This window comes from Pseudomonas sp. GD04091 (genome assembly GCF_029836165.1).
Taxonomy (GTDB): Bacteria; Pseudomonadota; Gammaproteobacteria; order Pseudomonadales; family Pseudomonadaceae; genus Aquipseudomonas.
Genome location: NZ_JAOEBG010000006.1, coordinates 57,672 through 114,208 on the forward strand (window position 1 = coordinate 57,672; position 56,537 = coordinate 114,208).

General features: G+C 64.7%; 50 protein-coding genes and 4 tRNA genes (2 of these 54 cut by a window edge). 23 read left to right on the forward strand and 31 right to left on the reverse strand.

The window, feature by feature from the left end; translation table 11 throughout:
- A protein-coding gene (gene acnB / locus N7422_RS09865) for a bifunctional aconitate hydratase 2/2-methylisocitrate dehydratase (RefSeq protein WP_279806539.1) crosses the window boundary here: on the forward strand, window positions 1-154 show its final stretch. 2,456 nt of this gene lie to the left of the window's left edge; the window shows 154 of its 2,610 coding nt (coding positions 2,457-2,610); the start codon falls outside the window, past its left edge; it ends in the stop codon at window positions 152-154.
- 155 nt (window positions 155-309) lie between these two features.
- Here acnB and prpD read toward each other — a convergent pair whose 3' ends face one another.
- From prpD to N7422_RS09895, 6 genes are all read right to left on the reverse strand, one after another.
- Window positions 310-1,794 (reverse strand): 2-methylcitrate dehydratase, encoded by a 1,485-nt coding sequence (prpD, locus tag N7422_RS09870; RefSeq protein WP_279806345.1) that lies wholly within the window; start codon window positions 1,792-1,794, stop codon window positions 310-312.
- Between the two features lie 158 nt (window positions 1,795-1,952).
- Window positions 1,953-3,143: a 2-methylaconitate cis-trans isomerase PrpF gene (prpF, locus tag N7422_RS09875; RefSeq protein ID WP_279806346.1), complete on the reverse strand. Its 1,191-nt coding sequence runs from the start codon at window positions 3,141-3,143 to the stop codon at window positions 1,953-1,955.
- 151 nt (window positions 3,144-3,294) lie between these two features.
- Window positions 3,295-5,883 carry a Fe/S-dependent 2-methylisocitrate dehydratase AcnD gene (gene acnD, locus N7422_RS09880; RefSeq protein ID WP_279806347.1) on the reverse strand — a complete coding sequence of 863 codons (2,589 nt, stop codon included), beginning with the start codon at window positions 5,881-5,883 and terminating at the stop codon, window positions 3,295-3,297.
- 163 nt (window positions 5,884-6,046) lie between these two features.
- The gene (gene prpC / locus N7422_RS09885; RefSeq protein ID WP_279806348.1) at window positions 6,047-7,174 is read right to left on the reverse strand and encodes a 2-methylcitrate synthase; all 1,128 of its coding nucleotides are present in this window, start codon (window positions 7,172-7,174) and stop codon (window positions 6,047-6,049) included.
- Between the two features lie 111 nt (window positions 7,175-7,285).
- Window positions 7,286-8,176, reverse strand: a complete 891-nt coding sequence (gene prpB / locus N7422_RS09890; protein WP_279806349.1) for a methylisocitrate lyase — start codon at window positions 8,174-8,176, stop codon at window positions 7,286-7,288.
- Window positions 8,173-8,889, reverse strand: a complete 717-nt coding sequence (locus N7422_RS09895; protein WP_279806350.1) for a GntR family transcriptional regulator — start codon at window positions 8,887-8,889, stop codon at window positions 8,173-8,175. The genes prpB and N7422_RS09895 overlap by 4 nt, the downstream gene beginning before the upstream one ends.
- A gap of 285 nt (window positions 8,890-9,174) precedes the next feature.
- On the opposite strand from N7422_RS09895, the gene N7422_RS09900 reads away from it, so the two are divergent.
- The 5 genes from N7422_RS09900 (at window position 9,175) to N7422_RS09920 (ending at window position 14,760) form a co-directional block, all read left to right on the forward strand.
- Window positions 9,175-9,711 (forward strand): ATP-dependent zinc protease, encoded by a 537-nt coding sequence (locus N7422_RS09900; protein WP_279806351.1) that lies wholly within the window; start codon window positions 9,175-9,177, stop codon window positions 9,709-9,711.
- Between the two features lie 5 nt (window positions 9,712-9,716).
- Window positions 9,717-11,252, forward strand: coding sequence for an inactive transglutaminase family protein (locus N7422_RS09905; RefSeq protein WP_279806352.1), 1,536 nt, complete (start codon window positions 9,717-9,719; stop codon window positions 11,250-11,252).
- Entirely contained in the window at window positions 11,252-12,232 is a 981-nt protein-coding gene (locus N7422_RS09910; protein ID WP_279806353.1) for an alpha-L-glutamate ligase-like protein, read from the forward strand. Before N7422_RS09905 ends, N7422_RS09910 begins: the two co-directional genes overlap by 1 nt.
- A 242-nt stretch (window positions 12,233-12,474) precedes the next feature.
- Complete coding sequence (gene pabB / locus N7422_RS09915; protein WP_279806354.1) at window positions 12,475-13,818, forward strand: aminodeoxychorismate synthase component I; 1,344 nt, start codon at window positions 12,475-12,477, stop codon at window positions 13,816-13,818.
- 207 nt (window positions 13,819-14,025) lie between these two features.
- A complete protein-coding gene (locus N7422_RS09920; protein ID WP_050705067.1) occupies window positions 14,026-14,760 on the forward strand; it encodes a phosphoadenylyl-sulfate reductase in 735 nt (244 codons plus the stop codon).
- Between the two features lie 184 nt (window positions 14,761-14,944).
- Here the strand turns inward: N7422_RS09920 and cysB are convergent, their stop codons facing one another.
- The 3 genes from cysB to N7422_RS09935 all read right to left on the reverse strand — a co-directional run bounded on the left by cysB (window position 14,945) and on the right by N7422_RS09935 (window position 17,602).
- Entirely contained in the window at window positions 14,945-15,919 is a 975-nt protein-coding gene (gene cysB, locus N7422_RS09925; RefSeq protein ID WP_279806355.1) for an HTH-type transcriptional regulator CysB, read from the reverse strand.
- Window positions 15,920-16,046: 127 nt separating this feature from the next.
- Window positions 16,047-16,544: a universal stress protein gene (locus N7422_RS09930; RefSeq protein WP_279806356.1), complete on the reverse strand. Its 498-nt coding sequence runs from the start codon at window positions 16,542-16,544 to the stop codon at window positions 16,047-16,049.
- A 95-nt stretch (window positions 16,545-16,639) separates the two neighbouring features.
- Window positions 16,640-17,602 (reverse strand): putative 2-dehydropantoate 2-reductase, encoded by a 963-nt coding sequence (locus N7422_RS09935; protein ID WP_279806357.1) that lies wholly within the window; start codon window positions 17,600-17,602, stop codon window positions 16,640-16,642.
- Window positions 17,603-17,898: 296 nt separating this feature from the next.
- On the opposite strand from N7422_RS09935, the gene N7422_RS09940 reads away from it, so the two are divergent.
- Complete coding sequence (locus N7422_RS09940) at window positions 17,899-18,975, forward strand: 3-deoxy-7-phosphoheptulonate synthase (RefSeq protein WP_279806358.1); 1,077 nt, start codon at window positions 17,899-17,901, stop codon at window positions 18,973-18,975.
- Window positions 18,976-19,032: 57 nt separating this feature from the next.
- Here the strand turns inward: N7422_RS09940 and N7422_RS09945 are convergent, their stop codons facing one another.
- Window positions 19,033-19,314: a GNAT family N-acetyltransferase gene (locus N7422_RS09945; RefSeq protein WP_031315036.1), complete on the reverse strand. Its 282-nt coding sequence runs from the start codon at window positions 19,312-19,314 to the stop codon at window positions 19,033-19,035.
- A gap of 489 nt (window positions 19,315-19,803) precedes the next feature.
- Here N7422_RS09945 and oprI point away from each other — a divergent pair, with 489 nt between their 5' ends.
- Window positions 19,804-20,055 carry an outer membrane lipoprotei OprI gene (gene oprI, locus N7422_RS09950; protein WP_003259780.1) on the forward strand — a complete coding sequence of 84 codons (252 nt, stop codon included), beginning with the start codon at window positions 19,804-19,806 and terminating at the stop codon, window positions 20,053-20,055.
- A gap of 127 nt (window positions 20,056-20,182) precedes the next feature.
- Here the strand turns inward: oprI and N7422_RS09955 are convergent, their stop codons facing one another.
- From N7422_RS09955 to N7422_RS09965, 3 genes are all read right to left on the reverse strand, one after another.
- The gene (locus N7422_RS09955; RefSeq protein ID WP_279806359.1) at window positions 20,183-21,157 is read right to left on the reverse strand and encodes a L,D-transpeptidase family protein; all 975 of its coding nucleotides are present in this window, start codon (window positions 21,155-21,157) and stop codon (window positions 20,183-20,185) included.
- Window positions 21,158-21,252: 95 nt separating this feature from the next.
- Window positions 21,253-21,534, reverse strand: a complete 282-nt coding sequence (locus N7422_RS09960) for a hypothetical protein (RefSeq protein ID WP_028692618.1) — start codon at window positions 21,532-21,534, stop codon at window positions 21,253-21,255.
- 58 nt (window positions 21,535-21,592) lie between these two features.
- Window positions 21,593-22,198, reverse strand: a complete 606-nt coding sequence (locus N7422_RS09965) for an arylesterase (protein ID WP_279806360.1) — start codon at window positions 22,196-22,198, stop codon at window positions 21,593-21,595.
- 10 nt (window positions 22,199-22,208) lie between these two features.
- On the opposite strand from N7422_RS09965, the gene N7422_RS09970 reads away from it, so the two are divergent.
- Window positions 22,209-22,892 carry an ABC transporter ATP-binding protein gene (locus N7422_RS09970; protein ID WP_279806361.1) on the forward strand — a complete coding sequence of 228 codons (684 nt, stop codon included), beginning with the start codon at window positions 22,209-22,211 and terminating at the stop codon, window positions 22,890-22,892.
- Window positions 22,892-25,399: an ABC transporter permease gene (locus N7422_RS09975; RefSeq protein WP_279806362.1), complete on the forward strand. Its 2,508-nt coding sequence runs from the start codon at window positions 22,892-22,894 to the stop codon at window positions 25,397-25,399. Before N7422_RS09970 ends, N7422_RS09975 begins: the two co-directional genes overlap by 1 nt.
- 14 nt (window positions 25,400-25,413) lie before the next feature.
- On the opposite strand, the gene greB is transcribed toward N7422_RS09975, so the two are convergent.
- The 4 genes from greB to N7422_RS09995 all read right to left on the reverse strand — a co-directional run bounded on the left by greB (window position 25,414) and on the right by N7422_RS09995 (window position 28,454).
- Window positions 25,414-25,887 carry a transcription elongation factor GreB gene (greB, locus tag N7422_RS09980; RefSeq protein WP_279806363.1) on the reverse strand — a complete coding sequence of 158 codons (474 nt, stop codon included), beginning with the start codon at window positions 25,885-25,887 and terminating at the stop codon, window positions 25,414-25,416.
- A 79-nt stretch (window positions 25,888-25,966) separates the two neighbouring features.
- Complete coding sequence (locus N7422_RS09985) at window positions 25,967-26,275, reverse strand: hypothetical protein (protein ID WP_279806364.1); 309 nt, start codon at window positions 26,273-26,275, stop codon at window positions 25,967-25,969.
- A gap of 227 nt (window positions 26,276-26,502) precedes the next feature.
- Window positions 26,503-26,937: a DoxX family protein gene (locus tag N7422_RS09990; RefSeq protein WP_279806365.1), complete on the reverse strand. Its 435-nt coding sequence runs from the start codon at window positions 26,935-26,937 to the stop codon at window positions 26,503-26,505.
- A gap of 110 nt (window positions 26,938-27,047) precedes the next feature.
- Window positions 27,048-28,454 carry a transglycosylase SLT domain-containing protein gene (locus N7422_RS09995; protein ID WP_279806366.1) on the reverse strand — a complete coding sequence of 469 codons (1,407 nt, stop codon included), beginning with the start codon at window positions 28,452-28,454 and terminating at the stop codon, window positions 27,048-27,050.
- A gap of 154 nt (window positions 28,455-28,608) precedes the next feature.
- Here N7422_RS09995 and N7422_RS10000 point away from each other — a divergent pair, with 154 nt between their 5' ends.
- From N7422_RS10000 to N7422_RS10010, 3 genes are all read left to right on the forward strand, one after another.
- Entirely contained in the window at window positions 28,609-29,415 is an 807-nt protein-coding gene (locus N7422_RS10000) for a TatD family hydrolase (protein ID WP_279806367.1), read from the forward strand.
- 86 nt (window positions 29,416-29,501) lie between these two features.
- Window positions 29,502-30,980: a methyl-accepting chemotaxis protein gene (locus tag N7422_RS10005; protein ID WP_279806368.1), complete on the forward strand. Its 1,479-nt coding sequence runs from the start codon at window positions 29,502-29,504 to the stop codon at window positions 30,978-30,980.
- Window positions 30,981-31,071: 91 nt separating this feature from the next.
- On the forward strand, window positions 31,072-31,440 hold the full coding sequence (locus N7422_RS10010) for an Mpo1-like protein (RefSeq protein ID WP_279806369.1): 369 nt from the start codon (window positions 31,072-31,074) through the stop codon (window positions 31,438-31,440).
- Window positions 31,441-31,477: 37 nt separating this feature from the next.
- On the opposite strand, the gene N7422_RS10015 is transcribed toward N7422_RS10010, so the two are convergent.
- The 3 genes from N7422_RS10015 to N7422_RS10025 form a co-directional block, all read right to left on the reverse strand.
- The gene (locus N7422_RS10015) at window positions 31,478-32,275 is read right to left on the reverse strand and encodes a thioesterase family protein (protein WP_279806370.1); all 798 of its coding nucleotides are present in this window, start codon (window positions 32,273-32,275) and stop codon (window positions 31,478-31,480) included.
- 83 nt (window positions 32,276-32,358) lie between these two features.
- The gene (locus N7422_RS10020; RefSeq protein ID WP_279806371.1) at window positions 32,359-33,126 is read right to left on the reverse strand and encodes a CHAD domain-containing protein; all 768 of its coding nucleotides are present in this window, start codon (window positions 33,124-33,126) and stop codon (window positions 32,359-32,361) included.
- A gap of 14 nt (window positions 33,127-33,140) precedes the next feature.
- Window positions 33,141-33,419: a hypothetical protein gene (locus N7422_RS10025; RefSeq protein ID WP_279806372.1), complete on the reverse strand. Its 279-nt coding sequence runs from the start codon at window positions 33,417-33,419 to the stop codon at window positions 33,141-33,143.
- A gap of 159 nt (window positions 33,420-33,578) precedes the next feature.
- On the opposite strand from N7422_RS10025, the gene N7422_RS10030 reads away from it, so the two are divergent.
- Window positions 33,579-34,619 carry a patatin-like phospholipase family protein gene (locus N7422_RS10030; protein WP_279806373.1) on the forward strand — a complete coding sequence of 347 codons (1,041 nt, stop codon included), beginning with the start codon at window positions 33,579-33,581 and terminating at the stop codon, window positions 34,617-34,619.
- Window positions 34,620-34,757: 138 nt separating this feature from the next.
- Here N7422_RS10030 and N7422_RS10035 read toward each other — a convergent pair whose 3' ends face one another.
- From N7422_RS10035 to N7422_RS10085, 11 genes are all read right to left on the reverse strand, one after another.
- Window positions 34,758-36,617 carry a SurA N-terminal domain-containing protein gene (locus N7422_RS10035; RefSeq protein WP_279806374.1) on the reverse strand — a complete coding sequence of 620 codons (1,860 nt, stop codon included), beginning with the start codon at window positions 36,615-36,617 and terminating at the stop codon, window positions 34,758-34,760.
- A 185-nt stretch (window positions 36,618-36,802) separates the two neighbouring features.
- Window positions 36,803-37,075: a nucleoid-associated protein HU-beta gene (gene hupB, locus N7422_RS10040; protein ID WP_054892387.1), complete on the reverse strand. Its 273-nt coding sequence runs from the start codon at window positions 37,073-37,075 to the stop codon at window positions 36,803-36,805.
- Window positions 37,076-37,228: 153 nt separating this feature from the next.
- A complete protein-coding gene (gene lon / locus N7422_RS10045; RefSeq protein ID WP_279806375.1) occupies window positions 37,229-39,625 on the reverse strand; it encodes an endopeptidase La in 2,397 nt (798 codons plus the stop codon).
- Between the two features lie 154 nt (window positions 39,626-39,779).
- The gene (clpX, locus tag N7422_RS10050; protein ID WP_279806376.1) at window positions 39,780-41,063 is read right to left on the reverse strand and encodes an ATP-dependent Clp protease ATP-binding subunit ClpX; all 1,284 of its coding nucleotides are present in this window, start codon (window positions 41,061-41,063) and stop codon (window positions 39,780-39,782) included.
- A gap of 108 nt (window positions 41,064-41,171) precedes the next feature.
- Window positions 41,172-41,813, reverse strand: a complete 642-nt coding sequence (clpP, locus tag N7422_RS10055; RefSeq protein ID WP_023629742.1) for an ATP-dependent Clp endopeptidase proteolytic subunit ClpP — start codon at window positions 41,811-41,813, stop codon at window positions 41,172-41,174.
- A gap of 91 nt (window positions 41,814-41,904) precedes the next feature.
- Window positions 41,905-43,218, reverse strand: a complete 1,314-nt coding sequence (gene tig / locus N7422_RS10060) for a trigger factor (protein ID WP_279806377.1) — start codon at window positions 43,216-43,218, stop codon at window positions 41,905-41,907.
- Between the two features lie 248 nt (window positions 43,219-43,466).
- Window positions 43,467-43,766, reverse strand: coding sequence for a DUF6388 family protein (locus N7422_RS10065; RefSeq protein ID WP_279806378.1), 300 nt, complete (start codon window positions 43,764-43,766; stop codon window positions 43,467-43,469).
- A gap of 151 nt (window positions 43,767-43,917) precedes the next feature.
- Window positions 43,918-43,993: transfer RNA gene (locus tag N7422_RS10070), tRNA-His, on the reverse strand.
- A gap of 36 nt (window positions 43,994-44,029) precedes the next feature.
- Window positions 44,030-44,114: transfer RNA gene (locus N7422_RS10075), tRNA-Leu, on the reverse strand.
- A 56-nt stretch (window positions 44,115-44,170) separates the two neighbouring features.
- Window positions 44,171-44,246: transfer RNA gene (locus N7422_RS10080), tRNA-His, on the reverse strand.
- A 34-nt stretch (window positions 44,247-44,280) separates the two neighbouring features.
- Window positions 44,281-44,357: transfer RNA gene (locus tag N7422_RS10085), tRNA-Arg, on the reverse strand.
- Between the two features lie 249 nt (window positions 44,358-44,606).
- Between N7422_RS10085 and folD the strand changes: the two genes are divergently transcribed.
- From folD to N7422_RS10130, 9 genes are all read left to right on the forward strand, one after another.
- Window positions 44,607-45,461, forward strand: coding sequence for a bifunctional methylenetetrahydrofolate dehydrogenase/methenyltetrahydrofolate cyclohydrolase FolD (gene folD, locus N7422_RS10090; protein ID WP_279806379.1), 855 nt, complete (start codon window positions 44,607-44,609; stop codon window positions 45,459-45,461).
- Between the two features lie 210 nt (window positions 45,462-45,671).
- On the forward strand, window positions 45,672-46,589 hold the full coding sequence (locus tag N7422_RS10095) for an arginine deiminase-related protein (RefSeq protein WP_279806380.1): 918 nt from the start codon (window positions 45,672-45,674) through the stop codon (window positions 46,587-46,589).
- 23 nt (window positions 46,590-46,612) lie between these two features.
- Window positions 46,613-47,659, forward strand: a complete 1,047-nt coding sequence (locus tag N7422_RS10100) for an ornithine cyclodeaminase (protein ID WP_279806381.1) — start codon at window positions 46,613-46,615, stop codon at window positions 47,657-47,659.
- 404 nt (window positions 47,660-48,063) lie between these two features.
- Window positions 48,064-48,837, forward strand: a complete 774-nt coding sequence (locus tag N7422_RS10105) for an ABC transporter substrate-binding protein (RefSeq protein WP_279806540.1) — start codon at window positions 48,064-48,066, stop codon at window positions 48,835-48,837.
- Between the two features lie 70 nt (window positions 48,838-48,907).
- Complete coding sequence (locus N7422_RS10110) at window positions 48,908-49,615, forward strand: ABC transporter permease (protein ID WP_279806382.1); 708 nt, start codon at window positions 48,908-48,910, stop codon at window positions 49,613-49,615.
- The gene (gene hisM / locus N7422_RS10115; protein ID WP_279806383.1) at window positions 49,612-50,325 is read left to right on the forward strand and encodes a histidine ABC transporter permease HisM; all 714 of its coding nucleotides are present in this window, start codon (window positions 49,612-49,614) and stop codon (window positions 50,323-50,325) included. Before N7422_RS10110 ends, hisM begins: the two co-directional genes overlap by 4 nt.
- Window positions 50,326-50,329: 4 nt before the next feature.
- On the forward strand, window positions 50,330-51,148 hold the full coding sequence (locus N7422_RS10120; RefSeq protein ID WP_279806384.1) for an ATP-binding cassette domain-containing protein: 819 nt from the start codon (window positions 50,330-50,332) through the stop codon (window positions 51,146-51,148).
- Between the two features lie 13 nt (window positions 51,149-51,161).
- Window positions 51,162-51,653, forward strand: coding sequence for an Lrp/AsnC family transcriptional regulator (locus N7422_RS10125; protein WP_279806385.1), 492 nt, complete (start codon window positions 51,162-51,164; stop codon window positions 51,651-51,653).
- A 93-nt stretch (window positions 51,654-51,746) separates the two neighbouring features.
- Window positions 51,747-56,537, forward strand: the 5' portion of a protein-coding gene (locus N7422_RS10130) for a DUF6543 domain-containing protein (RefSeq protein WP_279806386.1). Its footprint extends 51 nt past the window's final position; only the first 4,791 of its 4,842 coding nucleotides appear in the window; the start codon lies at window positions 51,747-51,749; the stop codon falls past the right edge of the window.

A 56,537-nucleotide genomic window follows, 5' to 3' on the forward strand; every position in this document is an offset into this window, starting at 1 on the left:
CATCGGCAAGCTGCCGACCGTCGAGGAGTACATGCAGTACGCGAAGGACATCGACAGCATGGCTGCCGACGTCTACCGCTACCTGAGCTTCGACCAGATCGCCGAGTTCCGCGAAGCCGCGGCCAACGCCAAGATCCCGGTGGTTCAGGCGTAAGCTGAGCAGTACGTTGTAAGCGAAAGCCCCGGTAGCGATACCGGGGCTTTTTCATTGGGGCTGCTTTGCAGCCTTCGCCGGCAAGCCGGATCCCACAGGGTTACGCGGCCCCTGTGGGAGCCGGCTTGCCGGCGATGAGGCCGGGACAGGCAACTTCAGATCACGAACAGATCGACGAACCTGTGTACCGGCATGGCCTCCAGCGCCTGCTGATCCTTGCACACGGCCAGGATCGCCTCACAGCGCTGCCGCGCGAACCGCGTCGCCAGGTTCTCCCTGAACTTGTCCTCCAGCAACGGCATGCCCTCCTCCCGGCGCCGCCGATGGCCGATCGGGTACTCCACCACCACCTGCGGCGTATGCGAACCGTCCTTGAAGAACACCTGCACGCCATTGGCGATGGAACGCTTGTCGGCCTCCAGGTACTCACGACTGAAACGCGGTTCCTCGACGATCACCATCTTCTCGCGCAAGCGGTCGATGCTCGGATGCGCGGCGTGGAAGGCGTCCTCGTAATGCTCGGCCACCAGATCACCGAAGATCAACGGCACAGCGGTCATGTATTGCAGGCAATGGTCACGGTCGGCAGCGTTGGCCAGGGGGCCTTCCTTGGAAATGATGCGAATCGCCGACTCGTGGGTGGTGATGAGAATGCGGTCGATCTCATGCAGGCGATTGCGTACCTGCGGGTGCAAAGTCACCGCGGCCTCGCAGGCGGTCTGGGCATGGAACTCGGCTGGGAAGCTGATCTTGAACAGCACATTTTCCATCACGTAGCTGCCAAACGGCTGAGGCAGGCGCAGTTCGCGCTGCCCCTCGGGCTTGAGCGCCAGGTCCTTGTTGGTGTGGCTGAACGACACATCGTAGAACCCCCACTGCTTGGCCGTGAGCGCACCGGGCACGCCCATCTCGCCACGCAGGGCGATATCGGCCAGACGCACGCCGCGACTGGACGCATCCCCCGCCGCCCACGACTTGCGCGACCCGGCGTTGGGGGCGTGGCGATAGGTGCGCAGGGCCTGGCCGTCGACGAAGGCATGGGACAACGCCGACAGCAGCTGCTCGCGATTGGCCCCCATGAGCTTGGCGCATACCGCCGTGGAGGCGACCTTGACCAGCAGCACGTGGTCGAGTCCGACCCGGTTGAAAGAGTTCTCCAGCGCCAGCACGCCCTGAATCTCGTGGGCCATGACCATGGCATCGAGCACGTCACGCATGACCAGCGGCGCCTCGCCATTGGCCACGCGCTTTTGCGACAGATGGTCGGTGACCGCCAGGATACCGCCGAGGTTGTCCGAGGGATGACCCCACTCGGCGGCCAGCCAGGTGTCGTTGTAGTCCAGCCAGCGGACGATGCAGCCGATGTCCCAGGCGGCCTTGACCGGGTCGAGGCGGTAGCTGGTGCCGGGTACGCGGGCACCATTGGGCACCACGGTGCCCTCCACGATTGGGCCGAGGTGCTTGGTGCACTCGGGGAAGCGCAAGGCCAGCAAGCCGCAGCCCAGGGTGTCCATCAGGCAATGGCGAGCAGTGCTCAGGGCTTCGGGAGAATCGACGCGATAGCCGAGCACGTAGTCGGCGAGGGTCTGCAGGACCTGGTCGTAGTCGGGGCGGGTGTTGAGGTCTACGTTTGCGCTCATATACAGCTCCCTTCTGGATTGCCGGGGCTGCTCCGCAGCCCTTTCGCGACACAAGGCCGCTCCTACAAGGGGAACGCAATCCTCTGTAGGAGCGGCCTTGTGTCGCGAAAGGGCCGCAAAGCGGCCCCAACCAACGAAAGCCGAACGCTGATGATGCCTTAGAAACTATCACCGGGCACGCGCACCCAGCCCTCCATCAGCACCCGAGCGCTTCGGCTCATGATTGCCTTGGTCACGGTCCATTGCCCGTCCACCTGACGCGCTTCGGCCCCGACCCGCAGTGTCCCGGACGGATGACCGAAACGCACGGCACTTCGTTCCCCGCCACCGGCGGCGAGGTTGACCAGCGTCCCCGGGATCGCCGCGGCGGTGCCGATGGCTACCGCGGCGGTGCCCATCATCGCGTGATGCAGCTTGCCCATCGACAGCGCACGCACCAGTAAGTCGACATCTTCAGCACTGACGATCTTGCCACTGGAGGACGTGTAGCTCGTCGGCGCCGCGACGAACGCCACCTTCGGCGTGTGCTGGCGACCGACGGCCTGGTCGACATGCTCGATCAGCCCCATGCGCACCGCGCCATGGGCGCGAATGGTCTCGAAACGCTGCAAGGCCGCGGCATCACCATTGATGGCGTCCTGCAGCTCGCTACCGGTATAGCCGATATCAGCGGCGTTGACGAAGATGGTCGGGATGCCGGCGTTGATCAGGGTCGCCTTGAGGGTGCCGACACCCGGCACTTCCAGGTCGTCGACCAGGTTGCCGGTGGGGAACATCGCCCCGCCGCCACCGTCCTCGTCGGCGGCCGGGTCGAGGAATTCCAGCCCCACCTCGGCGGCCGGGAAGGTCACGCCATCGAGCTCGAAGTCGCCGGTCTCCTGAACCTCACCCTCGGTGATCGGTACATGAGCGATGATGGTCTTGCCGATGTTGGCCTGCCAGATGCGGACCGTGGCCATGCCGTTGCGCGGGATGCGCGCGGCATCGACCAGACCACTGGCGATGGCGAACGAGCCGACCGCGGCGGACAAGTTGCCGCAGTTGCCGCTCCAGTCGACGAAAGCCTTGTCGATCGACACCTGGCCGAACAGGTAGTCGACATCGTGGTCGGGCTTGATGCTCTTGGACAGGATCACGCTCTTGCTGGTGCTGGAGGTGGCGCCGCCCATACCGTCGATCTGCTTGCCGTACGGGTCGGGACTGCCGATCACCCGCAGCAGCAGGGCGTCGCGGGCCGGGCCAGGAATCTGCGCCGGCTCGGGCAGGTCCTGGAGGCAGAAGAACACGCCTTTGCTGGTGCCGCCACGGATGTAGGTGGCGGGGATTTTGATCTGGGGTACGTGTGCCATTGTCTTGGGCATCCTGATAGTCCGGTGAAGTACCCTGGGGCTGCCCTGCAGCCCTTTCGCGACACAAGGCCGCTCCCACAGGTACTGCGCCGCTCTTTGTGGGAGCGGCCTTGTGTCGCGAAAGGGCCGCATAGCGGCCCCCGTTTCATGCTCAGACCGTGCCTTCCAGGAAGTCCTGGGCAAAGCGCTGCAGTACCCCGCCCGCCTCGTAGATCGACACCTCTTCGGCGGTATCCAGGCGGCAGGTCACCGGCACCTCGACACGCTCGCCATTGCGCCGCGTGACCACCAGGGTCAGTGTCGCCCGCGGCTTGCGCTCACCGAGCACGTCATAGGTCTCGCTGCCGTCCAGGCCCAAGGTCTTGCGGTCGGTGCCCGCCTTGAACTCCAGCGGCAGCACGCCCATGCCCACCAGGTTGGTGCGGTGGATGCGCTCGAAGCCTTCGGCGACGATCGCCTCGACCCCGGCCAGGCGCACGCCCTTGGCCGCCCAATCACGGGACGAACCCTGGCCGTAGTCGGCGCCGGCGACGATGATCAACGGCTGCTTGCGCTCCATGTAGGTCTCGATCGCCTCCCACATGCGGGTCACCTTGCCTTCCGGCTCGATGCGCGCCAGCGAGCCTTGCTTCACGCTGCCATCATCCTTGCGCACCATCTCGTTGAACAGCTTGGGGTTGGCGAAAGTGGCGCGCTGGGCGGTCAGGTGGTCGCCGCGATGGGTGGCGTAGGAGTTGAAGTCCTCCTCCGGCAGGCCCATCTTCGCCAGGTATTCACCCGCCGCGCTGTCGAGCATGATCGCATTGGACGGTGACAGGTGGTCGGTGGTGATGTTGTCCGGCAGCACCGCCAGCGGGCGCATGCCGCGCAGGGTGCGTTCACCGGCCAAGGCACCTTCCCAGTACGGCGGGCGGCGGATGTAGGTGCTCATCGGACGCCACTCGTAGAGCGGCGCTACCTTCGGCCCCCGGTCTTCCTCGATGGCGAACATCGGGATGTACACCTGGCGGAACTGCTCCGGCTTGACCGAAGCGCGCACCACGGCGTCGATCTCTTCGTCACTCGGCCAGATGTCCTTGAGGCGGATCTCCCTGCCATCGACCACGCCCAGCACGTCCTTCTCGATATCGAAGCGGATGGTCCCGGCAATCGCGTAGGCCACCACCAGCGGCGGCGAAGCGAGGAAGGCCTGCTTGGCGTACGGGTGGATGCGCCCGTCGAAGTTGCGGTTGCCCGACAGCACGGCGGTGGCATAGAGGTCGCGGTCGATGATTTCCTGCTGGATCACCGGGTCCAGTGCGCCGGACATGCCGTTGCAGGTGGTGCAGGCGAAGGCGACGATGCCGAAGCCCAGTTGCTCCAGCTCCTGCTCCAGCCCCGCTTCTTTCAGATACAGCTGCACAGCCTTGGAGCCCGGCGCCAGCGACGACTTGACCCACGGTTTGCGGGCAAGACCCAGCTGGTTGGCGTTGCGCGCCAGCAGGCCCGCGGCAATCACGTTGCGCGGGTTGCTGGTGTTGGTGCAGCTGGTGATGGCGGCGATGATCACCGCGCCATCCGGCATCTGCCCCGGCACCTCCTCCCACTGCCCGGCGATGCCCTTGGCCGCCAGGTCGCTGGTGGCCACGCGCGCATGCGGATTGGACGGGCCGGCCATGTTGCGCACCACGCTCGACAGGTCGAAGCTCAGGGTGCGCTCGTACTCGGCCTTGGCCAGGCTGTCGGCCCAAAGGCCGGCGACCTTGGCGTAGGTTTCCACCAGCTGCACCTGCTGCTCGTCGCGACCGGTGAGCTTGAGGTAGTCGAGGGTCTGCTGGTCGATGGCGAACATCGCCGCGGTGGCACCGTATTCCGGGGCCATGTTGGAGATGGTGGCGCGGTCGCCCAACGTCAGCGCGCTGGCACCGGCGCCGTGGAACTCCAGGTAGGCACCGACCACCTTCTGCTGGCGCAGGAACTCGGTGAGCGCCAGCACCAGGTCGGTGGCCGTGATGTTCGGCGCCAGGCGGCCGGTCAGTTCGACGCCGACGATTTCCGGCAGACGCATCCACGAAGCGCGGCCAAGCATCACGTTCTCGGCCTCCAGGCCGCCGACGCCGATGGCGATCACGCCCAGGGCATCGACGTGCGGGGTGTGGCTGTCGGTGCCGACGCAGGTGTCCGGGTAGGCCACGCCCCGGTCGTTGTGGATCACCGGCGACATCTTCTCCAGGTTGATCTGGTGCATGATGCCGTTGCCCGGCTGGATCACGTCGACGTTCTTGAACGCCTGCTTGGTCCAGTTGATGAAGTGGAAGCGGTCTTCGTTGCGACGGTCCTCGATGGCGCGGTTCTTCTCGAACGCCTGCGGGTCGAAGCCGCCACATTCCACGGCCAGCGAGTGGTCGACGATCAGTTGCACCGGCACCACCGGGTTGACCTGGGCCGGGTCGCCGCCCTTGTCGGCGATGGCGTCGCGCAGGCCGGCGAGGTCGACCAGTGCAGTCTGGCCGAGGATGTCGTGGCAGACGACCCGGGCCGGGAACCATGGGAAGTCGAGGTCGCGCTTGCGCTCGATCAGCTGTTCGAGCGAGGCGTTGAGCGTGGCCGGGGCGCAACGGCGCACCAGGTTCTCGGCCAGCACGCGGGAGGTGTATGGCAGGCCGTCGTAGGCGCCGGGCTTGATCGCCTCGACCGCGGCACGGGCGTCGAAGTAGTCCAGGGCGGTGCCTGGCAGATTCTTGCGGAATGCGGTGTTCATATCGTTATCAGGCTCGGTCACGGTATTCAGTAAGCAGGTCTGGCCTTGGGGGGCGCTACGCGCCCCTTTCGCGACACAAGGCCGCTCCTACAGGGACTGCGCCGCACCTGTGGGAGCGGCCTTGTGTCGCTGGGGCTGCGCAGCAGCCACAGCGATCTATCACTCAACGCTGCTCGATCGGCACGAACTGGCGCTGCTCGACGCCGACATACTCGGCGCTCGGGCGGATGATGCGGTTGTTGGCGCGCTGCTCGAACACGTGCGCGGCCCAGCCGGTCAGGCGCGAGCAGACGAAGATCGGCGTGAACAGCTTGGTCGGGATGCCCATGAAGTGATACGCCGAGGCATGGTAGAAGTCGGCGTTGGGGAACAGGCGCTTCTGCTCCCACATGGTCTTGTCGATGGCTTCGGAGACCGGGTACAGCACCTTGTCGCCCACTTCGTCGGCGAGTTGCTTGGACCAGCCCTTGATCACCTCGTTGCGCGGGTCGGACTCTTTGTAGATGGCGTGGCCAAAGCCCATGATCTTGTCCTTGCGCTCGAGCATGCGCAGCAGCTCGGCGGTGGCTTCCTGCGGGCTCTGGAAGCGCTCGATCAGCTCCATGGCCGCCTCGTTGGCGCCACCGTGCAGCGGGCCGCGCAGCGAGCCGATGGCGGCGGTGACGCAGGAGTACAGGTCGGACAGGGTCGAGGCGCAGACCCGGGCGGTGAAGGTCGAGGCGTTGAATTCGTGCTCGGCGTAGAGGATCAGCGAGACGTTCATCACCTTGACGTGCAGGTCGCTCGGCTTCTTGCCGTGCAGCAAGTGCAGGAAGTGACCGCCAATGGTCTCTTCGTCGCTGCTGCAGTCGATGCGCACACCGTGGTGGGTGAAGCGATACCAGTAGCACATCACCGCCGGGAACAGCGCCAGCAGGCGGTCGGTCTTGTCGCGCTGGGCATCGAAGGTCAGCTCAGGCTCCAGGGTGCCGAGCACCGAGCAGCCGGTGCGCATCACGTCCATCGGGTGGGCGTCGCGCGGGATGCGCTCGAGCACTTCCTTCAGGGCTTGCGGCAGGTCGCGCAACCCCTTGAGCTTGCGCTTGTAGTCGGCAAGCTCCGCCTTGCTCGGCAGCTCGCCGTACAGCAGCAGGTAGGCGATCTCCTCGAACTCGGCGCCGGCGGCCAGGTCGCGCACGTCATAGCCGCGGTAGGTCAGGCCGGCGCCGGCCTGGCCGACGGTCGACAGCGCGGTCTGGCCGGCCACCTGGCCACGCAGGCCCGCGCCACTGAGTACTTTTGCTTCGGCCATGGTGTTTCTCCTTTCTTGAATTTGTTATCGAAGTCTTGTCTGGCTAATCGTATGCACCCGCACCGGCCCTTTCGCGGGCAAGCCCGCGAAAGGGCCGACACAGGCCTTCACTTATCCTTTTTTCTGCGCGAACAACGCATCGAGGCTCTGCTCGAAGGCGTGGTAGCCGATGGCATCGTAGAGCTCCATGCGGGTCTGCATGGTGTCGATCACATGCTTCTGCGTGCCGTCGCGGCGCAGTGCGGCATAGACATTCTCGGCGGCCTTGTTCATGGCCCGGAACGCCGACAGCGGATACAGCACCAGCGACACGTCGACCGAGGCCAGTTCCTCGGTGGTGTACAGCGGCGTGGCGCCGAACTCGGTGATGTTGGCCAGGATCGGCGCCTTCACCCGGTCGGCGAAGGTCTTGTACATCTGCAATTCGGTGATGGCTTCCGGGAAGATCATGTCGGCACCGGCCTCGATGCACGCGGCGGCGCGGTCCAGCGCCGCGTTGAGGCCTTCCACCGCCAGGGCGTCGGTACGCGCCATGATCACGAAGCTGTCGTCGCTGCGGGCGTCCACCGCGGCCTTGATGCGATCGACCATCTCCTGCTGCGAGACGATCTCCTTGTTCGGGCGATGGCCGCAGCGCTTGGCGCCGACCTGGTCCTCGATGTGGATGGCGGCGGCACCGAACTTGCTCATCGACTTGACGGTGCGCGCCACGTTGAACGCCGAGGCGCCGAAGCCGGTGTCGACATCCACCAGCAGCGGCAGGTCGCACACGTCGGTGATCCGGCGCACGTCGGTGAGCACATCGTCCAGGCCACTGATGCCGAGGTCCGGCAGGCCCAGGGAGCCGGCGGCGACACCGCCACCGGACAGGTAGATGGCCTTGAACCCGGCACGCTTGGCCAGCAGGGCGTGATTGGCGTTGATGGTCCCGACCACCTGCAGCGGGTGTTCGGCGGCGACCGCGTCACGGAAACGCTGGCCGGGCGTGCTCTTCACTGTCATGACTCACCTCGTGGGCTATTGTTGTCGGCACCTTGGTAATGGCGCTCGATATTGCGTTTGGATGCGCCGATGTGGCGGCGCATCAGGAGTTCTGCGAGTTCACCGTCGCGGGCTTCGATGGCGTCGAGGATGCGGTGGTGCTCGGCGAAGGCCTGGCGCGGGCGATTGGGTGTGCTGGAGAACTGGATGCGGTACATCCGCACCAGCTGGTAGAGCTCGCCGCAGAGCATCTTGTAGAGGGTCTGGTTGCCGCTGCCCTGAATGATCCGGTAATGGAAGTCGTAGTCGCCTTCCTGCTGGTAATAGCCCTGCCCGGCCTGGAACGCGGCATCGCGCTCATGGGTATCGAGCACGTGGCGCAGCTCGTCGATGGCCGCCTGGCTCATGCGCTCGGCGGCCAGCCGGCAGGCCATGCCTTCGAGGGACTCGCGAATTTCGTACAGCTCGATCAGCTCGGCGTGGCTGAGCGACACCACCCGGGCGCCGACATGCGGCACGCGTACCAACAGGCGCTGGCCTTCGAGGCGGTGGATCGCCTCACGCAACGGACCACGGCTGATGCCGTAGGTGCGCGCCAGCTCGGGCTCGGAAATCTTGCTGCCGGGAGCGATCTCACCCTTGACGATGGCGGCCTGGATGCAGCGGAAGACGTGCTCCGAGAGGGTCTCGGTCTCGTCTTGGGGGAGCAGCGCGGCCGGGGCTGTGTCCAGCATGATTGTCGACACCTTTTAAATCAATGACGGCAAAACTAGCCAAATGGAGCAAAGGAGTCAAAGACAAAAAGAACATTGTCGACAATCGTCTAATAACGAACTTACCCAGGCTTGCCGCGGTCAGATCGCGGGCGCGCTGGCGTCAACACATCGGCGTGATAGAATGCCGCGCTCCTTCGGGAGCATGGATCGTGTGTCTGTCATCATTTCATGCTGTCGACAGATCAATGAGGACGCTTGGCCAGTCGCCTTGCCCTGAACTTCGCACCGCAACGCGCCAGGACTATGAGACTCATACCCGCTTCACTGCTGCTCTGCCTGACCCTGCTGCCGGCCCTTGCCCCGGCGGCGGAAAAGACCGTGTACGGTCTGAACGAATATGCCCGCCTGGGCGACCTTGACCTGGAAGTGGCCGCCAAGCTCGACACCGGCGCCAAGACCGCCTCGCTCAGCGCCCGCGACATCAAGCGCTTCAAGCGCAACGGCGAGAGCTGGGTGCGCTTCTACCTGGCCATCGACGCCGCGCACAAACATCCCATCGAACGCCCCCTGGCCCGCGTCAGCAAGATCAAGCGCCGCGCCGGGGACTATGATGTCGAATCCGGCAAGGCCTACACGGCCCGCCCGGTCATCGAACTCGAGATCTGCATGGGCCAGACGCAACGCACCATCGAGGTCAACCTCACCGACCGCAGCGCGTTCCAGTTCCCGCTGCTGATTGGTTCCGAGGCCCTCAAGCACTTCGGTGCGCTGGTCGACCCAAGCCTTAAATACGCGGCCGGCAAACCTGCCTGTGCCACCGACGCTCCCAAAGCAGAGTAATTCCGATGCGCTCTCTTACCCTTCACCTGAAAGTCCTGATCACCGTCCTGGTGTTGCTGGGCGTCGCGATCACGGCCTACCAGATCTTCGCCCTCGGCATCCCGGTGACCGAGGACGAGACCGACGACCTGTGGAACATCGATGCCAAGGTCGAGTTCGTCGCCAGCGCCAAGGACCCGGTCAAGGTGCAGATGTTCGTGCCACCGCTGAACCGCGACTACGTGAGCCTCAACGAGAGTTTCATCTCCAACAACTATGGGGTGAGCGTCAACCGCGCCGACGGCAACCGCAAGGTGACCTGGTCGGCCCGTCGCGCCAGCGGCAACCAGACCCTCTACTACCGCCTGGTGCTGACCAAGCGCTACAGCACCGAGAAGGCCAAGATCAAGGGCCCGACCTTCCGCGACAGCCTGGCCGTCGAAGGCCCGGAGAAGATTGCCGCCGAAGCGCTGATGGCGCCGATCCGCCAGCACTCGGCCGACGTCGAGACCTTCGTCAGCGAGACCATCAAGCGGGTCAACAACCTCAATGACGACAACGTCAAGCTGCTGCTGGCCGGCGACACCTCGCCGATGAAGAAAGCCCAGGTGATCGACCTGCTGCTGTCCATCGCCCACGTGCCGCTGGAAAAGGTCCATACCATCCGCCTGGTGGCCGATACCCCGCAGACGCCCGAACTGTGGCTGCGCAGCTTCAACGGCAACGACTGGCTGTACTTCAACCCGGACACCGGCGAGCAAGGCCTGCCCAGCGACCGCCTGCTGTGGTGGACCGGTGACGAGAACCTGATCAGCGTCGATGGTGGCAAGAAAGCCAACGTCACCTTCAGCATGAACAACAGCGAGATGAATGCCATCCGCCTGGCCAAGCTGACCGACGAGAACACCGACGCCGACTTCCTCGAGTACTCGCTGTACGGCCTGCCGCTGCAGACCCAGCAGACCTTCATGATCATGGTGATGATCCCGATCGGCGTGCTGGTGATCCTGGTGCTGCGCAACCTGGTCGGCATCCAGACCCTGGGTACGTTCACCCCGGTGCTGATCGCCCTGGCCTTCCGTGAGACCCAGCTGGGCTTCGGCATCATCCTGTTCACCGTGATCACCGCCCTTGGCCTGTCGCTACGCTCGTACCTGGAACACCTGAAGCTGCAGATGCTGCCGCGTCTGTCGGTGGTGCTGACCTTCGTGGTGGTACTGATCGCCGCCATCAGCCTGTTCAGCCACAAGCTGGGCCTGGAGCGCGGGCTGTCGGTGGCGCTGTTCCCGATGGTGATCCTGACCATGACCATCGAACGCCTGTCGATCACCTGGGAGGAGCGCGGCGGCGGCCATGCCATGAAGGTGGCCATCGGCACCCTGTTCGCCGCGTCCATCGCGCACTTGCTGATGACCGTGCCGGAAGCGGTGTACTTCGTCTTCACCTTCCCGGCGGTGCTGCTGATCCTGGTGGGCTTCATGCTGGCGATGGGTCGCTACCGCGGCTACCGCCTGACCGAGCTCGTGCGTTTCAAGGCATTCCTGAAGAAGGCTGACGCCTGATGTTCGGACTGATCAAGACATGGAAAGCCCTGGAGGCCCGGGGCATCATGGGTATCAACCGGCGCAACGCGGACTACGTGTTGAAGTACAACAAGCGCCACCTGTACCCGATCGTCGACGACAAGATCATCACCAAGGAGCGCGCGCTGGCCGCCGGCATCCATGTGCCGGAGATGTACGGCATCATCGAGACCGAGAAGCAGATCGAGAAGCTCGACGAGATCATCGGCGGGCGCAACGACTTCGTCATCAAGCCGGCCCAGGGCGCCGGCGGTGACGGCATCCTGGTGATCGCCGACCGCTTCGAGGACCGCTACCGCACGGTTTCGGGCAAGATCATCAGCCATGAGGAGATCGAGCACCAGATCTCCAGCATCCTCACCGGCCTGTACTCGCTGGGCGGGCACCGCGACCGCGCGCTGATCGAGTACCGGGTGACCCCGGACCAGATCTTCAAGAGCATCAGCTACGAGGGCGTGCCGGATATCCGCATCATCGTGCTGATGGGCTACCCGGTGATGGCCATGCTGCGCCTGCCGACTCGCCAGTCCGGTGGCAAGGCCAACCTGCACCAGGGCGCCATCGGCGTGGGCGTGGACCTGGCCACCGGCCTGACCCTGCGCGGCACCTGGCTGAACAAGATCATCAGCAAGCACCCGGACACCACCAACGCGGTGGACGGCGTGCAGTTGCCGAACTGGGACGGTTTCATGAAGCTCGCCGCCAGCTGTTACGAGCTGTGCGGCCTGGGTTACATCGGCGTGGACATGGTCCTGGACCAGGACAAGGGTCCGCTGATTCTCGAGCTCAACGCTCGTCCCGGCCTGAACATCCAGATCGCCAACGACTGCGGGCTGACCCAGCGCACCCATGCCATCGAGGCGCACCTGGAAATGTTGGCGAAGGAAGGTCGCAGCGAAGATGCCGAGCAGCGCGTGAAGGTCTCCCAAGGCCTGTTCGGGCACGTCAATCCCCTGTAGCCACCTCGGCCCCGCTTCACTGTAGGAGCGGCCTTGTGTCGCGAAAGGGCCGCAAAGCGGCCCCAGCAAACTCTGCATCAACGCTGAAATCCTGGGGCTGCCTGGCAGCCCTTTCGCGACACAAGGCCGCTCCTACAGGGGAATGTGCAAATCTGGATGGTGAATGTCGTTGCCAGCGCTAGGCGCATTTCCTGCGCAGGTCTACAATCGCCTCCCTCGCCTGTTCATCGCCGTCCATCCTGATGCCGACCTGTACGCTTCACCCCCTGCCCTACCAGCCTGACCCCGCTTTCTATTTCGCCCGCCTGCGTGCGGCGCCCGGCGCGATCCTGCTCGACAGCGCCCGCCCTGGCGCCGAGCGCGGCCGCTACGACCTGCTCAGCGCCTGGCCACTGCAGCAGCTGCAGGCACAACCCGACGAAGGCGGCCAGGATTACCTGTGTCGGTTGCGCCAGGCCCTGGCCGATCTGGGGCAAGCACAGCTGCCCGACGGGGTCGAGCTGCCATTCGCCGGTGGCCTGATCGGTTACCTGAGCTACGACTTCGGCCGTCGCCTGGAACAACTGCCCACGATCGCGATCGATGACCTGGAGCTGCCTGATGCACGGCTTGGGCTGTATGCCTGGGCACTGGTGTCCGATCATCGGCTGGGCAGCAGCCAGCTGGTGTTCCACCCGAGCCTGCCCCTGGCCGAGCGGCAGCGCCTCATCGCATTGTTCGAAGCCAGCGCGCCGGCCGAGCCCGGCGAGTTCAGGCTGCTCGCACCAATGACCGGCGACCTTCGCGCCGAGCAGTACCGGGCGGCATTCGACCAGGTCCAGCGCTACATCCAGGCCGGCGACTGCTACCAGATCAACCTCACCCAGCGCTTTTGCGCACCCTGCCAAGGCGATCCATGGCGCGCCTACCAGGCCTTGCGCGCCGCCTGCCCAACGCCGTTCTCCGGTTATCAGCAACTGGATGACAGCACCGCCGTGCTGAGCTTCTCGCCCGAGCGCTTCATTCGCGTCAGCCAGGGCGAAGTCGAGACCCGCCCGATCAAGGGCACCCGCCCACGCGCCGCCGACCCGGCCGAGGACGCGCGCAACGCCGCCGAACTGCTGGCCAGCCCCAAGGACCGCTCGGAAAACCTGATGATCGTCGACCTGCTGCGCAACGACATCGGCCGTACCTGCCGCACCGGCACGGTCAGGGTGCCGGAGCTGTTCAGCCTGGAGAGCTACCCCAACGTCCACCACCTGGTAAGCAGCGTGGTCGGCCAGTTGGCCGACGACAAGGACGCCCTGGACCTGATCGCCGGCAGCTTCCCTGGAGGCTCTATCACCGGCGCGCCGAAAATCCGCGCCATGCAGATCATCGACGAGCTGGAACCCACGCGTCGGGCGCTGTACTGCGGCTCACTGCTGTATCTCGACGTGCGCGGCGAAATGGACAGCTCCATCGCCATTCGCAGCCTGCTGATCAAGGATGGCCAGGTCAGTTGCTGGGGCGGCGGCGCGGTGGTGGCCGACTCGGATTGGCGGGCCGAATATGAAGAGTCGATCGCCAAGGTGCGAGTGCTGATGGAAACGCTGCAGGCCTTGTGATCGGCGACGCCTGCTTCGCGGGCAAGCCCGCTCCCACAAGGCCTGCGCCACTGCCGGAATCACTCGACAGCTGTGGGAGCGGGTTTACCCGCGAAAGGGCCCGCACAGGCAGCACAAACCCTTGAGATAAACGTCTGCCCCGCCATTTTTTGTTACCATCTGACCACTACGAGCGCACAGCGCCACTCACCCGATGGAAACCGCCTGATGAGCCAACCCTTCGACGTCGCAGCCCTGGCCGCGACCTATGCCAGCAAGTCCCCGCAGGAGATCCTCAAGCTCGCCTTCGAACACTTCGGCGACGACTTGTGGATCTCCTTCAGCGGCGCCGAAGACGTGGTGCTGGTGGACATGGCCTGGAAACTGAACAAGCAGGTCAAGGTGTTCAGCCTCGACACCGGCCGCCTGCACCCGGAAACCTACCGGTTCATCGACCAGGTGCGCGAGCAGTACAACCTGCCGATCGAAATCCTCAGCCCGGACCGCGACAAGCTCGACCCGTTCGTCAAGGAAAAGGGCCTGTTCAGCTTCTACAAGGACGGTCATGGCGAGTGCTGCGGCATCCGCAAGATCGAGCCGCTGCGCCGCAAGCTGGCTACGGTCAGTGCCTGGGCCACCGGCCAGCGTCGCGACCAGAGCCCAGGGACCCGCAGCCAGGTGGCGGCCCTGGAAATCGACAGCGCCTTCTCCACTCCCGAGCGCACCCTGTACAAGTTCAACCCCCTGGCGCAGATGACCAGCGAGGAAGTCTGGGGCTATATCCGCATGCTCGAGCTGCCCTACAACAGCCTGCACGAGCGCGGCTTCATCAGCATTGGCTGCGAGCCGTGCACCCGCCCCGTGCTGCCGAACCAGCACGAGCGTGAAGGGCGTTGGTGGTGGGAAGAGTCGACCCAGAAGGAATGCGGGCTGCACGCTGGCAACCTGATCAGCAAGGCCTGAAATAGCGGGGGCCTGTGGGAGCGGCCTTGCGTCGCGAAAGGGGCGCGCAGCGCCCCCGGATTCCGAGCCACCATCAAAATTGCTAGGGGCTGCTGCGCAGCCCATTCGCGACGCAAGGCCGCTCCCACAGGGCTGGGCGATCCCCTACAGGGAAACGTGATCCCCTGTTGGAGCGGTCTTGTGATCAGTGCACTGGCAGCTCAACGCCCTCGAACAGCTCTTCGAGCTCTTGCTTGTTATGGCACTGGATCGCCTTGGCCATCACTTCGCGGGTCAGATGCGGGGCGAATTTCTCGATGAAGTCGCACATGAAGCCACGCAGGAAGGTACCGCGACGGAAGCCGATCTTGGTGATGCTGGCCTCGAACAGTTCGCTGGCATCCAGGCAGACCAGGTCGCTGTCGAGCTTCGCATCGACCGCCATCTTGGCCACGATGCCCACGCCCAGGCCCAGGCGCACATAAGTCTTGATCACGTCGGCATCGGCAGCGGTGAACACCACCTTCGGCGTCAGGCCGCGATGATTGAAGGCCTCGTCGAGCTTGGAGCGGCCGGTGAAGCCGAACACGTAAGTGACGATCGGATACTCGGCCACCGCTTCCAGCGTCAACTTCGGCAGTTTGGTCAACGGGTGGCCCTGGGGCACCACCACGCAACGGTTCCACTTGTAGCAAGGCATCATGATCAGGTCGCCGAACAGCTCCAGCGCTTCGGTGGCGATGGCGAAATCGACGGTGCCGTCGGCGGCCATCTCGGCAATCTGCATGGGTGAGCCCTGGTGCATGTGCAGGGCAACTTCCGGGTACTGCTTGATGAAGCTGCTGATCACCGGCGGCAGCGCGTAGCGTGCCTGGGTGTGCGTGGTGGCGATCGACAGGGTACCTTTCTTCTCGTTGGAGAACTCCTGGGCGATCTGCTTGATGCTTTCGACCTTGCGCAGGATTTCGCCGGCGGTATTGATGATGCGCTCACCGGCCGGAGTGACACGGGTCAGGTGCTTGCCGCTGCGGGCGAAGACTTCGACGCCCAACTCGTCCTCGAGCAGGCGGATCTGCTTGCTGATACCGGGCTGGGAGGTGTACAGGCTCTGCGCCGTCGCGGAAACGTTGAGGTCATGGTGCGCCACTTCCCAGATGTAGCGCAGTTGCTGAAGCTTCATAGATATCCCTCAGAGACGGTAGGTCACCGGCGCGCCGGTCGCGACGAGTTATAACTATATTAGTGGCTTGAGAAATAAATCTAGAACTATTTTGTTACGATCGCCGGATAAAGTCCTACCTCCAGAGTCACGACTTCCTACGCCCAAGGTGTTGCGCCAACGGCACCATGTAGACCGGCACCGGCGACAGTTGCAGCAACCGTACCGCCGTGCGACCGATCGGCACATCCACGCCAGCGCCTGCGCTGTGGCTGCCGAAGATCAGCAGATCGACCGCCAGGCGCTGGGCCTGCTCGAGGATCACCTGGGCGGGATCCCCCTGGCGCACGCGCACCGCGCGGATCAGCGCGAGGTCGGCAACCTCCCCGAGTTCATCGCGAAAGTTCTCCAGCACCCGCTGCTCGATGTTGGCCATCACCGTGTTGACACCCTCGCTGTGCAGCTCATCCAGCGTCTGTTCGTCCAGATAGCTCTGCAACAGCGACTCGGCGAACTGGCCCATGGGCTCGACGGCGTGAATCACATACAGCTCTGCTTGGAAGGTCCGCGCCAGGGCCAGGGCGTGCTGCATGACAAAAGGCGCGTATACACCGAGGTCGGTGGCATACAGCATGGAACGGATCATTCGACCTCCTCGACTGCCGCTACGGCAGAGCAAGCTTGAGCTTAGCAGTGCCATGGGCAGTCGCTCGCCCGTCCGGCGCACAGCCGCCGCAGGGTTCAGCCCTGCCGGTTGCGCCGGTCGATGAACGCCAAGGACTGGTACAGGGCCTCCATGCGCGGCAGCGCGCAACCCGCCGCACGGGCGCGCACCAGCGGTTCGGCGTAGATCGCCTGCAGCTCCAGCGGCCGCTGCTGGGCATGGTCATGGTACATGCTGGGCCAGTAGTCCGGCATGTTCTCAGTGACTCGGAACAACTGCTCGGCATATCCGGCCGGCAACTCATGACCGCATGCCCGGGCCCCTTCCACCACTTCCGCCATCAAGGCCTGGATGAGCGCACGACTGTCAGCGTCGCCCATCAGCGGCGTGGTGCTGGCCTGCAGCAGCACCGACAGGCCGTTGTAGGGGACGTTCCACACCAGCTTCTGCCAGCGCGCCTGGTTGAGATCGGCCATGGCCTGGGAGTCGATGCCCGCTGCGCGGAACAGCCCGGCCCCCTCCTCCACCACGGCGGCGCCACCCTCCGACGCCGGGCCGCTGTGATAGCCCAGATTCACCGCGCCCAGCGACTGGTGGCGGATCACACCGGGGCGCTCGCGGTTGACGCAGATGAAACACAAGCCACCCAGCAGGTGCATGTCCGGACGCAACGCCGGGCGCAGTTGCTCCTCGACGCCGAGGCCATTCTGCAACAGCACCACCTTCGCGTGCGGCGCCGCCGCCTGCACGATCAAGGGCGCCAGCTCTGCGTTGCTGGTGGCCTTGGCGCCCACCAGTAGCCAGTCGCAGGGCGGCATGTCGGCGGCGCAGGCATAGGCCTGGATCGGCATGTGCACCTGGCCATGCACCGCACTGTCGAGCTGCAACCCCTGCGCGCGCACGGCTTCGTATTCACTGCGCAGCAAAAAGTGCACGTCGAAGCCGGCACGGGCCAGCATCAGCCCATAGAAACCACCGATTGCACCGCTGCCGATGATGCCGATACGGGCATTGCCCACGAGAGGGTCGAGAGACGCCATGCCGTGCTCCTGATCGAGGATGATTGTTGTGAGTCCGACTTACCCGCGACCGATCCGCTGGTAGTCGGTCAGCCACTATACGCGGGCGACCGCGCTGACAGTCAAAGCAGCTGGCCACACGTCAGCCTTGCTCTGAAATGCCACTTCCCGGCCAAAAACCCTGCGCCGACGGGGACCAGACCATTGTCGCGCCCCCGCTAACGCGCTAAGGTTCGGCCTCCCCGCTGCGAACAATCTGCTGCTGGGCCGCACGGGGTTTGCTGGCGGCCGGCACCCGTGACCTGACGAGTAACACGATGGCTGATTTACCGATCGATGACCTTAACGTTGCCTCCAACGAGACCTTGATCACCCCCGATCAGCTCAAGAAAGAGATCCCCCTCAGCGCCAAGGCCCTGCAGACCGTGACTGCCGGCCGTGAAGTGGTGCGCAATATCCTCGACGGCAAGGATCATCGCCTGTTCGTGGTGGTCGGTCCCTGCTCGATCCACGACATCAAGGCCGCGCACGAGTATGCCGAGCGTCTGAAGGTGCTGGCCGAGGAAGTCTCCGACACCCTGTACCTGGTCATGCGCGTGTACTTCGAGAAGCCGCGCACCACCGTAGGCTGGAAGGGTCTGATCAACGACCCTTACCTGGATGACTCGTTCAAGATCCAGGACGGCCTGCACATCGGCCGCCAGCTGCTGCTGGACCTGGCGGAGATGGGCCTGCCAACCGCCACTGAAGCGCTCGACCCGATCTCGCCGCAATACCTGCAGGACCTGATCAGCTGGTCGGCCATCGGCGCCCGCACCACCGAATCCCAGACCCACCGCGAAATGGCTTCGGGCCTGTCTTCGGCGGTCGGTTTCAAGAACGGCACCGATGGTGGCCTGACCGTGGCGATCAACGCCCTGCAGTCGGTCTCCAAGCCGCACCGCTTCCTCGGCATCAACCAGGAAGGCGGCGTGTCCATCGTCACCACCAAGGGCAACGCCTACGGCCATGTGGTGCTGCGTGGCGGCAACGGCAAGCCCAACTATGACTCGGTCAGCGTCGCCCTGTGCGAGCAGGACCTGGCCAAGGCCAAGATCAAGGCCAACATCATGGTCGATTGCAGCCACGCCAACTCCAACAAGGACCCGGCCCTGCAGCCACTGGTCATGGAAAACGTGGCCAACCAGATCCTCGAAGGCAACCAGTCGATCATCGGCCTGATGGTTGAAAGCCATTTGAACTGGGGCTGCCAGGCCATTCCGAAGAATCTCGACGAGCTGCAGTACGGCGTCTCCGTCACCGATGCCTGCATCGACTGGGCGGCCACCGAGAAGACCCTGCGCAGCATGCACGCCAAGCTCAAGGACGTATTGCCCAAGCGCCAGCGCGGCTGACACCTGCGCACATGAAAACGCCGGGCAATGCCCGGCGTTTTCATTGAAGGGATTTGTTCAGGCCTTGCTCGAATGGCGCTGCTGGCGCTCCATGTAACGTTCGACATAGGAACACGACGGGATCACGGTGTAGCCCATCTGCTCGGCATACTCCAGCGCCTTCTCGGTCAGCGCGGCAGCGATCCCCCGCCCGCGCAGGGCGTTGGGAACGAAGGTGCGATAGATGTCCAGCGTCTGCTTGCCCAGGTCCATGTACGTGAGGTACGCCCGGTGACCGTCCACGGTGGTCTCGAACTGATGACCGGCCTGGTCATGGTGGATGGTCAGCGTCTCGCTCATCATTACTCCTCGCAGGTCTTGTCGGCAGACCCTTACCTTACCGATGGGATTTATCCGGCGGAGGAACCTCTACGCCACCTGTTGCCCTTGGACAGCAGGACGATCTGGACGTTCTGCGTCGACGGCACCCTCAAATAGTAGGCGCCGTCAACAAGAATGCTCAAGCTGCCAGGAATGAAAATGCTGACAGCTACCTGCCCCAAGCCTGACAACAGCAACCGGATGTTCTTGGGCTAAGACGCTGACCGACAGTTAAAGTCACCCTTAGTTCAACAAAAAAGTTCCTGTACTACAGTCGCTTGCGAAGGCTGATCAAGATTTTCACAGTTTGTTTACAAACCCCGGCGCCGGCGCCGTCCGCAGCATTTTTTTTGCAGTTCTTGCGCTCAGTCAGTTTACTTACTACAAGTAATGGGTACTATGTACGCCGGCCAGTTTCTCTTTTCCGAGAGATGGCTCTTTAATAGAAAGTCCTTGAAGGGGAACACGATGAACAACGTTCTGAAATTCTCTGCTCTGGCTCTGGCCGCAGTTCTGGCTACCGGTTGCAGCAGCGTATCCAAAGAAACCGAAGCTCGCCTGACTGCTACCGAAGACGCAGCAGCTCGCGCCCAGGCTCGTGCAGACGAAGCCTACCGCAAAGCTGACGACGCCCTGGCAGCTGCTCAGAAGGCTCAGCAGACCGCTGACGAAGCCAACGAGCGCGCTCTGCGTATGCTGGACAAAGCCAGCCGCAAGTAATAATCCTCACGGATTGTTATGGAGCCGACCCACTTGTGGGTCGGCTTTTTTATTGCCCGGAAAATGGCCAACCGGCACATGCGAAAAGGCCCGCGCTGAGGCGGGCCTTGGGCAAGTAGCGAATTGCTTACTGCAGTTCGGGCGGGATGCTCGAGACCATCGGCGCGTTTCCGCCATTGACCGGCACGGCAATCTCGACCGGCATGCCATCTTCGGCGGCGACCACATCGCGCACCATGTCCCAGTTCATGCGCAAGTTGTTGGCCAGGTCTTCACGCTTGAGCAGGGCATTGATCACCGCGGTGTGCTTGTCGACCACCGAGGGGTTGCCATGGTCATCCAGCGGCGTGTGCGCCTCCAGATAAACCTTGCCGCCACTGAGGCCGAACTTGTACGGCTCGTTGATGATACGTACCGGCGTGCCCACCGGGACCATCTTCGACAGCTCCAGCACATTGTTGTTGAGCATGCGGAAGCAACCGTGGCTGGTACGCATGCCGATCCCGAACTTCTTGTTCGAACCATGGATCAGGTAGCCCGGCACTCCCAGGGTGAACTTGAACGGCCCCAGCGGATTGTCCGGCCCGGCCGGCACCACCGTAGGCAGGATATCGCCATCGGCGGCATGCTCGGCGCGAATCGAGGCAGGCGGCGTCCAGGTCGGGTTCGGGGTCTTGGCGGTGATTTTCGTGTTCGCGATCGGCGAGCCCCAGCCCTCACGACCGATGCCCAGCGGGAAGGTGTGCACCACGCCCTGCCCCTTGGGGTAGTAATACAGGCGGTACTCGGCGAGGTTGATGACGATGCCCTCGCGCGGGCCCGGCGGCAGGATGTAGCGAGTGGGAAGAATGATCTCGGTGCCGGCGCCCGGCAGCCAGGGGTCGACACCCGGGTTGGCGGCGATCATTTCCAGGTAGCCCAGGTCATTGGCGGTGCCGATGTCGGCGAAGGTGTCTTCGTACTTGGCCTTGATCGTCTGGACCTGGCCAACGACATCCTCCCCTGGAGGTGGCAACGGCAGTTCCAGCGCAACAGCGGGGCCTGTCGCCAGCAAGGCGGCCAGGGTCAGGCTACGGGTGACGGCAGGAAAGCGCGACAACATCCGGGAAATCCTTCGAAAGATCAGTCAAGGGGATCGATTGTACACCCGCGCCGAAACAAGCGGGAGGCGCAAGCATTTCAGATGATGAAAGGCGCTCAGAGTTCCGGCCACACCGGGCGCATGCCACGGCGCTGGGCATCGAGGATCGCCCGGCACAGCGGGCACAGGCGCTCGTCGCGGTAGATCGCGCGCTCCACACCCGACCAGCGCGGCTGCGCCGGCAGCAGGCCGCCACACAAGGTGCGGTCGACGGGCACCCCCAGCTCGAGCTGGCGGGCGGCCAGGTGGATGCGCACTTCCTGGCAGGCAAACAGGTCGAGCTGTTCATCGGGCTCGATCAGTTGATAGGCGTACAGGGACCAGGCGGGGCGCGGCATCGGGGGCACTCGAAACGGGGGGCGCAACATTAGCCGAAAGCGGCCCCCGATAAAAGCGTCACAGCAAGGGTTTTATCGTCGGCCAGGCATTTTCCAGCAGCCGTTGCTGGGCGGTCGCCGCCGGGTGGATGCCATCGGCCTGCATCAGCTCCGGTACCCCGCCCACGCCTTCGAGGAAGAACGGCACCAACGGCACCTTTTTCTCGGCGGCCAGTTGCTCGTACACCTGGGCGAACGCCGTGGTGTAGCGCACGCCGTAGTTGGGCGGCAGGCGCATGCCCAGCAGCACGACCTTGGCCCCCGCCGCGCGGGACTGATCGATCATTGCCGCAAGATTCTGTTGCAATTGCTGTGGCGGCTGCCCGCGCAGGCCATCGTTGCCACCCAGCTCCAGCACCACCAGGTCCGGCTTGTGCGCTGCAAGCAGCGCCGACAGCCGCGCCTGGCCACCAGCACTGGTGTCGCCACTGATCGAGGCATTGACCACCTGATCGTCAAAACCCTCCTTGCGCAACTGCTGTTGCAGCAGGTTGACCCAGCCCTGGCGGGTATCCAGGCCAAAACCCGCGCTGATACTATCGCCGACGACCAGCAACGTTCCCGCCGCCGCGCCCTGGGCCAGGCAACACAGGGCCAGACCGGCACTCAACCACCACATTCGCATCGGATTCTCCATGGGCCCCAGCATTCTCGTTGCGCAGAACCTTAGCAAAGTGGTCCCCAGCGCGGAAGGCGACCTGACCATCCTTCACGCCCTTTCCCTCGACCTCGCCCAGGGCGACAGCCTGGCCATCGTCGGCGCCTCGGGCTCCGGCAAATCCACGTTGCTGGGGCTGCTCGCCGGCCTCGACCGGCCGAGCGCCGGCAAGGTGATACTCGCCGGCCACGACCTCGGCCCGCTCGACGAGGACCAGCGCGCCCGCGTGCGCGCCGAACACGTGGGCTTCGTGTTCCAGTCGTTCCAGCTGCTCGACAGCCTCAACGCCCTGGAGAACGTCATGCTGCCGCTGGAACTCGACGGTCGGCGCGATGCCCGCGAGCACGCCCGCAGCCTGCTCGAACGGGTGGGCCTGGGCAAGCGCCTGAGCCATACTCCGCGCCAGCTCTCAGGCGGCGAACAGCAACGGGTGGCGATCGCCCGCGCCTTCGCCGCGCAGCCGGCGGTGCTGTTCGCCGACGAGCCCACCGGCAACCTCGACAGCCACACCGGCGAGCGCATCAGCGACCTGTTGTTCGAACTGAACCAGGAACGCGGCACCACCCTGGTGCTGGTGACCCACGACGAGCGCCTGGCCAAGCGCTGCCGTCGCCTGATCCGCCTGGATGCCGGTCGCCTGGTGGCGCCCCTGGAGCCCTGATGACCCGCCTATCGTTCCCACGCCTGTGCGCTCTTGCGTTACGCCAGCTACTGCGCGACGCCCGCGCCAGCGAAGTGCGCGTGCTGTTCTTCGCCTTGCTGGTGGCCGTGGCGGCCAGCACCGCGATCGGTTATTTCGGCGCGCGCCTCAACGGCGCCATGCAATTGCGCGCCAGCGAGTTCCTCGCCGCCGACCTGGTCCTGCAGGGCAGCGCCCCGCCCAGCGAGGCACAGATCGCCAGCGGCACCGCGCTGGGCCTGCGCCACGCGCGGGTGGTGGAGTTCACCAGCGTGGTCGGCGGCGACAGCGGCATCCAGCTCTCCAGCATCAAGGCCGCCGACGCGGCCTACCCGCTGCGCGGCCAGCTACGCAGCGCGCCTGCGCCTTACACCGCGGAATCCACCGGCGGCGGTCCGGCGGCGGGAGAAGCCTGGGTCGAGCCGCGCCTGCTCGCCGCGCTCGGGCTGGCCATCGGCGACTCCATCGACGTCGGCATGAAGAGCCTGCGCATGACCCGCGTGCTGACCTACGAACCCGACCGCGCCGGCAATTTCTACAGCCTGACTCCGCGCGTACTGATGAACCTTGCCGACCTGGAGGCAACCGGCGTCATCCAGCCCGGCAGCCGGGTCAGCTATCGGGACCTGTGGCGCGGCGATATCGACGTGGTGCAACAGTATCGGCAAGACACGGAAAAGAACCTGGCAGCCAACCAGCGCCTGCTCGACACCCGTGACGGCAATCGCCAGATCGGCGGCGCCCTGGGCAAGGCCGAACGCTACCTGAACATGGCGAGCCTGGTGGCGGTGCTGCTGGCCGGCGTCGCCGTGGCTCTGTCGGCCAGCCGCTACGCCGCGCGACGCCTGGATGCCAGCGCACTGCTGCGCTGCCTGGGCCTTTCCCGGCACCAGACGCTCGGCCTCTACTGCCTGCAGCTGGCCATGCTGGGCGCGGTCGCCGCGCTCGCCGGCGCCCTGATTGGCTGGCTGGCCCAGCTGGGGTTGTTCGAACTGCTCAAAGGCCTGCTGCCCAGCCAGGTGCCCCCTGGTGGCCTCACCCCGGCGCTGGCCGGCATCGGCACCGGATTGGTAGCCCTGGCCGGCTTCGCCCTCCCTCCCCTGGCCGCCCTGGGCCGCGTGCCGCCATTGCGCGTCCTGCGCCGCGACCTGCTGCCACTACCGCCAAGCAGCTGGTTGGTATACGGCGCCGCACTGTTCGCCCTGGGCCTGATCATGTGGCGCCTGAGCCTCGACCTGCTGCTCACCTTCGCCTTGCTGGGCGGCGGGCTGATCGCCGCGCTGCTGCTGGGTGGGTTGCTATTGCTTGGGTTACGCAGCCTGCGCCAGTTGCTGGCCGGTGCGCCGCTGGCCTGGCGCCTGGGCCTCGGCCAGTTGCTGCGCCATCCCCTGGCCGCTGCCGGCCAGGCCCTGGCCTTCGGCCTGATCCTGCTGGCGATGGGGCTGGTGGCCCTGCTGCGAGCGGAATTGCTCGACACCTGGCAGGCACAGCTGCCCAAGGATGCGCCCAACCACTTCGCCCTGAACATCCTGCCCGATGATCGCCAGCCGTTCGCCGAGCACCTGGCCCGGATCAACGCCACCGCCGCGCCGCTGTACCCGGTGATCCCCGGCCGCCTGACGCATATAAACGAGCAGCCGGTGCGTCAACTGGTCAGCAAGGAATCCTCGGGAGAACGCGCCATCCAGCGCGACCTGAGCCTGACCTGGGCAGCCGACCTGCCCCAGGGCAACGCGCTGAGCGCAGGCGACTGGTGGCAACAAGCGCCCGCAAGCGACGAGCTGCCCGGCGTTTCCGTGGAGGCGGAGCTGGCGCAGAGCCTCAACTTGCAACTGGGCGACCTGCTGACGTTCGACATCGGCGGCCAACAGCGCCAGGCACGGGTCAGCAGCTTGCGAACCGTGCACTGGGACAGTTTCCAGCCCAACTTCTACATGATCTTCCAGCCCGGCACCCTGCAAGGGCTGCCCGCCACCTACCTGACAAGCTTCTACCTGGCGCCAGGCCATGATCAGGAGGTGGTCGCGCTGTCCAGGGCATTCCCGGCGGTGACGGTGCTGCAGGTCGATGCCCTGCTCGGCCAGCTGCGCAGCATCCTCGCCCAGGTCACCCTGGCGGTGGAGTACGTGCTGTTGTTCGTGCTGGCCGCCGGCTTGGCGGTGTTGTTCGCGGGACTGCAGGCCACCCTCGACGAACGCATCCGCCAGGGCGCGCTGCTGCGAGCGCTGGGGGCGGCGCGCCCCTTGCTGGTCAAGGCAAGACGCATCGAGTTCGGCCTGCTCGGCGCGGCCAGCGGCGTGCTTGCCGCCCTGGGCTGCGAGCTGATCACCTGGGCACTGTACCGTTACGCCTTTGACCTGCACTGGGCGCCGCACCCGTGGCTGCTGGCGCTGCCGCTGGCCGGGGCGGTGCTGGTGGGCGGGGCTGGCGTGATCGGCACACGCCGGGCGCTCAACGCCAGCCCGCTGGCAGTGCTACGGGAGGGGTGAAGCGGGCGATGCCGTCAAACGCCGTAGCGAATGCTGTTCACGTACCAGGTCGCCTCACCCGTGGGCGTATGTACCAGAACCTCGTCCCCCTGCTCTTTCTTGAGCAGGGCACGGGCCATAGGGGAATCGATGGAGATATAGTCGCTGCGTCCGTGGATCTCGTCGTAGCCGACGATGCGAAACTTCAGCTGTTCACCTTCGTCGTTCTCGATCTCCACCCACGCGCCGAAGAACACCTTGCCTTCCTGCTGCGGTGAGTACTCGACCACCTTGACGTCCTCGAGGCGCTTGCGCAGGTAGCGCACGCGACGGTCGATCTCGCGCAGCAGCTTCTTGTTGTACTGGTAATCGGCGTTCTCGCTGCGGTCGCCCAGCGAGGCCGCCCAGGTGACCTTCTGGGTGATTTCCGGGCGATAGACCCGCCACAGATGGTCAAGCTCCTTCTTCAGGGCTTCATGACCTTCGGTGGTGATGATGTTGGTGCTCAACAACTGTCTCCTCAGTGCATCCGCACGGGCGCCAGGCGCCCGCCGAGTGTCCGAGCTTAGCGAAACCGCGGCAGCTCGTTCAACGGCGCGTGATCAGGCCCTGGCGTGCAATACGGGTCAACTGGCCGATGACTTCGGCAGCGTCCTCGGCCGCCGGGGCCTGGATCACTGCCAGGTCGAACCGGTCGTTGCCGTACTGGTCGAGCTGTTCGCAGGTGTCGGAGAACTGGATGAGGAAGGCACAGGCCTGGCCCTTGCGTCGGGAGAAACCGTCGAGATTGCGCAAAAGCGTGGGTTGATGCTGGCCGCCGAGCAGGATGCGCGGGGTACGGGAAGCCTGGTTCTTGGCCAGGGGGGTCAAGCAGACACTGGTACGTGGGCAACTCATGGAGTCTCTCTCCGCCTCGCTGATCCCGCTGGGCAGCGGTGGGAGGCGTCACCGAACCAGCGCTTTAGCGGTATTTCGGAGACCCTTGGGGGCATCTCCTGCGCCCCGCAAGTAGCTGTTTAAATCGGCGCAGTCGGTATGCTAGAGCGACACGCTTCAAGTTACAAGCTGCAAGTTGATCGCTTTCGACTACTTGCAGCTTGAGGCTTGAAGCTTGCAACTTTATTTCAACGTGCGATCAGACGATCCAGCGACAGGCGCCCCGCGCCTTCGATCAATACCGCCACGGTGCCGGCCATCAGCGCCAGGGCAAATTCATAGCCGTTGTTGGACATGAACAAGCCGTTGCCGATGTGCACCGAGAAGATCGCCACGATCAGCGTCACCGTCAGTGCCAGCGCAGCGGGACGGGCCAGCAGGCCGACCACCAGGGCCAGGCCGCCGAAGAACTCGGCGCTGCCGGACAGCAGGGCCATCAGGTAGCCCGGCGCCAGGCCGATGCTTTCCATCCACTGGCCGGTGCCTTCCAGACCGTAGCCGCCGAACAGGCCGAACAGTTTCTGCGCGCCGTGGGCCATGAAAATGATGCCGACCAGGACACGCACGACGCTAAGGCCGTAACCGGCGCGGGTGGCGAACAGGGCGTTGAGGGAATTGTTCATGTCTTGCTTCCTTGTTTGAGCAGGTGTGTGTTGGATGGGCGCCATAATAATCAATATATCGAATAAGAAAATCGCAAAAATCGCGTTAAATTTATCCAATAAATCGATGTTTAGCGCTTGGCAATTCGCTCCAGGGAAGCCCGCTCGCGGTTGAACGCGAGGTAGTACTTGTTGACGCTATTGACGAAGTTCACCGGCCCCATGCCCACCTGCTCCATGGCGACCCGCTCGGTCTGGAAGAACCACTGGTTGCCATTGAGCCCTCGCCGCCGGGCCTCCGCGCGCATCGCCTGTACCCGTTCCGGCCCCAGGTTGTAAGCGGCCAGGATGAAGGCCATGCGTTCACGCTCGTTGAGCTTGGGGCTGGCGAAGAACTTGCGACGGATCAACGCCAGGTAACGCGCGCTGGCCTGAACATTACCGTCAACCGTGGCGGTATTGCTGACCCCGACCCGCTGGGCCGCCGACGGGGTGATCTGCATCAGCCCGTGTGCGCCGCCCACCCCTCGCGCCTGGGGATTGAGGGTCGACTCCTTGAATGCCAGTGCCGCCAGGTTCAACCAGTCGAACTGCTGGTCACCGCCGTGCTTCTGCAGCACCGGGCGCAGTGACTCCAGGCGCTGGCGGTCCTTGCGGGCCAGCGGATTGTGCACCCGATACTGGCGCCGATAGATACGCTCGAAGGCCGCATCCTGGTTGTCCGGAGCACGGTAGGTGGCGAGGAAGCGGTCCACCGCGGCCCGGAACATCGGCGCGTCTTGCCGTACATACCAGCGCATGGCCCCCGGCTGCGCCAGGTGCACCTTGCTGTCCACCCGCAGACGCGGCATCACCCGCGCCCAGCGCTGGGCAATCGGACGCTCCACCACGGTCAGCGGGTAGATGCCGGCCTGGACCATCTCCAGCACATCCTCCACTGCCAGCGTCGGGTCGACCCACTCCACCTTGATCGGCGCCCGCTTGCGCAAGGCCAACTGCTGGTTGATCGCCTGGATCGCCGCTCCGGCGGCACTCGCGCTGGTCAGGGCGACGGTGCGCCCGGACAGTTGCTCGACGCGGCTGTAGCTCCGCTCGCCCTTGCGCCCCACCAGTTGCAAAGGCACCTGATCGACCACCGGGGCACTGGCGTCGACGCCGCGCACCACGCTCGGGTCGAGCAACTCGCCCGGCGCGGCGAGATCACCCTCGCCTCGCTGCAACGCCCCTACCAGTTGTTCCTTGGCACGCGGAATGATCCTCAGGGTGATTTCCTGCCCATCGGCGACCCGGGCATTGAGGTAGTGCTCCAGGGCCCGCAGGCGGTAATACTCGACGCCCACTGGCTCGCCCTTGACCTCGCCGGAGCTGTTGCGGCTCTGGTTGACCAGTACCCGCAAGACCTTGCTCGAGCGGATCTGCGCCAGGTCACGTGCCTGGCTGGCGGGCACGTGCTGTTGCGGCCCGGATTCACCGGCAGCCGCCGACCCGGCGGCCAGCAGCCCGGACAGCAACAGGATCGTCAGCAGGGTTCGCAGCATGAGAGAGGGTCCAAGGGTGGTTGGCAGGCACCACGCGCGGTGATCGTCCGTGACAAATGACGGCAAGAGACCACGGCAAACGTTTGAAGTTCTTGGTTTTTCGCGATTTCTCGGTTTTTGCTATGCTGGCCGCCCCGCGGCACGAGGTAGCACCATGCAACTGATCGATATCGGCGTCAACCTGACCAACAGCAGTTTCCATGACCAGCAGGCGGCGATCGTCGAACGCGCCGTGCAGGCCGGCGTGGCGCAGATGGTCGTCACCGGCACCAGCCTGGACGTCAGTACAGAGGCACTTGACCTGTGCCAGCGTCTGGATGAATCCGGCCAGCGCCTGTTCAGCACAGCCGGCGTGCACCCCCACGACGCCAGCCACTGGAACGCCTCCAGTGATCAGCAGCTGCGCCAGCTGCTGGCCCAGCCGCGGGTCAAGGCCGTGGGCGAGTGCGGCCTGGATTTCAACCGTGACTTCTCTCCACGCCCCGCCCAGGAAAAGGCGCTGGAGGCCCAGCTGGCACTCGCGGTGGAACTGCGCCTGCCGGTATTTCTCCACGAGCGCGAGGCCAGCGAGCGACTGCTGGCGATCCTCAAGGAGTACCGCGACCAGTTGCCCGCCGCAGTGGTGCACTGCTTCACCGGCGAGCGCCAGGCGTTGTTCGCCTACCTCGACCTGGACCTGCACATCGGCATCACCGGCTGGATCTGCGACGAGCGCCGCGGTACCCACCTGCACCCCTTGGTGGGCAACATCCCGCAAGGCCGCCTGATGCTGGAAAGCGATGCGCCCTACCTGCTGCCCCGCAGCCTCAGGCCCAAGCCGAAGAACGGTCGCAACGAACCGGCCTTCCTGCCCGAGGTGCTGCGCGAAGTGGCGCTGCACCGCGGCGAAACAGCGCAACGCACCGCCGCCCACACCACCGCCTGTGCCCGGGCGTTCTTCGGCCTGCCCGAGGTTTCTTGACGCACGTCAACGAGGCTCCTGGCCTTGGCGGTCACAATGATGGCACCTTGCCAATAATGTTTCCGCCAACTCAGAGAAGACCTGCCATGGGTGCCTGGATTAGCAACCTTTCCCTCAAATACAAGTTCTGGGCCGTCAATGCCGTGGCCTTCGTCACCACGCTGATGCTGGTGCTCTATGCGGTGTACCTGGAGCAGCAGGCCCGCGCCACCGGCGCCCAGGCGCAAGCCCTCGCCCAGGCCGAGCTGCTGGCGGCCTGGCCCACCGGGCAAGCGCTGCCGGCCCAGGCCAACCTGATCACCTGGCGCAACGACCAGACGCCACAATTCGCTGGCGAGCCGCTCGAGGCCCTGCGCGATGCCCAGGGCTGGGTCGAACTGCCCAGCGCCTGGATCCTCGGCGACAACCCACTGCGCGGCGCCCAGGTGCTGCGCCAGGGCGACCGGCATATCGCCGTCATCGCCCAGTCCCCAAGCTTGCGCCAGGTCTACTTCGACCGTTTCAGCAACTACGCCGTGTGCGTGCTGATCCTGATGCTGGCGATGCTGTGCGCCTCGCAGCTGTTGATCCGCTTCCTGCTCAGCCAACTCAACACCCTCAAGGACGTGATGCTGCACGTGGAGAAGACCGGTGACCTGGCGGCCCGGGTCCCCCTGGCCTGTGGCGACGAAGTCGGCCAGATGGCCGGCGCCTTCAACGCCATGCAGACCACCTACCACCGCGTGGTCAGCACCGTGGCACGCACCGCCGCCCAGCTGGACTCCGGCGCCGCGCGCCTGGCCGGCAGCATGGACGAAGTGCGCCACGGCATGATCGGCCAACAGAGCGAGACCGACCAGGCTGCCACCGCCATCAACGAAATGACCGCCACCGTCCACCATATCGCCCAGCATGCCGGGGCCACCCGTGACCTGTCGCAGACCGCCGACACCCTCGCCGGCAGCGGCCAGGCCGTGGTCAGCCGCGTGCAAGACTCGATCGCCGGCCTCTCCAGCGGCGTGCAGCAGACCGCCGAGATGATCCGCCAGCTGGCCGACGACAGCCAGAAGATCAATGGCGTGGTCGGGGTCATCCACAGCATCGCCGAACAGACCAACCTGCTCGCCCTCAACGCCGCCATCGAAGCCGCACGGGCCGGCGACCTGGGCCGTGGCTTCGCCGTGGTCGCCGACGAGGTGCGCAACCTGGCCAAGCGCGTGCAGACCTCCACCGACGAGATCACCACCATGGTCGCCGACCTGCAGGCCGGCACCCGCGATGCCGTGGACTTCATGCAGGAGAGCTCGTACAAGGCCGACGACTGCGTCAAGCAGGCACGCGAAGCCGGTGAAGCCCTGGCCGAGATCACCAGTGCCGTGGCGCAGATGCGCGAGAGCAACACGCAGATCGCCGTGGCCGCCGAACAGCAGAGCCAGGTGGCCGAAGAAATGAACCGCGCCGTGGTGAGCATCCGCGACGTGACCGAGGAAACCGTGCAGCAGACCGTGGGCTCGGCCACCACCAGCAACGAGCTGGCGACCCTCGCCGGCGAGCTGAACAAGGTGATCGGTCAGCTCAAGCTGTGAGGCTGACGGGCTATGGTCACCATAGCCAGCCTCGATTGGCCGGCTTGCCCGGGCAGCACTAAGCTTTGGACATGTCCTCGAGGATCTGTCCATGAGCAAACGACTGCCCAACCTGCCCGCCTGGCAATGGAGCGGCTACCACCACAACCACCGGCACCCCGCCAACCTGGTGCTGCACCTGATCGCCGTGCCACTGTTCATCCTCGGTGCGCTGCTGGTGCTGTCGGGCCTGTTCGAGCTGGACCTGTCGCAAATTGCCGTGGGCATCATCGCCCTGGTCGCCGGGCTGGGCCTGCAGCGTCAGGGGCATCGTCTGGAAGCCGAACAGCCCGAGCCGTTCAGTGACCGCAAGGACGCCGTGCAACGCCTGCTCACCGAGCAGTTCATCACCTTCCCACGCTTCGTGCTGAGCGGCGCCTGGTGGCGTGCCTGGCGCGAGCGACACAAGCACCGCCACTGACGGAGAGGCATCGCGGGGCAAGCTTGGCGGGGATGAATCAGGCGAACACCGTCACCGTCTGCCGGCTCAACGCCAGCAATTCCCCTTGCGCCGTCCACAACGCGGCGGCGGCATGCCCATAGCCATCGCGCGCATGCTCGGTTTCGACGACATAGCGGCACCAGTCGCTCGTCGACAGCCGTGGCGTGGGTTGCACGAACTCGATGGTCCAGGTCAACGTGCTGCCTGCGGCAGGCTGCCTGAGGTACGGCAGCAGGCTGGGCGGCCAGGCGTCGACCAGCGCCAACAGGTGCGCCACCTCGACCGGCCCTTCGGCGACATCGCGCAGGCGCACCCAACCGCCCATGTGGCGCGAGTCGTTGCCGCTGAATGGCAGGCCACCCACCGCCCAGCGAAACGCCACGTGCTGCATGAACTCAGGCGTGACGCCCTTGATGTAGGGCAATTCAGGCGCAGCTTCCTGCAACGGCTTCATCGGCATGGCCGGCGAAGCCTCGACGGCCACCACCGAGCTGCGGCCGGCGCCGAAACTGCCCTGCACCAGCGTCACCACCTGGCCACCCTGCGTCGCACGGCCCAGCAGGGTGCTGACTGCCTTGCCCTCACGCAGTACCTCCACTTCCAGGCTGATCGGCACATCCGGCGCCGCCGGCCCGACGAAGGTAATGGCCAGCGACCGCACCGGGCGGTCATCAGCCAGCTTCTGGCGCATCACTTCATGCACCATCGCCGCCATCAGGCCGCCGAACACCGCACGCCCTTGGGCCCATCCGGCCGGTACGCTGACGGCCTCGGGATGCGCGCGTGCCGCAGCCAGCAACTCGTTGAAATTCATATGCCTGGGCTCCTTGCGGGAAAAACCCGATGGTAACCAGCGCTCGCGCCAGCGACAGCCCGCATATCGGTCATTTACCGGGACTAACGGCGCACGAGGGCCTCGCGCAGCGCCTCGAGCGTGAGATCGGACCTGCCCTCGGCGGTATGCAGCTCATGCTCCCAGGCCACCTTGCAGCCAGCCAGGTCGCTGTGCTCACGCACCTGGAGCAACCACTGCACCCGGTCATGCCAGTCGCCCAGATCGCCTTGAGCCCGCTTGAGCAAGCGCTGCAGCTTCTTGCCGGCATGGTCGAGCTGCGGGTAGGCCTCGTCGCCGTAGCGCACACGCTTGATCAGCAGGCGCAGACGGTGTCGATCATGGGTCGGATCGGCGAGTGCCTTGCCGAGCTTGCGCCATTGCTTTTCCAGGCGCTCGTCGATGCGCTTCTCCAAGCCCTGCACCAGCCCTTCCCGATCAGCCGCGCGCAGGAACAGCGGGAAGGCATCGAGGATCGCCAGCACCCGGCCGAGCTGGGGACTGACCGCGACACTGGCGAAGGTCCGTGCCCTGCCCTCCCGGCGGCGCTCGCCCGCCTGCAGATGGCCGCGACTGATCAGTTGCGCCGCCAGCACTTCGCGGTCACGCAACGGTGTGGTGAGTGTGCCCAGCGATTTGGCCGCATTCTCCAATTGCTCGACCCCCGGCAGGTCGCGCAGCGGACGCAGCAGGCTGCGCAAGCGCCGCAGGGTGGTGCGCAGATCGTGCAGCGCTTCGCTGTCGGTGTCGGCGGCCAGGCGCTCGCGACACGCCAGCAGTCGCACCTGGAGTGCGAGCACCTGGCAGACCACATGATCGAGCATGGCGGACATAGGTCTCTCCCTGATCAACGTCCGGCGCGGGACTCACGAATGTAGAAGCGCGCCTTCTCGGCCTTGTTGGTGCAACCTTCGAAGCCCTCGAACTGCTGCTGGGTCTTGGCACCGGTCAGCAGCGACAACGCCTTGGAATAGCTCACGGTACCGGCAAAACCTTCGGCCTTGGCCAGGTCCAGTTCCTTCCAGGCGGCATCGAGCTGAGTCGCGCAACTGTCGCGATAGGCCGTCTTGCCCGCGCAGCCAACCAGCGCCAGGGCAATCAGAGGAAGGGTGATCCAGGCTTTCATGGGTAATACCTCGAGGGGTCGATAACTAGGGTGGCCGTTCGACGGCAAAGCAGACGAAAAGTGCCCTGCTCAGCGTAGTCCAGCGCGGACTACATTGAAGCACAGGCGGCAATGGGTGCATTGTTGGACCATGGTTGCACACTTGCAGGGGGAACGGTCATGAGCAAACGCGTGGCATTGGTACTGGGCTCCGGCGGCGCCCGGGGATACGCGCATATCGGCGTGATCGAGGAAATCGAACGTCGCGGCTACGAGATCGCCTGCATCGCCGGCTGCTCCATGGGCGCGGTGATCGGCGGCATCTATGCCGCCGGCAAGCTCGACGAGTACCGTCGCTGGATCGAAAGCCTGGATTACCTCGATGTGCTGCGTCTGGTCGATGTCAGCTTTCGCCTGGGCGCCATCCGTGGCGACAAGGTGTTCGGGCAGATCCGCAAGATCGTCGGCGAAATCAATATCGAGCAGTTGCGCATTCCGTATACGGCGGTCGCGACCGACCTGACCAATCAGCAGGAGATCTGGTTCCAGGAGGGCTGCCTGCATCAGGCCATGCGCGCCTCGGCGGCGATTCCCAGCCTGTTCACCCCGGTGGTGCAGGGCAACCGCATGTTGGTCGACGGCGGCATCCTCAACCCGTTGCCGATCGTTCCGGTGGTGTCCAGCCACTGCGACCTGATCATCGCGGTCAACCTCAACGCCACCAACCAGAAGCAGTATCAGTTGCCGGTGATCGAACGCCCCGCGGCCTTCAAGATGCGTTTCGATGCGCTGATCAGTTCGCTCGGCTCGCGCCTGCCGTTTCGCCGCAAGCCGGCGGAACAGCTGATACGCCTGGAACAGGAAATCACCGCCGAGGGCCTGGCCTCATCCAACCCCTGGCTGGCCGACAGCGCGGCGCCAGATGGGCAGCAACCGGCGGCGGCGCCACAGAGCGAGGGGGCGCCGAAGTCCGCCACCGGATCGTTCATCGTCGACAACGTTGGCCCCGCGTCCCTGCTCGACCTGATCAACCAGAGCTTCGAGGTGATGCAGACGTCGCTGGCCCAGTACAAGATCGCCGGTTATCCGCCGGATGTCCTGATCAACGTGCCCAAGCGCGTGTGCCGGTTCTTCGAGTTCTACAAGGCGCCGGAGCTGATCGCGCTGGGGCGGGAGATCGCCCGGGACACGCTGGACAATCATGAGGGAGAGCGGCGGTAGGCTCCGCACCCAACATGCCGCACGCCTGTTCAGGCCATGCGCTCTCGCAAGGAATGCGTAGACCCCGATCATCATGGATGCCCATCCCGAAAACGAAACAGGCCGCATACGCGGCCTGTTTCTTCAGCGGTGCGGCACTCAGTAGCGCGTGATATCCGCGCTGCCTTCGAGCAGCTTGCGATAGGCGGCAAAGTCCTGCGAGCCGGCACGCGAAGCGAGATAGCGGCGAATCTGCGCCTTCTCTTCGTCGGTGGCGGCAGCGCCTTCATTGACACCCTTGAGCTGCAACACCACCAGGCTGCCGTCACCCAGGACCACACTGCCGTAGACCGGCTTGTCCTTGGACTCGGGCTTGCCCAGTCGGAATACCGCCTGCAGCTCGGCCGGCTCGACGCCGTCCTGGCCACGCGTAGCCGCTTCCTGGACTTTCCAGTGCTGGCTATCAGCCTTGATCGAGCCGTCACGCAAGCCGGCAATCAGCTTGTCGGCCTTGCCCTTGAGCTCGGCGGTCGCCTTCTCCTTGGCCAGGTGCTCGCCGATGTTCTTGGCGACGGCCTCCAGCGGCAGCTGCTCAGACTTGCGATGCTCCTTGACGCGCAGTACCACCACGGTCTCCGGATCCAGCTCGATGCCGTTGCTGTTGGCGCCCTCTTCCAGCACTTCTTCGCTGAACGCGGCCTGGATCACGCCACGGTTGGCCGTGATGCCTTCGCCACCCTCACGCCCGAACGCAGCGGAGGTGTGCACTTTCAGGCCCAGGTCCTGAGCCGGCTGAGCCAGGTCGGAAGCCTCGAACGAGGCATCTTCGAGCTGCTTGGTGGCTTCGACGAAGCGCTGCTCCACCTGCTGGGTCTTCAGCTCGTGGGTCAACTTGTCCTTCAGGCTGGCAAAGCTCGGTACATCCGGAGCCTCGACGCCCAGCAGCTTGATCAGGTGATAGCCGTACTCGGTGCGAACCGGGGCGGAAACCTGCTCCTTGCTCAGCTTGTACAACGCATCCTCGAAGGCCGGGTCATAAACCCCCGGACCGGCGAAGCCGAGGTCACCGCCGGTGCTGGCAGAACCCGGATCCTGCGAGAACTCCTTGGCCAGGGTGGCGAAGTCCTCGCCCTTCTGCAGACGCTGCTGGATCTCTTCGATGCGAGCCTTGGCCTGCGCGTCGGTGGTCTTGTCATTGACCTCGATGAGGATGTGGGCAGCATGGCGCTGCTCGCCAAGGTTGGCGATTTCCTTCTCGTACGACGCCTTGAGCGCTTCGTCATCGACCTTGACCTGGTCGAAGAACGCCGACTTCTTCAGCTCGATGTAGTCGATGACCACCTGATCGGGGGTCATGAACTCCTTGGCGTGCTGGTCATAGTGCGCCTTGACCTCGTCATCGCTGACCTTCACCGCGGCCGGGTCGGCCTTGAAAGTCAGCGAGGCGAAGTCGCGGGTCTGCTTCTCCAGACGGGCAAAGGCATCGACCTGCTTGTCGGTGACGAAGCTGCTGCCGGCGAGGCCGGTGCGCAGCTGGCCGATGAGCATTTCCTGGGCGAGCATCTCGCGGAACTGCATACGGCCATAGCCCATCTGGCGGATCACCGAGTCGAAGCGCTCGGCGCTGAACTTGCCATCGACCTGGAATTCAGGCGTCTGCAGGATCAACTGATCCAGCGCGGCCTCGGAAAAAGCGAACTTGGCGTCTTCGGCACCCTGCAGCAGCAGCTTGCGATCGATCAACCCCTTGAGTGCTGCTTCGCGCAGCATTTTTTCGTCCAGCAGCGCAGGGTCGAAATCCTTGCCCAGCTGTTGCATCAGCTGGCGGCGCTGCATGTCCACGGCCTGACTCAGCTCGTTCTGGCTGATGGTCTGGCCGTTCACCTTGGCGGCGTCCTGGCTATGGCTGGCGGCCTGGAAGATGGCTTCGAAGCCGGTCAATGCCATCAGTACGACGATGAGGCCGATGATGGTCTTGGCAATCCAACCTTGTGAATTGTCCCTGATATTCTGCAGCATGCGTCCCCCAGAAACGGCTGTACCACTGCATCGACAACCGCGGAGCGTGGGTAGAATCCTGATAGAAGAAAGGCGCATCCAGTGGATGCGCCTTTTCGAAGCGAGCGTGCCAGCGGGAACGTTTGCGACCCCGCGTACCACGCGGTCGGCCCATTCAGAAACCTGGGCCGGCTGAAAGAGACGACTTAGTTGACGGCGTCTTTCAGGCCTTTACCAGCCTTGAAACCTGGAACCTTGGCGGCAGCGATCTTGATCGCCTTGCCGGTTTGCGGGTTGCGGCCGGTGCGCTCGGCGCGCTCTTTGACCGAGAAGGTACCGAAGCCAACCAGCACGACGTCGTCGCCTGCTTTCAGGGCACCGGTCACGGAGTCAATGACTGCGTCCAGCGCACGGCCGGCTACAGCTTTCGGGATGTCAGCAGATGCGGCGATAGCGTCAATCAGTTCCGACTTGTTCACTCTAAGTCCCCTTATATCTCTATTGAGTTTGTTTCTAAGTATGTAATGAAAAGCTTATGAAACGAGCGCTGGGTGGCCTGTTGACACTGGCGTGCCGCTTTATAGCAAGGGCCGGAAAAAACTGTCAACCAACGCCCCCCAGCGAAATACGTATTAATGCGTGCTGATTCTTTCCTTGGCATCACCGTCGCGCTTTTCATCTTTTGCGACGATCTCCGGAGCCACATCTGGCAAGGGCTCCGGGGCGTATTGCAGCGCAATTTGGAGGACTTCGTCAATCCATTTGACCGGTTTGATCTGAAGATCCTGCTTGATATTTTCCGGAATCTCCTTGAGATCGCGAACATTCTCTTCGGGAATGATCACCGTCTTGATCCCACCACGGTGTGCCGCCAGCAGTTTTTCCTTGAGCCCACCGATGGCCAGTACCTGACCACGCAGGGTGATCTCCCCGGTCATCGCCACGTCGGCGCGTACCGGAATCTGGGTCAGGGCCGACACCAGCGCGGTGCACATGCCGATACCGGCGCTCGGGCCATCCTTCGGCGTGGCGCCTTCCGGCATATGGATGTGAACGTCGCGCTTTTCGTGGAAGTCTGCCGCGATCCCCAGGCTCTGGGCGCGACTGCGCACGACCGTCTGGGCGGCGGTGATGGACTCGACCATCACGTCGCCCAGCGAACCGGTCTTGATCAGCTGGCCCTTGCCAGGGATGACCACAGCTTCGATGGTCAGCAATTCGCCGCCTACCTGGGTCCAGGCGAGGCCAGTGACCTGGCCGATCTGGTCCTGCTGTTCGGCCAGGCCATAGCGGAACTTGCGCACGCCCAGCAACTGCTCGAGCTGCTCGCCAGCCACCTTGACCTTCACCTGCTTGGCCCCGGTGTGCTCCTTGACCACCTTGCGGCAGACCTTGGCGATCTGTCGCTCCAGGCCACGCACGCCGGCTTCGCGGGTGTAGTAGCGAATGATGTCGCGGATGGCCGATACCTCGACCTCCAGCTCATCTTTCTTCAAACCGTTGGCCTTGACCTGCTTGGGCACCAGGTACTTGACCGCGATGTTGATCTTCTCGTCCTCGGTGTAGCCCGGCAGGCGAATGACTTCCATGCGGTCGAGCAGCGCCGGCGGAATGTTCATCGAGTTCGAGGTGCACAGGAACATCACGTCCGAGAGGTCGTAGTCGACTTCCAGGTAGTGGTCGTTGAAGTTGTGGTTCTGCTCGGGGTCGAGCACCTCCAGCAATGCCGAGGCCGGATCGCCACGCATGTCGCTGCCCATCTTGTCGATTTCGTCGAGCAGGAAGAGGGGATTGCGTACACCAACCTTGGTCATTTTCTGAATCAGACGACCCGGCATCGAGCCGATGTAGGTACGCCGATGGCCGCGGATCTCGGCCTCGTCACGCACGCCACCGAGCGCCATGCGTACGAACTTGCGGTTGGTGGCGGCGGCGATCGACTCGGCCAGCGAGGTCTTGCCCACGCCTGGCGGGCCCACCAGGCACAGCACCGGACCACGAATCTTCTTCACGCGCTTCTGCACGGCGAGGTATTCGAGGATACGCTCCTTGACTTCCTCCAGCCCGTAGTGATCCGCATCGAGGATCTCCTCGGCCTTGGCCAGGTCCAGGCGTACCTTGCTCTGGGCTTTCCACGGGACCTGCACCAGCCAGTCCAGGTACGAGCGCACCACGGTGGCCTCAGCCGACATCGGCGACATCTGCTTGAGCTTGTTCAGCTCGGCCTGGGCCTTGGCCAGGGCATCCTTGGGCAGGCCAGCGGCGTCGATGCGCTTTTTCAGCTCTTCGACTTCATTGTGGCCTTCGTCGCCATCACCGAGCTCCTTCTGAATGGCCTTCATCTGCTCATTCAGGTAGTACTCGCGCTGGCTGCGCTCCATCTGCTTCTTCACGCGGCCACGAATGCGCTTCTCGACCTGCAGCAGGTCGATTTCCGCATCCAGCAGCGCCAGCACGTGCTCGACGCGGGTCTGCAGGTCGACGATCTCGAGGATTTCCTGCTTCTGCTCGATCTTCAGCGCCATGTGCGCGGCCATGGTATCGACCAGGCGGCCAGGTTCTTCGATGCTATTGAGCGAGGACAGCACCTCTGCCGGGACCTTCTTGCCCAGCTGCACATACTGCTCGAACTGCGACAGCAGCGTGCGCACGAACACCTCGGACTCGCGCTCGGCGGTCTCGGTTTCGTCGATCAGGCTGACTTCGGCGCGGATATGGCCGTCGACTTCGTTGAAACGCTCCACGGCACCGCGCTGCTCGCCTTCGACCAGCACCTTGACGGTGCCATCGGGCAGCTTGAGCAACTGCAGTACGGTGGCGACGGTGCCTACGCGATACAGGGCGTCTTCGCCCGGATCGTCGTCGGCAGGATTCTTCTGGGCCAGCAGGAGGATCTGCTTCTCGCCCGTCATCGCGGCCTCGAGGGCCTCGATGGACTTCTCACGCCCCACGAACAGTGGGATGACCATGTGCGGATAGACGACGACGTCACGCAATGGCAAAAGAGGCAAGTCGAGGGTGGTCTTCATGATTTCGCCTCTACAGCGGCCTTGTGGCCGGAAACCGTTGGAAATGGTGCTTGGGGCTAATGTGGGGGCAGCCCTGCAAAATTACAAGCGCCGGGGCCATGAAATGCAGAAAGGGGCCCTAGGGCCCCTTTCCTCTTGCTGCTTGCTCGCCCGATCAGGCGTCGGGGGCGGCCTTTGCTTGCGGCTCGCTGTTCTCGTAGATCAGCAGTGGCTGCGAAGTCCCCTCGATGACGCTCTCGTCGATCACCACCTTGCTGACTTCCTTCTGCGAAGGAATCTCGTACATGGTGTCGAGCAGCACGCCTTCGAGGATCGAACGCAGGCCTCGGGCGCCGGTCTTGCGCTCCAGGGCCTTGCGCGCGACAGCCTTCAACGCATCGCTGCGGAACTCGAGATCGACATCTTCCATCTCGAACAGCTTGGCGTATTGCTTGGTCAGTGCATTCTTCGGCTCGGTGAGGATCTGCATCAGCGCAGCCTCGTCCAGCTCGTCCAGCGTCGCCAGTACCGGCAGACGGCCAACGAACTCCGGAATCAGGCCGAACTTGACCAGATCGTCCGGCTCGACCTCACGCAGCGATTCGCCGACTTTCTTGCCCTCTTCCTTGCTGCGCACTTCCGCGCTGAAGCCGATGCCACCTTTGGTGGAACGGTTCTGGATGACCTTTTCCAGACCCGAGAAGGCGCCCCCGCAGATGAACAGGATATTGCGGGTATCGACCTGCAGGAACTCCTGTTGCGGGTGCTTGCGTCCGCCTTGCGGCGGCACCGAGGCAACGGTGCCCTCGATCAGCTTCAACAGCGCCTGCTGCACGCCCTCGCCCGAGACGTCACGGGTGATGGACGGGTTGTCCGACTTGCGCGAGATCTTGTCGATCTCGTCGATATAGACGATGCCCATCTGGGCCTTTTCCACGTCGTAGTCGCACTTTTGCAGCAGTTTCTGAATGATGTTCTCGACGTCCTCACCCACGTAACCGGCTTCGGTCAGGGTGGTGGCATCGGCGATGGTGAACGGTACGTTCAGCAGGCGTGCGAGCGTCTCGGCGAGCAGGGTCTTGCCCGAGCCGGTCGGCCCGATCAGCAGGATGTTGCTCTTGCCCAGTTCGACTTCGTCGCCCTTCTTGTCACGCTGGTTCAGGCGCTTGTAGTGGTTGTACACCGCTACGGACAGCACCTTCTTGGCGCGTTCCTGACCAATGACGTACTGGTCCAGGATTCCGCTGATTTCTTTCGGCGAGGGTAGCTTGTGCGCGTTGCTCTCGGCCTGGGCTTCCTGCACCTCCTCACGGATGATGTCGTTGCACAGGTCGACGCACTCGTCGCAGATAAATACCGAGGGGCCGGCAATCAACTTGCGCACTTCATGCTGGCTTTTGCCGCAGAAGGAGCAATAGAGCAATTTGCCGTTGTCCTCGCCGTTACGGGTGTCAGTCATTCGATCGATCCAATCCGGTAGGCTTGAAACACAAGATGAAGGCAATCGCTGGCTTTTTCAAGTCCGCGGGCAGGCGCAATCCGCGCCCACCCGCCCTGGCGCATTGCTTCAGGATGCCAGTTGCCGCTTGTCGTAGACCGAGTCGATCAGGCCGTACTCGGCCGCGCGTGCAGCGCTCATGAAGTTGTCGCGCTCGGTGTCGCGCTTGATGGTTTCCAGCGGCTGGCCAGTGTGGTGGGCCAACAGCTCGTTCAGGCGCGCCTTGATGTTGAGGATTTCCTGGGCGTGGATCTCGATGTCGGTCGCCTGGCCCTGGAAACCACCCAGCGGCTGGTGAATCATCACCCGCGAGTTGGGCAGGCAATGGCGCTTGCCGGCGGCACCGGCCGCGAGCAGGAAGGCGCCCATGCTGCAGGCCTGGCCGATGCAGATGGTCGAGACGTCCGGCTTGATGAACTGCATGGTGTCGTAGATCGACATGCCTGCAGTCACCGAACCGCCCGGGGAGTTGATGTACAGATGGATATCCTTGTCCGGGTTTTCCGCTTCAAGGAACAGCAGCTGCGCCACCACCAGGTTGGCCATGTAGTCCTCTACAGGGCCGACCAGGAAGATCACGCGCTCCTTGAGGAGGCGCGAGTAGATGTCGTAGGCGCGTTCGCCACGGGCGGACTGCTCGATAACCATCGGGACCAGGCCACCGGCGGCCTGGATGTCAGAGCTCTGCTGAATATAAGAATTGCGGGACATGTCCTGCACTCACTCCCAAATAGTCATGGCTTGAATACGCACAAGCCAGCGCGAAGGCTGGCTTGTGGGGGTTTCCTACGAGAGTAGCCTGTTACTCAGCGGCGGCAGGAGCCTGTGCTGGCTTTACAGCTTCTTCGTACGAGACCGACTTGTCGGTCACAGTCGCTTTCTGGAGGACAGTATCTACAACTTGTTCTTCCAGTACAACCGAACGGACTTCGTTCAGCTGCTGGTCGTTCTTGTAGTACCAGGCGATGACCTGCTCAGGCTCTTGGTAAGCCGAGGCCATTTCCTCGATCATCTTGCGCACTTCGGCTTCGTCAGGCTTCAGCTCGAACTGCTTGACCACTTCGGCGACGATCAGGCCCAGCACCACGCGGCGCTTGGCTTGCTCTTCGAACAGCTCGGCCGGCAGCTGGTCAGGCTTGATGTTGCCACCGAACTGCTGAACGGCCTGCACGCGCAGACGGTTGACTTCGTTCTCCAGCAGCGCTTTCGGCACTTCGATCGGGTTGGCGGCCAGCAGACCATCCATGACCTGGTTCTTGACCTTGGTCTTGATGGCCTGGCGCAGCTCACGCTCCATGTTCTTGCGAACTTCGGCGCGGAAGCCTTCCAGGGTCGATTCCTTGATGCCGAACTGGGCGAAGAAGGCTTCGTTCAGCTCAGGCAGCACAGGGGCCGAGACGCTATTGACGGTGATGGTGAACTCGGCGGCCTTGCCGGCCAGCTCCAGGTTCTGATAGTCCTCGGGGAAGGTCACGTTGACCACACGCTCTTCACCGGCCTTGGCGCCCACCAGGCCTTCTTCGAAGCCCGGGATCATGCGGCCGGAACCCAGAACCAGCTGGGTGCCCTTGGCCGAACCACCGGCGAAGGCTTCACCGTCGATCTTGCCGACGAAATCGATGTTGACCTGGTCGTCGTTCTGCGCGGCGCGCTCGACGGCCTCGAAACGGGTGTTCTGCTTGCGCAGGACTTCCAGCATGTTGTCCAGGTCGGCGTCGGCCACTTCGGCGCTCAGGCGCTCGACGGCGATCGAGTCGAAACCGGCAACGGTGAACTCAGGGAAGACTTCGAAGATGGCGACGAACTCGAGGTCCTTGCCCTTTTCGAACGATTTTGGCTCGACGGCCGGAGCGCCAGCCGGGTTCAGCTTCTGCTCGACGATGGCTTCGTAGAAGGAAGCCTGGACCAGATCACCGAAGGCTTCCTGACGGGCGTCAGCCTCGAAACGCTGGCGGATCACGCTCATTGGCACCTTGCCCGGACGGAAGCCGGCAACCTTGGCGCGCTTGGCAGTCTGCTGCAGACGCTTGTTGACTTCGTTCTCGACGCGCTCGGCCGGAACGGCGATGGTCATGCGGCGCTCGAGAGCGGAAGTGTTTTCAACAGAAACTTGCATGGATATTCCTCGTTGCACAGACGTTAGCCGGCGATAGCCCGACTCCAGAATCAAGGGCAAGCATTCTAGTGACTCAGGCCACAGAAGTCACCCCACCCGGACTGTCGGCCAACCACACCGGTCGATTTCCTTGAAAGGCCCGCACGCCGTGGCGTCGAGCCTGCTTCAGCAGCGACCGCGCAGCCGCCTGGACGGCGCGCGATTGTAAAACCTTGTCAAACAAACAACAGCCGGAAAGATCGCCCTTATTACTGCCGGTCGATCTCGTTGAACTGGCAATATTCTTCCCAAGGCATGCCCAGCGCCTCGGCCACCTCGCGGTGCACCTCCAGGCGCATGACCCGCAACTGCTCCGGCGACTCGGCAATCAGTCGCAGCGCGTACTCCCAGGGCTCGATACCCTGCTCCAGCGCCGCATCCTCGAAAGCCCACTCGATCTGCTGAGCCTGCTCGCGGGCATCCAGCTCGCGGATCTCCTCGATCAATTGCGGATTGGCCTCGGCGAAACGCTGCAACGCCAGGACCTGGCGAGCTTCTTTTGCAATCATCTGCGCTACCCCCCCTGCCAGCCTGCTCGGCCGGGCGTTCAAACGGCTGAAATCTATCAGCTTTTATCACATCACCACCAGTGTCCGCCGATACCGGACACCAGAAACGAAAAAGGCGCCCGGTCATACGACCCGGGCGCCTTCTGAAATATGGGGTGGACGATGGGAATCGAACCCACGACAACTGGAATCACAATCCAGCGCTCTACCAACTGAGCTACGCCCACCATAATGCAGTGTTGCGGTACAGCCTTACAGAAACATGGTGCGGACGAAGAGACTCGAACTCTTACAGCTTGCGCCGCTGGAACCTAAATCCAGTGTGTCTACCAATTTCACCACGTCCGCATGAAACTCAAAAACAAAGGCGCCAGATCATCAAATCGAGGCGCCTCTGCAGAATCTGGGGTGGACGATGGGAATCGAACCCACGACAACTGGAATCACAATCCAGCGCTCTACCAACTGAGCTACGCCCACCATATTGCGGTACCACTTACTTGCCCAGGCCTAATGGCGCACCCGGCAGGACTCGAACCTGCGACCATCCGCTTAGAAGGCGGATGCTCTATCCAGCTGAGCTACGGGCGCTTAAGCTTCCAGCCTGACTGAACGAACCGCTCATTCTGCCCGACTTTGCCAACCCGTGCCAGGCAGCGCCCGACAAGTGCGGCGAATCTTATAGTCGGCCCTGCGGGGCGTCAACACCTTTCTCTAAAAAATTTAAATTATTGAAGGGGTTAGGGGATTTGCCCGACCACGCGCCTTTGCCCTTGCGCCGTGTCGTGCGAGAATGCGCGCTTCTTATATGTTCCCTTCTCGATGGTTAATCACGCGTCTATGACTGCACACCTTATCGATGGCAAGGCGATCGCCGCCAACCTGCGCCAGCAGATCGCCCAACGTGTCGCGGAGCGCCGCCAGCAAGGCCTGCGCACCCCCGGCCTGGCGGTGATCCTGGTCGGCACCGACCCCGCCTCCCAAGTCTATGTCTCGCACAAGCGCAAGGACTGCGAAGAGGTCGGCTTCATCTCCCAGGCTTTCGACCTGCCCAGCGATACCACGCAGCAAGCCCTGACCGACCTGATCGATCGTCTCAACGATGACCCAGCCGTCGATGGCATCCTCCTGCAGCTGCCGCTGCCAGAACACCTGGACGCCTCGCTGCTGCTCGAGCGCATCCGCCCGGACAAGGACGTCGATGGTTTCCACCCGTACAACATCGGCCGCCTGGCGCAACGCATCCCGCTGCTGCGCCCGTGCACGCCCAAAGGCATCATGACCCTGCTGGAAAGCACCGGCCAGGATCTGTACGGCATGAACGCCGTCATCGTCGGCGCCTCCAACATCGTTGGCCGCCCCATGGCCATGGAACTGCTGCTGGCCGGCTGCACCGTCACCGTCTGCCACCGATTCACCAAGGACCTGGCCGGCCATGTCGGCCGCGCCGACCTGGTGGTCGTGGCCGCCGGCAAGCCTGGCCTGGTCAAGGGTGAGTGGATCAAGGAAGGCGCCATCGTCATCGACGTCGGCATCAATCGCCAGGACGACGGCAAGCTGGTCGGCGACGTGATCTACGAGACCGCCCTGCCCCGCGCCGGCTGGATCACCCCGGTACCGGGCGGCGTCGGCCCGATGACCCGCGCCTGCCTGCTGGAGAACACCCTGTATGCAGCTGAAGAGCTGCATAAGTAGGTTGTTCCGGCCATGACGCAACGGCGCCTTTCGAGGCGCCGTTTTCGTTTGCGCACTTCATCCTCGTGGGAGCGAGCACGACGTCAGCCGATTCAGCTGCCAACCAAGCCATTTCAGCTGGACCGGCTGCCCACCCCTCGCGCTTCAGCCGGGATTACTTCCCGATCCCTTCGACAATGGACACACAGCCCACCCGTGGATGCGTGCCCAATGCAAACAACAAATACCGTCCTCATGATTCGCCCGGCGCGGTTCGCCTTCAACCCGGACACCGCCGTCAACAACCGCTTCCAGCAGCTCCCAACGAACCCTCAGGCCGCCAGCGAAAAGGCCCTGGAAGAATTCGACGATTATGTCCAGACCCTGCGCCAGCATGGTGTCGATGTGCTGGTCGTGCAGGACACCCCCGAACCTCATACCCCCGACTCGATCTTCCCCAACAACTGGTGGAGCAGCCACGCCGACGGCAGCCTGGTGCTCTACCCGATGGAAGGCGAGAACCGGCGCCTGGAACGCGACAAGGGCGTGCTGCGCGTACTGGAAGAGCGCTTCGCCATCCAGCGCACCATCGATCTGAGCCCACTGGAACAGCAGAATCTGTTCCTCGAAGGCACCGGCAGCATGGTCCTGGACCGCGAGCACCGCATCAGCTACGCCTGCCACTCCGACCGCACCCATGAACGCGCCCTGCACCAGTTCGCCGAGCGTCTGGACTACCGCCTGTGCCTGTTCCACGCCGTGGACCGCCAGCAGGCGCCGATCTACCACAGCAACGTGATGATGAACATCGGTCGCCAGCTCGCCGTGGCCTGTCTCGACGCCCTTCCCCACAGCGATGAGCGCCGCGCCCTGGAGCATTCGCTGCGCGACACCGACAAGCAGGTGCTGGCGCTGAACTTCGATCAGCTGGAGAACTTCGCCGGCAACATGCTCGAAGTCCACGACCGCGAGGGCCGCTCGCTGCTGGTGATGTCGCGCAGCGCCTGGCGCTCGCTCGACGCCGGCCAGCGCCGACAGGTCGAGCGACACAGCCATCCGCTGGTGGTGAACATCGACCACATCGAACGCATCGGCGGCGGCAGCGCGCGCTGCATGCTCGCCGAGATCCACCTGCCCTCGCGCCACTGACTTGAATGAAAAGGAGCATCACCATGACCCGCTACATCGACGTGCAGGACCTCGCCCACCTGGTCAACCGCAAGGGCCTGCCGAGCTGCCTGGCCGAGATGGCCGACTACATCCGCCAGGACTACCTGCGCTGGCACGACTTCGAGAAGTGCGCGCGCCTGGCCAACCATTCGCCGGACGGGGTGATCGAGCTGATGCCGGTGTCCGACGCCAACCTGTATGCCTTCAAGTACGTCAACGGTCACCCGAAGAACACCCACGATGGCCTGCTCACGGTGATGGCCTTCGGTGCCCTCGGCGACGTGGACACCGGCGCCCCGGTATTGCTCAGCGAAATGACCCTGACCACCGCCATCCGTACCGCCGCCACCTCGGCCCTGGCCGCGCGCTACCTGGCGCGCCCTGAAAGCAAGCGCATGGCGCTGATCGGCAACGGCTCGCAGAGCGAGTTCCAGGCCATCGCCTTCCACACGATGCTGGGCATCGACGAGATCCGCCTGTTCGACATCGACCGCGCGGCGAGCGAGAAACTGGCAGCCAACCTCGCCGGCTATCCGCAGCTGAGGCTGATCATCGCTTCCAGCGTGGCCGAGGCGGTGCGTGGCGCCGACATCGTCACCACGGTCACCGCCGACAAGGCCTACGCCACCATCCTCACCCCGGAGATGATCGAGCCGGGCATGCACCTCAATGCCGTCGGCGGCGACTGCCCGGGCAAGACCGAGCTGCACCGCGACATCGTCGAGCGCGCTCGGGTGATCGTCGAGTACGAGCCGCAAAGCCGTATCGAGGGAGAAATCCAGCAGATGCCGGCCGACTCGCCGACCACCGAGTTCTGGCAGGTGGTCGAGGGGATCGCGCCGGGGCGCGAGCATGCCGTGCAGGTGACACTGTTCGACTCGGTCGGCTTCGCCCTGGAGGACTACTCGGCGCTGCGCTATGTGCTGGATGTGGCCAGGGCGCTGGACATCGGGCATGACATCGCGCTGGTGCCGGAGCTGAAGAATCCGAAGGATCTGTTTGCCTTGCTGCAGCCAAAAGCAGTTGCGCACAAGGCCTGCGCCGCCTGACCTGCCATGCCCCCGTGTAGGAGCGGCCTTGTGTCGCGAAAGGGCTGCGCAGCGGCCCCGGCAATCTGTGCGTCGATGATGAATCCTGGGGCCGCTGCGCGGCCCTTTCGGACACAAGGCCGCTCCTACAGGGCCTCGCGCAAACCACGACCGACAGCTCGACCTGGACAGCGCCGATGACAGAAACCGCTGTCGCACTTGCATAAATCTTTGTCGGAACAGCCGATTCGGCTGCACGGAGGATCCTAACAGCCGAATCCGGCAGCCCACGCGCGGGCAAACGACACAAAAAACCTGTCTATCTCGCGCATCCTGAGCCCGACCCATGAGTCACCCACGGACCTACACGCGGTAATCGCCCTACTACCAATAACAACACCCAGGGACCCCAGACCATGCTCTCCATGCGAAAACGCCTCGGCGTGCTGCTGTTCTCGCTATGCACCACCACCATCGCCCAGGCCCGGGAGTGGACCGAAATCCGCTTCGGCGTCTTCCCCGAATATCCCCCCTTCGAATCCGTCGCCGCCGATGGCAGCCTGCAGGGCTTCGACATCGACCTGGGCAATGCCATCTGCGCCAAGCTGCAGGTCAAGTGCACCTGGGTGCACAACGAGTTCGACGGCATGATTCCGGCCCTGCGCGCCCGCAAGTTCGACGCCATCATGTCGTCCATGGCCGTCACCCCGGCACGCCTGAAGCAGATCGACTTCACCGACCGCCTGTTCCTCAGCCCCACCTCGGTGATCGTGCGCAAGTCGGCCGATTTCGGCGACACCCTCGAATCGCTCAAGGGCAAGCAGGTCGGCGTGCTCCAAGGCTCGCTGCAGGAGGCCTACGCCCGCGCCGTGCTGGCGCCGCTGGGCGCCCAGGTCAAGGCCTACCAGGGCCAGGACCAGAACTACGCCGACCTGATGAATGGCCGTCTTGACGCCACCGTCACCGACAAGCTCGAAGCCCAGCTGAACTTCCTCTCCAAGCCCGAGGGCGCCGACTTCAGGAGCGGCCCGGCGATCAAGGACCCGACCCTGCCGCTGGACATCGCCATGGGCCTGCGCAAGACCGACCCCGAGCTCAAGGCCCTGCTCGACAAGGGCATCGCCATGATCCACGCCGACGGCACCTACGCCGAGATCCAGAAGAAGTACGTCGGCGACCTGGACATCTACAACGAGTGACCCGACGGGCCGCCCGCCTCCCTGTGGGAGCGGGCTGGCCCCGCGATAGCCTCCCCCCGAGATCCCTCCCATGCACGATTTCCTCACGAACGGCCTGCAAGGCTTCGGCCCGCTGCTGGCCCAGGGCACCTGGATGACCCTCAAGCTGGCCTTGCTGTCGCTGGCACTGAGCCTGACGCTCGGCCTGATCGGCGCCAGCGCCAAGCTGTCGCGATCGAGGCTGCTGCGCATCCCGGCCACCCTCTACACCACGCTGATCCGCAGCGTCCCCGACCTGGTGCTGATCCTGCTGATCTTCTACAGCATGCAGATCTGGCTCAACGACCTGACCGAGGCGCTGGGCTGGGATTATATCGAGATCGATCCGTTCGGCGCCGGGGTCATCACCCTGGGTTTCATCTACGGCGCGTACTTCACCGAGAACTTTCGTGGCGCGATCCTCAGCGTGCCCAGCGGCCAGCTGGAGGCCGCAACGGCCTATGGCCTGAGCCGGGCGCAGCGGTTCCGGCTGGTCCTGTTCCCGCAGCTGATGCGCTTTGCCCTGCCGGGCCTGGGCAACAACTGGCTGGTGCTGCTCAAGTCCACCGCGCTGGTGTCGATCATCGGCCTGGCCGACCTGGTCAAGGCCGCGCAGAACGCAGGCAAGACCACCAACGACGTGCTGTTCTTCCTGTGCCTGGCGGGCCTGGTCTACCTGCTCATCACCACCCTGTCCAACCGCCTGCTCAAGCACCTTGAACGGCGCTACACCATCGGCATCAAGGAGCTGGCGCGATGATCGAACTCCTTCAGCAATACGGGCTGGCCTACCTGTACCACGATGGCGCCGGGCTGTCGGGCCTGGCCATGACCCTGTGGCTGTTCCTGGTGAGCATGGTGCTCGGTTTCGCCCTGGCGCTGCCGCTGGCCCTGGCCCGCAGCTCGCGCCACGCCTGGCTGCGCCTGCCGGTGCAGCTGTACACCTTCGTGTTCCGTGGCACGCCGCTCTATATCCAGTTGCTGATCTGCTACACCGGGCTCTACAGCCTTCAAGTGGTGCGCGAGCATGCCCTGCTCGACCAGTTCCTGCGCAACGCGCTGAACTGCACCCTGCTGGCGTTCGTGCTCAACACCTGCGCCTACACCGTGGAGATCTTCGCCGGGGCCATCCGCAACCTGCCCGCCGGCGAGCTGGAGGCGGCCCAGGCCTACGGACTGCGCGGCTGGAAACTCAACCTGTTCCTGGTGCTGCCGGCCGCGCTGCGCCGTTCGCTGCCGGCCTACAGCAACGAACTGATCCTGATGCTGCACGCCACTTCGCTGGCCTTCACCGCCACCGTCGCCGACATCCTCAAGGTGGCCCGCGACGCCAACGCCGCGACCTTCCTGACCTTCCAGGCCTTCGGTGTGGCCGCCCTGCTGTACATGCTGCTGTCCTTCGCCCTGGTCGGCCTGTTCCGCGTGGCCGAGCGTCGCTGGATGCGCTTCCTTGACCCTGTACGAGGCTGAACGAATGAACGCTACCGCATTGCCACTCAACACCTTCGAACAGGCCCCGACAGCGCACGCCCACGTCGGCGCCATCAAGCTCAGCGTCGACGGGCTGCACAAGCACTATGGCGAGCACCAGGTGCTCAAGGGCGTCTCGCTGCACGCGCGCAAGGGCGATGTGATCAGCCTGATCGGCGCCAGCGGCTCGGGCAAGAGCACCTTCCTGCGCTGCATCAACTTCCTCGAGCAGCCCAACGCCGGCAGCATCACCCTCGACGGCCAGACCCTGGAGATCCACCCCGGCACCCGCACCCCACCACCGGCCCAGCTGCAGAACCTGCGCACACGCCTGGCCATGGTGTTCCAGCATTTCAACCTGTGGAGCCACCTGACGGTGCTGGAGAACATCTGCCTGGCGCCGCGCAAGGTGCTGGGGGTCAGCGCCGGCGAAGCCGAGGCCAGGGCGCGCAAGTACCTGGACAAGGTCGGCCTGCCGGCACGCGCCGCCGAGCAGTACCCGGCGTTCCTCTCCGGCGGCCAGCAACAGCGCGTGGCCATCGCCCGGGCGCTGGCCATGGAACCGGAGATCATCCTGTTCGACGAACCCACCTCGGCACTGGACCCTGAGCTGGTCGGCGAAGTGCTCAAGGTGATACAGACGCTTGCCGAGGAAGGACGTACCATGCTCATGGTCACCCACGAAATGGGATTCGCCCGCCAGGTCTCGAGCCAGGTGCTGTTCCTGCACCAGGGCCTGGTCGAGGAGCACGGTAGCGCCGAGATCCTCGACCAGCCACAGAGCGAGCGCCTGCGGCAGTTCCTCTCCAACCGCCTCAAGTGAAGTCACGCCGCATATGGATACCAAGGCCACGCCCCGTGCCGCCGCGCCGCTCGATCGCATCGATGAAGCGATCATCGATGTGCTGCGCCACCATGGAAGGATCACCTACGAAAAACTCTCCACCCTCGTGCACCTGACGCCCAGGCCCTGTCTGGAACGGGTGCGCAAGCTGGAACGGCGCGGGGTGATCCGCGGCTACGGGGCGATCATCGACCTGCAGCAAGTCGCCCCGGGGCTGTCGCTGCTGGTACTGGTGGCCTTGTCCAACCAGAGCGGGCGCTCCGCGCAGAAGGCGTTCGAGGCCACGGTGCGGGCCTGCCCGCAGGTCTACGAGTGCCAGCTGATCAGTGGCCACTTCGACTACAGCCTGCGCATGCGCTGTCGCGACATGGAGCATTACCGGGTGCTGACCGAGACCTGGATGAACAACGACGAGTTGCACATCGACAAGCTGGTCGCGCATCCGGAACTGGCTGCGGTGAAGAGCACGGCGCCGCACGCCTGAGCCCTCCTGGCGGCGGCCGGGTGGCATTTATGTAGCCCGGCCGCACGCCCTGCGACCATTAGCCTCGCTGCTCCTTTTCACAGAGCAGCGACGATGACCACCCTTCCTCTTTCCCCGCACCTGGCGTTCGTCCAGCAACGCCTGCCCAGCTGGCTGGCGCGCACGACAAGCGCCCAGCGCGATACCCTCAAGCGCCACATCCTGCGCAGCCATGCCGCCGCACGCCGGGTGGCCGAGGCACTGGCGCCGGTACAGGATATCGACAGCTACTGTCGCCCCCTGCTCGAAGCGGCCCTGCGCCATTGGTATCCGGATGCGACGCTGCCCGACGTCGACCAGGGCCGGGTACGCCTGGCACGCCAGGATCACTCCTGGCTGGAGGCGGCGTTGCAGAACTTCGCGGCCAACGCCAGGCCCACCCTCTTCGACCGCGCCAACAGTCGCACGGCCTGCGCCCTCGACATCCACACCTTCGTCAGTGGCGTGCGCAACCTCGACCTGGGCCAGCGCTACCGCTATCACCTGGCCGACCATATCGACAACGACGCCTTCCGCGAACGGTTGCGCCAGCAGGACCGCGCCGCCTTTGCCGCCACGCTGTGCATGGCCAGCCTGCAGGGCCATGTCGACCACCAGGGGCAGGCCATCGGCGAGACCGTGATCGGCGGCCTGGCCGACGCGGCCAGGCGCGTGCTGCATTGCAGCTTTCTCAGCGTGTTCGACCTGCCACTGAACGGCCCGATGCTGATCCACCTGGATGCCGTATCCCGGGTCGGCAGCTGCCTGCTGTACCTGCCGGGGCATGCCACTCAGCCAGTGCGCCAGTATCCCAGCGAACAGGCGGCCGCCGCCGCCCTGACCCGGCTGCTCTGGCAGGAGCAGGAACGGCTGTTCTTCACCCGCTACGTCAATCTCGCCGAGCAACCTGCCTTCGCCGCCCGCCTGCGCGCGACGCTGTACCCCCGCTACCCCTACGCCACCCTGCACCCGAGCCCCCCGACGCTGGAAAAGGGCCAGACCTTCAGTTGGATCAAACGGCTGTTCCCCGCGCCCACCGACCTCTGGCAGGAGACCCTGGACAAGAACGCGCGCCTGCCGGTGACCACCACGCCGTGGAAGAAGGATGCCTTCGCCGAGCGCGCCCGCACCCATGTCGAGCGCCGGCTGCAGGACGCGGCGACCCTGGCGGTGCCCGTCGCGCAGCGTGACGCCATCGCCCGGCTGGGCTGTATCGAGCGCTGGCTGGGCATCGGCCTGACGCTGCTGAATGTCGCCGGGCTGTTCGTGCCCGGCCTGGGCGAGCTGATGATGGTGGTCGGTGGCGGGCAACTGGTGGACGAGTTCGTCGATGGCGTGCACAGCGCCAACGAAGGCGATGCCGATGCCGCCATTCGCCAGCTGTTCGATGTCGTCGGCAATCTCGCGCTGTTCGCCGCGCTGGGCAGCGCCGCGCACCTCGGCGAAACCCAGGGCCCCCTGCAGCAGTGGCACCCGGTCGGCGCGCCGGGCAAGGAGCGCCTGTGGCCCGGCGAGCTAGCCCCCTTCTCCCGAGAGCGACCTTGGCCCCGGACCCAGGCACCGGGCGCCGACGGCCTGTACCGATGGCAGGGCCAGCCCTGGCTCGAACGCGGGGGCCAGGCGCTGCCGCTGGAACGCAGCGCCGACGGCATCTTGCGCCTGGCCCCGGCCCGTGGCCTGAATCACCAGCCCAGGCTGACGGGTAACGGTGAAGGCACCTGGCTGCTCGAACATGATCGTCCCCTGGCCTGGGACCAGCCTCGCCTGCTCGAGCACCTGGGCCCTGCGACCGCAGGCCTTGACCCACTTCAACTCGAACACGCCTTGCGCTGCAGCGGCTACGATGCCGCCGTGCTGCGCCTGGTGCTGCACGATCACCGCCCCCTGCCCGCCCTGCTGGTCGACAGCCTGGAGGCGCTCGGCGCTCGCCCGCTGACACCACCAGCCGAGCCGGGGGAAGGGGCGGCGCTGGCACGTGGCTTTCCTTCGCTCAGCCCCCGGGCCCGTGCGGAAATCCTGGCCCAGGCCGGACCGGCCGACATTGCCCGCCTGCGCAAGACCGCTCGACTGCCCCTGCCCATGGCCGAAACCGCACGCCTGTACCTGCGCGAAAGCCGGATCAGCAAGGCGCTGGCACGCTTTCGGCAATCCTCCGGCGCCACCACCGACCGTGATGCCCTGGCGCTGGGCGCATTGCAGCGCCTGCATGGCTGGCCCGGCCAGGTGCGCATCGAACTGCGCGATTCGCGCCTCGCCGGCCGCCTGCTCGGCGCAGCCGGCGAACCGGGCCTGCCCACCAAGACCCTGGTCCGCGCGGCCGAGGGTTATCAACCCTATGACGAGAACGGTAATACGCTGGCCAATTCCAGCGATCTCTTCGATGCGCTGCTGCGGGCGCTGCCGGATCGCGAGCGCAAGGCCCTGGGCCTGCGTATCGGTGATGATGCCCCGGTGCTGCGCGACAGGTTGTTCGAGCAGGCCGCCGGCGATCGGCGTCAGGCCGCCCGCGATCTGGGCATGGCGCCAGTGCGCCCGATGTATCGCCTGCCGTCTCGCCTGCCGGGTGATCGCCGGATCGGCTATCGCCTGAGCGGTGCCGCCCACGGTTGGCTGACCGAGGACCAGCTGTTCGACCAGCTGTACCCGGCCACGCCTGCCGGCGACCGGGAAATGCTGCGCCAGCGCCTGCGCCACCAGGCCGGTACCCGTCCGGGCGCGTTCGGGCGTCTGCTCATGCGCCTGCGCGAAGAGTACCTGCAGCTGGACTTCGCCCTGCAGCAATGGGTCGATGCCCCCGAAGGGAGCCCTGGCCAGCGCAGCCCGGCCCGCGAAGCGCTGGCCCAGCGCATTCGCAGCGCCTGGCGGCGCGAGCCCGACGATGCGCCCGCCAGCAGCATCGACCATGTGCCCCTGCTGCTGGAAGCACACCAGGCCGGTGATCTGCCCAGGCTGCCGGTGAAGCTGCCGCATGTGCGGCAACTGACGGTCAACGGCCTGACCGACCCCCACGCCACCGGGCTTGGCGAGCTGCTGGCGGCGTTTCCCGGCGTGCGCAACCTGGACATCGCCGGCAACGCCCTCAATCGCCTGCCATCGGCGCTGGGGCAACTGAGCGAGCTGGTTTCCCTGGACCTTGCGGAAAACAACATCGACCTGCTCGCCGAAGGCAGCCTTGCCCTCTTCGACCAACTGCCCCACCTGCAACACCTCAACCTGACCGAGGCGCTCCAGCAATTGCCGGTCGCCGCGCTGGAGCGGATGGCGAACCTGCCGTCGCTGAAGTGGTTCCAGGCCGACCTGAACGAACTGGCGCTGACCGCCGAGCACTTCCAGGCGCTGCAACGCTGGCCAGCCCTGCGCGGGCTGAGCCTGGGGCGCAACGCGATCGTCCTGGAGCCGGCCAGCCGCGCGGCGCTGGCCGGCCTGAACACACTGGAGCTGCTGAGCCTGTACGACAACCCACTGTCGCTGGCGCCCGACCTGACCGGCTGGAGCAGCCTGCAGCGCCTGGACCTGGAAAACTGCGGCATCAGCCTCTGGCCCGAAGGCTTGCTCGGCCTGATGGACCAGCAGCCACTGGTGCTGCGCCAGCTGGACCTGAGCGGCAATGCCTTGCGTGACGCTCCCGCCCTGGAGCAGCTGGCATACGCCCGGGCGATCCGCGAGCAGCAGCCCGACTTCATCTACTCGTTCGACAACAACCCGTTCAACCCGTCCGCGCGGGCCAACCTGACGGATGCCGGCTTCCAGCTGCACGTCTCGTCGCCCACCTCCGGCGACTGGTCCGTGCCCTGGCCGGCAGACTTCCTGGAGCAACTGGCCCAGTCCGCGCGGGACCCACAATGGCGACCACTGCACGACCTGTTCTATCGCCTGGCGGGCAGCGCCGACTATCAACGTCACCCCGACGCCATGCTCCAGCGCATGCGCCATGTGCTGCGCGCGCTGGTGGTCGACGAGGAAGGCGAAAGCGCGACCGGTTGGGGGCGGGCCCAGTTGCAACGCCAGGTCAACGACCTGCTGGAGGACGCTGGCCAGCACTGCGTGGACCAGGCCAGCCTGCTGTTCCAGCAGATCGAGACCGATGTGCAGATCTGGCAGGGCGTGAACCGGGCCGGCCCGGCCATGGCCGATCAGGAAGTCGCGGTGAGCGTCATGGGCTGCCTTTACCGACAGGGCCTGCTCGATACCCAGGTCGGCGAACTGTACAACGCCCGGGTCAGGCGCCGCGGCGCCCTGGCCGCGGCGAACAGCGATGCCGAGCGTGCAGCCGCGCCGGCCCGCGCCGCCGATGACGACATCAGCGACAGCGCGCTGAGCGAGCCGGACTACCTGCTCGACGAAGTGGAGATGGCCCTGTACGCGCGCCTGCACCTGCAGACGCAACTGCACCTGCCACCGCAGCCTGCCGAAATCCGCTTCGCCTACCTGGCCCGGCTCAGCGACGCGACGCTGCAGCGCCTGGCCGAGCGGGTCAACGCAGGTTTCGACGCACGCAGCCTGGGCAACTGGGCACGCGACCAGACATTCTGGCAAGCCTGGCTGCGGCGCCTGACACCCGAGCCGTTCGCATCGCTTGCGCAGGCCTGGGAGGGCGCGTCGGAATACTTCGATGCCTTGTCCAGCGCGGGCGGCCTGGAAGGCGACTACACCGGACCACCGGTACCGGAAGCGTTCGTCGAGGCACTGGAGGGTGAAATCGCCGACGTGCCTGGATTGGCCTGGCGCCGCAATGGCAAGCTGCAGCGCCTCGACCTCGGCGCCGCGCGCTTCGCCGCTTGCCAGCCCAGCGTGCTCGAGCGTGTCGGCGCGGTACTGCTGCACGCCAGGCAGACCGCCGAGGCAACGCTGGCGCACGCACAGACG

Excerpts from the sequence above, each read along its gene's own strand:
- N7422_RS09920 (WP_050705067.1), top strand. The coding sequence starts at position 14,026 with ATGAGCCAACCCTTCGACGTCGCAGCCCTGGCCGCGACCTATGCCAGC.
- prpC (WP_279806348.1), bottom strand. The coding sequence starts at position 7,174 with ATGGCCGAAGCAAAAGTACTCAGTGGCGCGGGCCTGCGTGGCCAGGTG.
- N7422_RS09910 (WP_279806353.1), top strand. The coding sequence starts at position 11,252 with ATGTTCGGACTGATCAAGACATGGAAAGCCCTGGAGGCCCGGGGCATC.
- folD (WP_279806379.1), top strand. The coding sequence starts at position 44,607 with ATGACTGCACACCTTATCGATGGCAAGGCGATCGCCGCCAACCTGCGC.
- oprI (WP_003259780.1), top strand. The coding sequence starts at position 19,804 with ATGAACAACGTTCTGAAATTCTCTGCTCTGGCTCTGGCCGCAGTTCTG.
- N7422_RS10035 (WP_279806374.1), bottom strand. The coding sequence starts at position 36,617 with ATGCTGCAGAATATCAGGGACAATTCACAAGGTTGGATTGCCAAGACC.
- N7422_RS10110 (WP_279806382.1), top strand. The coding sequence starts at position 48,908 with ATGCACGATTTCCTCACGAACGGCCTGCAAGGCTTCGGCCCGCTGCTG.
- N7422_RS09940 (WP_279806358.1), top strand. The coding sequence starts at position 17,899 with ATGGCTGATTTACCGATCGATGACCTTAACGTTGCCTCCAACGAGACC.
- hisM (WP_279806383.1), top strand. The coding sequence starts at position 49,612 with ATGATCGAACTCCTTCAGCAATACGGGCTGGCCTACCTGTACCACGAT.
- N7422_RS09970 (WP_279806361.1), top strand. The coding sequence starts at position 22,209 with ATGGGCCCCAGCATTCTCGTTGCGCAGAACCTTAGCAAAGTGGTCCCC.
- N7422_RS10120 (WP_279806384.1), top strand. The coding sequence starts at position 50,330 with ATGAACGCTACCGCATTGCCACTCAACACCTTCGAACAGGCCCCGACA.
- lon (WP_279806375.1), bottom strand. The coding sequence starts at position 39,625 with ATGAAGACCACCCTCGACTTGCCTCTTTTGCCATTGCGTGACGTCGTC.
- N7422_RS10005 (WP_279806368.1), top strand. The coding sequence starts at position 29,502 with ATGGGTGCCTGGATTAGCAACCTTTCCCTCAAATACAAGTTCTGGGCC.
- cysB (WP_279806355.1), bottom strand. The coding sequence starts at position 15,919 with ATGAAGCTTCAGCAACTGCGCTACATCTGGGAAGTGGCGCACCATGAC.
- N7422_RS09900 (WP_279806351.1), top strand. The coding sequence starts at position 9,175 with ATGAGACTCATACCCGCTTCACTGCTGCTCTGCCTGACCCTGCTGCCG.
- N7422_RS09895 (WP_279806350.1), bottom strand. The coding sequence starts at position 8,889 with ATGCTGGACACAGCCCCGGCCGCGCTGCTCCCCCAAGACGAGACCGAG.
- N7422_RS10020 (WP_279806371.1), bottom strand. The coding sequence starts at position 33,126 with ATGTCCGCCATGCTCGATCATGTGGTCTGCCAGGTGCTCGCACTCCAG.
- N7422_RS10025 (WP_279806372.1), bottom strand. The coding sequence starts at position 33,419 with ATGAAAGCCTGGATCACCCTTCCTCTGATTGCCCTGGCGCTGGTTGGC.
- N7422_RS09990 (WP_279806365.1), bottom strand. The coding sequence starts at position 26,937 with ATGAACAATTCCCTCAACGCCCTGTTCGCCACCCGCGCCGGTTACGGC.
- N7422_RS09945 (WP_031315036.1), bottom strand. The coding sequence starts at position 19,314 with ATGAGCGAGACGCTGACCATCCACCATGACCAGGCCGGTCATCAGTTC.
- N7422_RS09960 (WP_028692618.1), bottom strand. The coding sequence starts at position 21,534 with ATGCCGCGCCCCGCCTGGTCCCTGTACGCCTATCAACTGATCGAGCCC.
- N7422_RS10000 (WP_279806367.1), top strand. The coding sequence starts at position 28,609 with ATGCAACTGATCGATATCGGCGTCAACCTGACCAACAGCAGTTTCCAT.
- N7422_RS09985 (WP_279806364.1), bottom strand. The coding sequence starts at position 26,275 with ATGAGTTGCCCACGTACCAGTGTCTGCTTGACCCCCCTGGCCAAGAAC.
- prpB (WP_279806349.1), bottom strand. The coding sequence starts at position 8,176 with ATGACAGTGAAGAGCACGCCCGGCCAGCGTTTCCGTGACGCGGTCGCC.
- N7422_RS09955 (WP_279806359.1), bottom strand. The coding sequence starts at position 21,157 with ATGTTGTCGCGCTTTCCTGCCGTCACCCGTAGCCTGACCCTGGCCGCC.
- N7422_RS10030 (WP_279806373.1), top strand. The coding sequence starts at position 33,579 with ATGAGCAAACGCGTGGCATTGGTACTGGGCTCCGGCGGCGCCCGGGGA.
- tig (WP_279806377.1), bottom strand. The coding sequence starts at position 43,218 with ATGCAAGTTTCTGTTGAAAACACTTCCGCTCTCGAGCGCCGCATGACC.
- acnD (WP_279806347.1), bottom strand. The coding sequence starts at position 5,883 with ATGAACACCGCATTCCGCAAGAATCTGCCAGGCACCGCCCTGGACTAC.
- N7422_RS10095 (WP_279806380.1), top strand. The coding sequence starts at position 45,672 with ATGCAAACAACAAATACCGTCCTCATGATTCGCCCGGCGCGGTTCGCC.
- N7422_RS10105 (WP_279806540.1), top strand. The coding sequence starts at position 48,064 with ATGCGAAAACGCCTCGGCGTGCTGCTGTTCTCGCTATGCACCACCACC.
- N7422_RS09930 (WP_279806356.1), bottom strand. The coding sequence starts at position 16,544 with ATGATCCGTTCCATGCTGTATGCCACCGACCTCGGTGTATACGCGCCT.
- N7422_RS10065 (WP_279806378.1), bottom strand. The coding sequence starts at position 43,766 with ATGATTGCAAAAGAAGCTCGCCAGGTCCTGGCGTTGCAGCGTTTCGCC.
- N7422_RS09905 (WP_279806352.1), top strand. The coding sequence starts at position 9,717 with ATGCGCTCTCTTACCCTTCACCTGAAAGTCCTGATCACCGTCCTGGTG.
- N7422_RS10125 (WP_279806385.1), top strand. The coding sequence starts at position 51,162 with ATGGATACCAAGGCCACGCCCCGTGCCGCCGCGCCGCTCGATCGCATC.
- N7422_RS09935 (WP_279806357.1), bottom strand. The coding sequence starts at position 17,602 with ATGGCGTCTCTCGACCCTCTCGTGGGCAATGCCCGTATCGGCATCATC.
- N7422_RS10100 (WP_279806381.1), top strand. The coding sequence starts at position 46,613 with ATGACCCGCTACATCGACGTGCAGGACCTCGCCCACCTGGTCAACCGC.
- prpF (WP_279806346.1), bottom strand. The coding sequence starts at position 3,143 with ATGGCACACGTACCCCAGATCAAAATCCCCGCCACCTACATCCGTGGC.
- N7422_RS09995 (WP_279806366.1), bottom strand. The coding sequence starts at position 28,454 with ATGCTGCGAACCCTGCTGACGATCCTGTTGCTGTCCGGGCTGCTGGCC.
- pabB (WP_279806354.1), top strand. The coding sequence starts at position 12,475 with ATGCCGACCTGTACGCTTCACCCCCTGCCCTACCAGCCTGACCCCGCT.
- prpD (WP_279806345.1), bottom strand. The coding sequence starts at position 1,794 with ATGAGCGCAAACGTAGACCTCAACACCCGCCCCGACTACGACCAGGTC.
- N7422_RS10010 (WP_279806369.1), top strand. The coding sequence starts at position 31,072 with ATGAGCAAACGACTGCCCAACCTGCCCGCCTGGCAATGGAGCGGCTAC.
- clpP (WP_023629742.1), bottom strand. The coding sequence starts at position 41,813 with ATGTCCCGCAATTCTTATATTCAGCAGAGCTCTGACATCCAGGCCGCC.
- N7422_RS09965 (WP_279806360.1), bottom strand. The coding sequence starts at position 22,198 with ATGCGAATGTGGTGGTTGAGTGCCGGTCTGGCCCTGTGTTGCCTGGCC.
- N7422_RS09975 (WP_279806362.1), top strand. The coding sequence starts at position 22,892 with ATGACCCGCCTATCGTTCCCACGCCTGTGCGCTCTTGCGTTACGCCAG.
- clpX (WP_279806376.1), bottom strand. The coding sequence starts at position 41,063 with ATGACTGACACCCGTAACGGCGAGGACAACGGCAAATTGCTCTATTGC.
- N7422_RS10015 (WP_279806370.1), bottom strand. The coding sequence starts at position 32,275 with ATGAATTTCAACGAGTTGCTGGCTGCGGCACGCGCGCATCCCGAGGCC.